At 69.9% G+C, this 49,242-nt stretch carries 47 protein-coding genes and 1 pseudogene; 29 read left to right on the forward strand and 19 right to left on the reverse strand.

Annotated features, from left to right (window positions below; all coding sequences use genetic code 11):
* Both Ahu01nite_RS18775 and Ahu01nite_RS18780 read left to right on the forward strand, forming a co-directional pair.
* A partial coding sequence (locus Ahu01nite_RS18775; protein ID WP_203837858.1) for a hypothetical protein occupies positions 1–180 on the forward strand: 180 nt, incomplete at its 5' end.
* Between the two features lie 73 nt (positions 181–253).
* Positions 254–2,674, forward strand: a complete 2,421-nt coding sequence (locus Ahu01nite_RS18780; RefSeq protein WP_307794530.1) for a RelA/SpoT family protein — start codon at positions 254–256, stop codon at positions 2,672–2,674.
* 179 nt (positions 2,675–2,853) lie between these two features.
* On the opposite strand, the gene Ahu01nite_RS18785 is transcribed toward Ahu01nite_RS18780, so the two are convergent.
* Positions 2,854–3,687 carry a peptidylprolyl isomerase gene (locus tag Ahu01nite_RS18785; protein WP_203837859.1) on the reverse strand — a complete coding sequence of 278 codons (834 nt, stop codon included), beginning with the start codon at positions 3,685–3,687 and terminating at the stop codon, positions 2,854–2,856.
* A gap of 66 nt (positions 3,688–3,753) precedes the next feature.
* Positions 3,754–4,629 (reverse strand): peptidylprolyl isomerase, encoded by an 876-nt coding sequence (locus Ahu01nite_RS18790; RefSeq protein ID WP_203837860.1) that lies wholly within the window; start codon positions 4,627–4,629, stop codon positions 3,754–3,756.
* A gap of 230 nt (positions 4,630–4,859) precedes the next feature.
* Here Ahu01nite_RS18790 and Ahu01nite_RS18795 point away from each other — a divergent pair, with 230 nt between their 5' ends.
* Both Ahu01nite_RS18795 and hisS read left to right on the forward strand, forming a co-directional pair.
* A complete protein-coding gene (locus Ahu01nite_RS18795) occupies positions 4,860–5,552 on the forward strand; it encodes an MBL fold metallo-hydrolase (protein ID WP_203837861.1) in 693 nt (230 codons plus the stop codon).
* Positions 5,553–5,565: 13 nt separating this feature from the next.
* Positions 5,566–6,897 (forward strand): histidine--tRNA ligase, encoded by a 1,332-nt coding sequence (gene hisS, locus Ahu01nite_RS18800; RefSeq protein WP_203837862.1) that lies wholly within the window; start codon positions 5,566–5,568, stop codon positions 6,895–6,897.
* Here hisS and Ahu01nite_RS18805 read toward each other — a convergent pair.
* Complete coding sequence (locus tag Ahu01nite_RS18805) at positions 6,880–7,407, reverse strand: alpha/beta hydrolase (protein ID WP_203837863.1); 528 nt, start codon at positions 7,405–7,407, stop codon at positions 6,880–6,882. The two genes, hisS and Ahu01nite_RS18805, sit on opposite strands and share 18 nt — an antisense overlap.
* A gap of 129 nt (positions 7,408–7,536) precedes the next feature.
* On the opposite strand from Ahu01nite_RS18805, the gene urtA reads away from it, so the two are divergent.
* The 5 genes from urtA to urtE are packed head-to-tail and all read left to right on the forward strand — an operon-like array spanning position 7,537 to position 12,124.
* Positions 7,537–8,748, forward strand: a complete 1,212-nt coding sequence (urtA, locus tag Ahu01nite_RS18810) for an urea ABC transporter substrate-binding protein (protein ID WP_203837864.1) — start codon at positions 7,537–7,539, stop codon at positions 8,746–8,748.
* Between the two features lie 31 nt (positions 8,749–8,779).
* The gene (gene urtB, locus Ahu01nite_RS18815) at positions 8,780–9,661 is read left to right on the forward strand and encodes an urea ABC transporter permease subunit UrtB (protein WP_203837865.1); all 882 of its coding nucleotides are present in this window, start codon (positions 8,780–8,782) and stop codon (positions 9,659–9,661) included.
* 55 nt (positions 9,662–9,716) lie between these two features.
* Positions 9,717–10,691, forward strand: a complete 975-nt coding sequence (gene urtC / locus Ahu01nite_RS18820) for an urea ABC transporter permease subunit UrtC (protein WP_239158955.1) — start codon at positions 9,717–9,719, stop codon at positions 10,689–10,691.
* Positions 10,688–11,428 (forward strand): urea ABC transporter ATP-binding protein UrtD, encoded by a 741-nt coding sequence (urtD, locus tag Ahu01nite_RS18825; protein ID WP_203837866.1) that lies wholly within the window; start codon positions 10,688–10,690, stop codon positions 11,426–11,428. Before urtC ends, urtD begins: the two co-directional genes overlap by 4 nt.
* Positions 11,429–12,124 (forward strand): urea ABC transporter ATP-binding subunit UrtE, encoded by a 696-nt coding sequence (gene urtE, locus Ahu01nite_RS18830; protein ID WP_203837867.1) that lies wholly within the window; start codon positions 11,429–11,431, stop codon positions 12,122–12,124.
* Between the two features lie 307 nt (positions 12,125–12,431).
* On the opposite strand, the gene Ahu01nite_RS18835 is transcribed toward urtE, so the two are convergent.
* Entirely contained in the window at positions 12,432–12,938 is a 507-nt protein-coding gene (locus Ahu01nite_RS18835) for a PaaI family thioesterase (protein WP_203837868.1), read from the reverse strand.
* Positions 12,939–12,993: 55 nt separating this feature from the next.
* On the opposite strand from Ahu01nite_RS18835, the gene Ahu01nite_RS18840 reads away from it, so the two are divergent.
* The 8 genes and pseudogenes from Ahu01nite_RS18840 to Ahu01nite_RS18870 all read left to right on the forward strand — a co-directional run bounded on the left by Ahu01nite_RS18840 (position 12,994) and on the right by Ahu01nite_RS18870 (position 23,192).
* A complete protein-coding gene (locus Ahu01nite_RS18840; RefSeq protein ID WP_203837869.1) occupies positions 12,994–13,479 on the forward strand; it encodes a winged helix-turn-helix transcriptional regulator in 486 nt (161 codons plus the stop codon).
* Positions 13,480–13,490: 11 nt separating this feature from the next.
* Positions 13,491–15,068, forward strand: a complete 1,578-nt coding sequence (locus tag Ahu01nite_RS18845) for an MFS transporter (RefSeq protein ID WP_203837870.1) — start codon at positions 13,491–13,493, stop codon at positions 15,066–15,068.
* Positions 15,069–15,144: 76 nt separating this feature from the next.
* On the forward strand, positions 15,145–15,960 hold the full coding sequence (locus Ahu01nite_RS18850; protein WP_203837871.1) for a cyanophycinase: 816 nt from the start codon (positions 15,145–15,147) through the stop codon (positions 15,958–15,960).
* On the forward strand, positions 15,957–18,692 hold the full coding sequence (gene cphA / locus Ahu01nite_RS18855) for a cyanophycin synthetase (protein ID WP_203837872.1): 2,736 nt from the start codon (positions 15,957–15,959) through the stop codon (positions 18,690–18,692). Before Ahu01nite_RS18850 ends, cphA begins: the two co-directional genes overlap by 4 nt.
* 484 nt (positions 18,693–19,176) lie before the next feature.
* Positions 19,177–20,082: pseudogene (locus tag Ahu01nite_RS50445) on the forward strand (serine/threonine-protein kinase); the annotation flags it as partial.
* A 189-nt stretch (positions 20,083–20,271) separates the two neighbouring features.
* Positions 20,272–21,510: a cellulose binding domain-containing protein gene (locus tag Ahu01nite_RS50450; RefSeq protein ID WP_239158961.1), complete on the forward strand. Its 1,239-nt coding sequence runs from the start codon at positions 20,272–20,274 to the stop codon at positions 21,508–21,510.
* Between the two features lie 306 nt (positions 21,511–21,816).
* Positions 21,817–22,074 (forward strand): hypothetical protein, encoded by a 258-nt coding sequence (locus Ahu01nite_RS18865; RefSeq protein ID WP_203837873.1) that lies wholly within the window; start codon positions 21,817–21,819, stop codon positions 22,072–22,074.
* 215 nt (positions 22,075–22,289) lie between these two features.
* On the forward strand, positions 22,290–23,192 hold the full coding sequence (locus Ahu01nite_RS18870) for a sigma-70 family RNA polymerase sigma factor (protein WP_203837874.1): 903 nt from the start codon (positions 22,290–22,292) through the stop codon (positions 23,190–23,192).
* Positions 23,193–23,260: 68 nt separating this feature from the next.
* Here the strand turns inward: Ahu01nite_RS18870 and Ahu01nite_RS18875 are convergent, their stop codons facing one another.
* From Ahu01nite_RS18875 to Ahu01nite_RS18900, 6 genes are read right to left on the reverse strand one after another with little or no spacing between them, the layout of a single operon-like run.
* Entirely contained in the window at positions 23,261–24,019 is a 759-nt protein-coding gene (locus Ahu01nite_RS18875) for an urease accessory protein UreD (protein ID WP_203837875.1), read from the reverse strand.
* Between the two features lie 4 nt (positions 24,020–24,023).
* Positions 24,024–24,740 carry an urease accessory protein UreG gene (gene ureG, locus Ahu01nite_RS18880; RefSeq protein ID WP_203837876.1) on the reverse strand — a complete coding sequence of 239 codons (717 nt, stop codon included), beginning with the start codon at positions 24,738–24,740 and terminating at the stop codon, positions 24,024–24,026.
* Positions 24,730–25,374: an urease accessory protein UreF gene (locus Ahu01nite_RS18885; RefSeq protein ID WP_203837877.1), complete on the reverse strand. Its 645-nt coding sequence runs from the start codon at positions 25,372–25,374 to the stop codon at positions 24,730–24,732. The genes ureG and Ahu01nite_RS18885 overlap by 11 nt, the downstream gene beginning before the upstream one ends.
* Entirely contained in the window at positions 25,374–27,092 is a 1,719-nt protein-coding gene (locus Ahu01nite_RS18890; RefSeq protein WP_203837878.1) for an urease subunit alpha, read from the reverse strand. Before Ahu01nite_RS18890 ends, Ahu01nite_RS18885 begins: the two co-directional genes overlap by 1 nt.
* A complete protein-coding gene (locus tag Ahu01nite_RS18895; RefSeq protein ID WP_239158956.1) occupies positions 27,089–27,496 on the reverse strand; it encodes an urease subunit beta in 408 nt (135 codons plus the stop codon). Before Ahu01nite_RS18895 ends, Ahu01nite_RS18890 begins: the two co-directional genes overlap by 4 nt.
* The gene (locus Ahu01nite_RS18900; RefSeq protein WP_203837879.1) at positions 27,493–27,795 is read right to left on the reverse strand and encodes an urease subunit gamma; all 303 of its coding nucleotides are present in this window, start codon (positions 27,793–27,795) and stop codon (positions 27,493–27,495) included. The genes Ahu01nite_RS18895 and Ahu01nite_RS18900 overlap by 4 nt, the downstream gene beginning before the upstream one ends.
* A 202-nt stretch (positions 27,796–27,997) precedes the next feature.
* On the opposite strand from Ahu01nite_RS18900, the gene Ahu01nite_RS18905 reads away from it, so the two are divergent.
* Together Ahu01nite_RS18905 and Ahu01nite_RS18910 are read left to right on the forward strand one after the other, a co-directional pair.
* On the forward strand, positions 27,998–31,117 hold the full coding sequence (locus Ahu01nite_RS18905) for a bifunctional cytochrome P450/NADPH--P450 reductase (RefSeq protein WP_203837880.1): 3,120 nt from the start codon (positions 27,998–28,000) through the stop codon (positions 31,115–31,117).
* A gap of 56 nt (positions 31,118–31,173) precedes the next feature.
* Complete coding sequence (locus Ahu01nite_RS18910; RefSeq protein ID WP_203837881.1) at positions 31,174–32,226, forward strand: S8 family serine peptidase; 1,053 nt, start codon at positions 31,174–31,176, stop codon at positions 32,224–32,226.
* A gap of 333 nt (positions 32,227–32,559) precedes the next feature.
* Here the strand turns inward: Ahu01nite_RS18910 and Ahu01nite_RS18915 are convergent, their stop codons facing one another.
* A complete protein-coding gene (locus tag Ahu01nite_RS18915) occupies positions 32,560–33,033 on the reverse strand; it encodes an Lrp/AsnC family transcriptional regulator (protein WP_203837882.1) in 474 nt (157 codons plus the stop codon).
* A gap of 113 nt (positions 33,034–33,146) precedes the next feature.
* Here Ahu01nite_RS18915 and Ahu01nite_RS18920 point away from each other — a divergent pair, with 113 nt between their 5' ends.
* Positions 33,147–34,355: an APC family permease gene (locus Ahu01nite_RS18920; protein ID WP_203837883.1), complete on the forward strand. Its 1,209-nt coding sequence runs from the start codon at positions 33,147–33,149 to the stop codon at positions 34,353–34,355.
* Between the two features lie 53 nt (positions 34,356–34,408).
* Entirely contained in the window at positions 34,409–34,849 is a 441-nt protein-coding gene (locus tag Ahu01nite_RS18925) for a hypothetical protein (protein WP_203837884.1), read from the forward strand.
* A gap of 17 nt (positions 34,850–34,866) precedes the next feature.
* Here Ahu01nite_RS18925 and Ahu01nite_RS18930 read toward each other — a convergent pair whose 3' ends face one another.
* The 5 genes from Ahu01nite_RS18930 to Ahu01nite_RS18950 form a co-directional block, all read right to left on the reverse strand.
* Positions 34,867–36,288 (reverse strand): beta-N-acetylhexosaminidase, encoded by a 1,422-nt coding sequence (locus tag Ahu01nite_RS18930; RefSeq protein WP_203837885.1) that lies wholly within the window; start codon positions 36,286–36,288, stop codon positions 34,867–34,869.
* Positions 36,285–37,097: a carbohydrate ABC transporter permease gene (locus Ahu01nite_RS18935; RefSeq protein ID WP_203837886.1), complete on the reverse strand. Its 813-nt coding sequence runs from the start codon at positions 37,095–37,097 to the stop codon at positions 36,285–36,287. Before Ahu01nite_RS18935 ends, Ahu01nite_RS18930 begins: the two co-directional genes overlap by 4 nt.
* Positions 37,094–37,969, reverse strand: a complete 876-nt coding sequence (locus Ahu01nite_RS18940; RefSeq protein WP_239158958.1) for a carbohydrate ABC transporter permease — start codon at positions 37,967–37,969, stop codon at positions 37,094–37,096. The genes Ahu01nite_RS18935 and Ahu01nite_RS18940 overlap by 4 nt, the downstream gene beginning before the upstream one ends.
* Positions 37,966–39,228 carry an extracellular solute-binding protein gene (locus Ahu01nite_RS18945; RefSeq protein ID WP_203837887.1) on the reverse strand — a complete coding sequence of 421 codons (1,263 nt, stop codon included), beginning with the start codon at positions 39,226–39,228 and terminating at the stop codon, positions 37,966–37,968. Before Ahu01nite_RS18945 ends, Ahu01nite_RS18940 begins: the two co-directional genes overlap by 4 nt.
* Before the next feature lie 110 nt (positions 39,229–39,338).
* Positions 39,339–40,481: an alanine racemase gene (locus Ahu01nite_RS18950; RefSeq protein WP_203837888.1), complete on the reverse strand. Its 1,143-nt coding sequence runs from the start codon at positions 40,479–40,481 to the stop codon at positions 39,339–39,341.
* A gap of 89 nt (positions 40,482–40,570) precedes the next feature.
* On the opposite strand from Ahu01nite_RS18950, the gene Ahu01nite_RS18955 reads away from it, so the two are divergent.
* Genes Ahu01nite_RS18955 through Ahu01nite_RS18965 form a run of 3 tightly spaced genes read left to right on the forward strand, consistent with a single transcriptional unit; the run spans position 40,571 to position 43,565 of the window.
* Positions 40,571–41,974, forward strand: a complete 1,404-nt coding sequence (locus Ahu01nite_RS18955; RefSeq protein WP_239158959.1) for a transcriptional regulator — start codon at positions 40,571–40,573, stop codon at positions 41,972–41,974.
* Positions 41,974–43,185, forward strand: coding sequence for an amidohydrolase/deacetylase family metallohydrolase (locus tag Ahu01nite_RS18960; protein WP_203837889.1), 1,212 nt, complete (start codon positions 41,974–41,976; stop codon positions 43,183–43,185). Before Ahu01nite_RS18955 ends, Ahu01nite_RS18960 begins: the two co-directional genes overlap by 1 nt.
* Entirely contained in the window at positions 43,185–43,565 is a 381-nt protein-coding gene (locus Ahu01nite_RS18965; RefSeq protein ID WP_203837890.1) for a RidA family protein, read from the forward strand. The genes Ahu01nite_RS18960 and Ahu01nite_RS18965 overlap by 1 nt, the downstream gene beginning before the upstream one ends.
* Here the strand turns inward: Ahu01nite_RS18965 and Ahu01nite_RS18970 are convergent.
* Positions 43,550–44,191 (reverse strand): hypothetical protein, encoded by a 642-nt coding sequence (locus Ahu01nite_RS18970; protein WP_203837891.1) that lies wholly within the window; start codon positions 44,189–44,191, stop codon positions 43,550–43,552. The genes Ahu01nite_RS18965 and Ahu01nite_RS18970 overlap by 16 nt on opposite strands.
* A gap of 2 nt (positions 44,192–44,193) precedes the next feature.
* The gene (locus Ahu01nite_RS18975) at positions 44,194–44,640 is read right to left on the reverse strand and encodes a tetratricopeptide repeat protein (RefSeq protein WP_239158960.1); all 447 of its coding nucleotides are present in this window, start codon (positions 44,638–44,640) and stop codon (positions 44,194–44,196) included.
* Positions 44,641–44,912: 272 nt separating this feature from the next.
* Here Ahu01nite_RS18975 and Ahu01nite_RS18980 point away from each other — a divergent pair, with 272 nt between their 5' ends.
* The 5 genes from Ahu01nite_RS18980 to Ahu01nite_RS19000 all read left to right on the forward strand — a co-directional run bounded on the left by Ahu01nite_RS18980 (position 44,913) and on the right by Ahu01nite_RS19000 (position 49,078).
* The gene (locus tag Ahu01nite_RS18980; protein ID WP_203837900.1) at positions 44,913–45,359 is read left to right on the forward strand and encodes a hemerythrin domain-containing protein; all 447 of its coding nucleotides are present in this window, start codon (positions 44,913–44,915) and stop codon (positions 45,357–45,359) included.
* Positions 45,360–45,405: 46 nt separating this feature from the next.
* Positions 45,406–45,735 carry a hypothetical protein gene (locus tag Ahu01nite_RS18985; protein ID WP_203837893.1) on the forward strand — a complete coding sequence of 110 codons (330 nt, stop codon included), beginning with the start codon at positions 45,406–45,408 and terminating at the stop codon, positions 45,733–45,735.
* Complete coding sequence (locus Ahu01nite_RS18990; protein WP_203837894.1) at positions 45,732–46,715, forward strand: hypothetical protein; 984 nt, start codon at positions 45,732–45,734, stop codon at positions 46,713–46,715. Before Ahu01nite_RS18985 ends, Ahu01nite_RS18990 begins: the two co-directional genes overlap by 4 nt.
* On the forward strand, positions 46,712–47,449 hold the full coding sequence (locus Ahu01nite_RS18995) for a 2-phosphosulfolactate phosphatase (protein ID WP_203837895.1): 738 nt from the start codon (positions 46,712–46,714) through the stop codon (positions 47,447–47,449). The genes Ahu01nite_RS18990 and Ahu01nite_RS18995 overlap by 4 nt, the downstream gene beginning before the upstream one ends.
* 93 nt (positions 47,450–47,542) lie before the next feature.
* Positions 47,543–49,078 (forward strand): MFS transporter, encoded by a 1,536-nt coding sequence (locus Ahu01nite_RS19000; protein ID WP_203837896.1) that lies wholly within the window; start codon positions 47,543–47,545, stop codon positions 49,076–49,078.
* Here the strand turns inward: Ahu01nite_RS19000 and Ahu01nite_RS19005 are convergent.
* The coding region (locus Ahu01nite_RS19005; RefSeq protein ID WP_203837897.1) for an Lrp/AsnC ligand binding domain-containing protein at positions 49,013–49,242 on the reverse strand (230 nt) is incomplete at its 5' end. The genes Ahu01nite_RS19000 and Ahu01nite_RS19005 overlap by 66 nt on opposite strands.

The following is a 49,242-nucleotide window of genomic DNA, read 5'->3' on the forward strand; positions in this document are numbered from 1 at the left end:
GCCCGCAACGGCCACGCCCGCAACGGCCACGCCCGCAACGGCCACGCCCGCAACGGCCACGCCCGCAACGGCCACGCCCGCAACGGCCACGCCCACGCCCGCAACAACCATGCTCTCAGCGGCCACGCCTGCCGCGGCCAAGCCCGCGTCAGCCAAGCCCGCGGACGCGGCCAGCACTAGCGCCACGACCACCAGCGCCACGACCACCGCTACAAAGCCCACCGCCACCAAGCCCACCGCCTCGAAGTCGGCCGTGAGTAACAAGCCGACCGCGGCTAAGTCCGTGCCCGCGCGGGTCGCCGCGACGACCGTGGCGCCGGTGGGTAACGGGTCGGCGGGGGACGGGCCTGTGGTGCACGATGCCGAGGCTACTCAGCCGTTTACGCCCGTGGAGGCTTCTGGCGGGTTCGGGCTGGCCAGTGCGCCGACCGGGCGGCGGGTTCGGGCGCGGTTGGCGCGGTTCAATGCGCCGTGGCAGACGACTCAGGTCAGTGAGGTTCTTGAGCCGCTGATCGCTACGCACCGGGCGAGTCACCCCAAGGCGGACGGGCGGGCGTTGCAGCGGGCGTTCGACGTGGCCGCGCGGTGGCATTCCGGGCAGTACCGCAAGTCCGGGGACCCGTACATCACGCATCCGCTCGCGGTGGCGACGATCCTGGCCAATCTGGGCATGGATACGACGACGCTGGTGGCGGCGCTGTTGCACGACACGATCGAGGATACCGACTACGGGCTCGAGCAGATGCGGACCGACTTCGGGGGCGAGGTCGCGCTGCTCGTCGACGGGGTGACGAAGCTCGACCGGGTGAAGCTCGGTGACGCGGCCAAGGCGGAGACGATCCGCAAGATGGTCGTGGCGATGGCGAAGGACCCCCGGGTGCTGGTCATCAAGCTCGCGGACCGGCTGCACAACATGCGGACGCTGACCTTCCTGCCGCGGGCGAAGCAGGAGCAGAAGGCCAAGGAGACGCTCGAGATCCTGGCGCCGCTCGCGCACCGGCTCGGTATGAACACGATCAAGTGGGAGCTCGAGGATCTGGCATTCGGGACGTTGTTCCCGAAGCGGTTCGAGGAGATCAACCGGCTGATCGGGGAGCACCAGCCGCAGCGTGAGGCGTTGCTGCGGCAGGTGACCAACCGGGTGTCGCTGGATCTGAAGTCGGCGAAGATCAAGGCCGAGACCACCGGGCGGCCGAAGCACCTGTATTCGATCTACCAGAAGATGATCGTACGGGGGCGCGACTTCGGGGACATCTACGACCTGGTCGGGGTGCGGATCCTGGTCGACACGGTGCGCGACTGCTACGCGGCGCTGGGGGTCATCCACGCCAACTGGCAGCCGGTGCCGGGGCGGTTCAAGGATTACATCGCGATGCCGAAGTTCAACATGTACCAGTCGCTGCACACGACGGTGATCGGCCCGACCGGTAAGCCGGTCGAGATGCAGATCCGGACGTTCGCGATGCACCGTACGGCGGAGTTCGGCATCGCCGCGCACTGGAAGTACAAGGAGCAGAAGGGCGCGACGATCGTCGGGCCGCCCGCCCACATCGACGAGATGACGTGGTTGCGGCAACTGCTGGACTGGCAGCGGGAGGCGAGCGACCCCAGCGAGTTCCTGGACGCGCTGCGCTTCGACCTGTCCAGCCAGGAGGTGTACGTCTTCACCCCCAAGGGCGACGTCATCCCGCTGCCGACCGGGTCGACGCCGGTGGACTTCGCCTACGCGGTGCACACCGAGGTGGGTCACAAGACGATCGGTGCCCGCGTCAACGGCAAGCTGGTGCCGCTGGAGTCGACGCTGTCCAACGGCGACGTCATCGAGATCTTCACGTCGAAGTCGGCCACGGCCGGCCCGACGCAGGACTGGCTGGGCTTCGTCAAGAGCCCGCGCGCGCGGACGAAGATCCGGCAGTACTTCAACAAGGAACGTCGCGAGGAAGCGATCGAGGACGGCAAGGAGGCGATCGTCAAGGCGATGCGCAAGCAGGGGCTGCCCCTGCAGCGCATGCTGACGAGCGAGAACCTCACGACGATCGCGCGCGACCTGCACCTGGCCGATGTGGCCTCGTTGTATGCCGCGGTCGGCGAGAGTGTGGTCTCCGCGCAGTCGGTCGTGCAGAAACTCGTCGCCGGCTTCGGTGGCGAGGAGGGCGCGGTCGAGGACATCGCCGAGACCGCCGTCGCGACCCGCCCGCCCCGCAACCGTACGTCGGCGCAGGACCCGGGTGTCGTGGTCAAGGATGTCAGCGACGTGTGGGTGAAGCTGGCCCGCTGCTGCACGCCCGTGCCGGGTGACGCGGTGTTCGGCTTCGTGACCCGCTCGGGCGGTGTCAGCGTGCACCGCGACGACTGCGCCAACGCCGAGGACCTGCGCGCCCAGCCGGAGCGCGTCGTCGAGGTGAGCTGGAAACCGACGTCCGCGTCGACGTTCCTCGTTGCCATCCAGGTCGAGGCGCTCGACCGGCACAAGCTGCTCGCGGATGTCACCCGTGTCCTGTCCGAGGAGCGGGTCAACATCCTCTCCGCGACGGTCACCACGACCCGGGACCGGGTGGCGGTCAGCCGCTTCACGTTCGAGATGGCCGACCCGAAACACCTGGGCCACCTCGTCGCCGCCGTCCGCAAGGTCGATGGCGTGTTCGACGCCTACCGGGTCACCTCCGGCGCCTGACGACGGCTCCCCGGGCGGACAGAACGCCCGGGAGCGCAGGCGGGCAGAACGCCCGGGAGCTTGAAACGCCCGGGAGCTTGAAACGCCCGGGAGCTTGAAACGCCCGGGAGCACGAAACGAGCGCACGAAAAAGGGCGGACCCCGCGGGGCCCGCCCTTTTTGCTAGCTGCTGAACCGGGTCAGGAAGCCGCGGCCATGGTGAAGGTCTTGATGTCGACCTCCGTCTTCGGGTGGCCGTCGCCCTGGCCGTTGGCGTTGTCGGTGCCGGCCTTGGCGACCTTCTCGACGATGTCCATGCCCTTGGTGATGGTGCCGAGGACGGTGTATTCGGCCGGGAGGTCCGTGTCGGCGTACACGATGAAGAACTGGCTGCCCGTGCTGCTGGGCGACGAGGTCTTCGCCATGGCGATGGTGCCCTTGGGGTAGGCGGGCGAGGCGTTGGTCGGCAGGTTCTCCTCCGCGTAGCGGAAGCTGGGGCCGCCGGTGCCGTCGGTGTCGCGGTAGCCCTTGCCCTTGGCGCTCGGGTCGCCGCACTGGAGGACCTTGATGCCCTCGGTGGTGAGGCGGTGGCACTTGGTGCCGTCCCAGAACTTCTTGCTGGCCAGGTAGTTGAAGGCCGCGCCGGTGCAGGGCGCCTTCGCCAGGTCGACCGTCGCGGTGATGGCGCCGAGGCTGGTGTCCATGGTCAGCGTGTCCTTGCCGGTGTTGGGCACGTTGGCCGGCGGGGTGCCGACGTCGGTGACCTTGGCGCCGGTGCTGCCGTCCTCGGGGATCCACTGGCAGGCGACGGTGCCCGCGGGCGGGGCCGAGGAGGCGGTGGTGGACTTGTCGTCGTCCTTGTTGAGGGCGGCGACGATCCACACCGCCGCGCCGGCGATGACGACGACGGCGAGGGCGGAGCCGATGATGGCCTGACGCTGCCGGCGCTTCTTAGCGGCCACGGCGCGCTCGGCCATCTCCTTCTCGAGGCGCGCCCGCGCCGCCGCGCGCTGCCTGTCCTTGATCGACGACACGGTGTTCCTCCTGTATGCCTTCGTGCGGTGAGGGGGGCGGTTCGGTGGAATTCTGCTCCGGAAAACTCAGGACTGGCTGGAAGCCGAGGGCGCGGCGGCCGGTGAGGCGCCGCCCTCGGGGGTGAATTCGCCGACGGTGACGCTCTTGACGGCGATTTTCGTCTTCGGTGTCACCTTGTCGCCGGCGGCGTTCGCCACCGTCGGGATCTTGCTGATCTTGGTGACGGTGTCCAGGCCTCCGGTGACCTGGCCGACGATGGAGTACTCCGGGTCGGCCGTGGTGTAGTCCTTGAAGAAGATGAGGAACTGGCTGCCGTTGGTGCCCGGCGGGTCGCCGATCATCGCGACGGTGCCCTTGGGGTAGAGCGGTGCGGCGGCGGTCGGGGCCGGGGAGGCGGACGACGAAGGTGCCAGCGGCACGTTCTCGTTGTAGATGCTGTACGTCGGGCCGCCCTGGCCGGTGGCGCTCGGGTCGCCGCAGCGGATCGCGCCCTCGGCGGTGATCTCGTGGCAGGTGGTGTTGTCGTAGAACTGTTTGCTCGCGAGATAGCCGAGGTCGGCGGAGTTGCAGGGCGCGTCGGCGAGGTCGAGCGTCACCACGATCGGGTCGCCCTGGTCCGTGGTGACCGTCATGGCCCGCGTGCCGGAGGTGGGGATGCCGGTGGTCGGGGGCTCACCCACGTCCTTCAGGCTCTTGTTGCTCTCGGTGCTCTGCGGGGTCCACGCGCAGATGTCGGAATTGGCGGCATCGGTGTTCGTCTCGTCGCCGTCGAAGGCACCGCCCAGCCAGGCGACACCGCCGATGATGACGATCAGCGCCACCGCGGCGCCCACACCGGCCTGGATCTGCCGGCGCCGGCGCTGCTTGACGGCCCGGCGCGCCATCTGGCGGTCGAACTTGTCACGCGCCAGCTTCCGCTGCCGGTCCTTGCTGGAAGCCACCGAGCGCTCCCCCTCCTGAAATCTGTGACGCGACGAAAGAACCGGTGACGCGACCAAAAGCCCGTGAAGCGCGAGCGGGAATATAAGGGCCACACGCCCGCAAGAGTGTACGGGTAACGCCTGGGAAAGTGGTGTGCGAGGTTCCGTGCCGGTGTGTACGGTGCGTCCAGCTAGGCTTCCGGGTGAAAAGAATGGGTGAAGGCAACGGGTGAAAGAGAAGGGGGTGCGGAGTGCTCGTCACCGGTTTTCCCGCAGCTGCGCTCGGCACCAACTGTTACGTGCTGGCGACCGGTCCTGGTGAACAGGCGCTGATCGTCGACCCGGGCATCGGCGTGATCGATCAGCTCGACGAGGTGCTCGCCAAGCACCGGTTGCAGCCCGCCGCGGTGTTGCTGACCCACGGCCACTTCGACCACACGTTCTCCGTCGCGCCGGTGTGCGGTGCTCGCGGCATCACCGCGTACGTTCATCCGGCTGATCGCGAAATGCTCGCCGACCCGATGAAGGGTATGGGCATGAGCCTCGACCAGATGCTCGGTGGACGGTTCACCTACACCGAGCCGGATGACGTCGCGGAGCTGACCGACGGCGCCACGATGAGCCTCGCCGGGCTGGAAATCACCGTCGATCACGCACCGGGCCATACGGGCGGGTCGGTGATCTTCCGGGTGCCGGGTTCCGGCACGTCGTGGGAGGCGGAGCAGATCTGCCTCACCGGTGACGTGCTCTTCGCCGGCTCCATCGGCCGCACCGACCTGCCGGGTGGCAACACCTCCGTGATGATGACCAGCTTGCGGGAGAAGATCCTGCCGCTGGCGGACGACACGGTGGTTCTGCCCGGCCACGGATCCGAGACGACGATCGGCCGTGAGCGCGCCCAGAACCCGTACCTGCGGGAACTGACGGCAGCGCCGGGCCTGTAACTCAAGGAGCATCATGAGCAAGCCCACCCCGCTGTCCGGCTTCCCGGAATACCTGCCGGCCCAGCGGATGATCGAGCAGAACCTGATCGAGCGCATCCGTTCGACGTTCGAGCTGTACGGTTTCGCGCCGCTCGAGACGCGTGCGGTCGAGCCGATGGACCAGTTGCTGCGCAAGGGCGAGACCTCCAAAGAGGTGTACGTCCTGCGCCGGCTGCAGGAGGACCCGAACGCCGAGAAGGACGACAACGCCCTCGGGCTGCACTTCGACCTGACGGTGCCGTTCGCGCGGTTCGTGCTGGAGAATTCCGGCAAGCTGCAGTTCCCGTTCCGGCGTTACCAGATCCAGAAGGTGTGGCGCGGTGAACGCCCGCAGGAGGGCCGTTACCGCGAGTTCCTGCAGGCCGACATCGACGTGGTCGACCGGGACAACCTGCCGTTCCACTACGACACCGAGATGCCGCTGGTGGTCGGTGACGCGCTGCGGTCGCTGCCCATCCCGCCCGCGACGATCCTGGTCAACAACCGCAAGGTGTGCGAGGGCTTCTACCGCGGCCTCGGCCTGGAGGATCCGGACGAGGTCCTGCGTACGGTCGACAAACTGGACAAGATCGGGCCGGTGAAGGTCGCCGAGCTGCTGGTGGCCAGGGGCGCGTCGGCCGCGCAGGCGGAGGCGTGTCTGCAGCTCGCGCAGATCTCCACGAGCGACGCCTCCTTCGTCGACCTGGTTCGCAAGCTGGGCGTCGACAACGAACTGCTCACCGAGGGCCTCGAGGAGCTCGCGCGGGTGGTGGAGACGGCGAACGAGCACGCTCCGGGGCTGATCCGGGCCGAGCTCAAGATCGCCCGGGGGCTGGACTACTACACCGGCACGGTCTATGAAACCGAGCTCCAGGGGTACGAGCGCCACGGCTCGATCTGCTCCGGCGGCCGCTACGAAAACCTGGCATCGTCGGGCAACGAGCGTTTCCCCGGCGTCGGCATCTCCATCGGCGTCTCCCGCATTCTCGGCCTGCTCTTCGGCCGCGACGCGCTGACGATCTCGCGCAGCGTCCCCACCGCCGTGGTGGTCGCGCTGCCCCAGGAGGAGCTGCGCGGCCGCTGCGACCAGATCGCCCGGTCGCTGCGGTCCCGCCGGATCAGCACCGAGGTCGCCCCGTCGGCGGCGAAGTTCGGCAAGCAGATCCGGTTCGCCGAGCGCCGCGGCATCCCGTACGTCTGGTTCCCCGGTGCCGACGGTGAGCCGGACACCATCAAGGACATCCGCTCGGGTACGCAGGTCGAGGCCGACGCCGCGACCTGGGAGCCCCCGGCGGAGGACCGCACGCCACTAGTCCAGGGCGTCTAGGAATTCCTCGATCGCCGTGCCGACCACCCCGAGCACCTCGGTGTAGTTGCGCAGCGGTCCCGGCACGCGGAGCGAGTGCTCGCCGTTCTCGACGGTGAGCACTCGCTTTCCCGTTGCCCGGGCGGCGCCGGCGTCCCACCACTCGTCGGCCGTCCCGCAGACGAGCAGCTGCGGCGCCGTGTTGCGGGTGATCCCGTCGACGACCGTCTGCCGGGTGAGCAGCGGTGTCAGCCAGATCGCGGGCAGCGACCGCTCGGCGGCCAGCGCCGCGGCGTACGTTCCGAACGATTTGGCGATCACGACGGGTTGCGCACCGGCGGGCAGTCGCCGCAGGGCCAGCTCGATGTGGACCCGGACGAACGGCTCGGGGTCGACGTCGAGGATGCCCCGGGGTGGCGACCAGGTGACGGTCTCGATGTGCGCCTCGCGATCGCGCAGCGCCTCCCAGCCGAGATCCGGCAGGGTGGTGAGATGCCCGGTGCCCCCGGGGACGACAATTCCCGCGATCATGGGGGTCAATATAGATCCTATGTGCACTCTGGGATGCCGTTAACGCAATGGACACGCGTCGATACGCTGTGTGAAATCGGCTGTTCCTAGCTTTCGGGGCACGAACCCGCGGGCGAAGGGACAAGTCCCATGTCACCTGTCAGACGGACCCTCATCACGCTGCTTGCCGCCGGCCTTCTCGCCGGTGGCTGCGCCAACGACCCCTCCGAAGGCGGCGGGAGCGGCGGCAACACCATCAAGGTCGGCATTCTGCATTCCCTGAGCGGCACCATGGCCATCAGCGAGGTGACCGTACGCGACTCCGAGCTGCTCGCCATCGACGAGGTCAACGCCGCCGGTGGCGTACTCGGCAAGAAGCTGGAGCCCGTCGTGGAGGACGGCGCGTCCGACTGGCCGACGTTCGCGGAGAAGGCGCAGAAGCTGATCAACGAGGACAAGGTCGCGACGACGTTCGGCGGGTGGACGTCCGCCAGCCGTAAGGCGATGCTGCCGGTCTTCGAGCGCAACAAGGCCCTGCTCTGGTATCCGGTGCAGTACGAGGGGCTGGAGAGCTCGCCGTACATCTTCTACACCGGAGCGACCACGAACCAGCAGATCGTGCCCGCTCTCGACTATCTCAAGCAGCAGGGCAAGAAGTCGGTCTTCCTGGTCGGCAGCGACTATGTGTTCCCGAGGACCGCCAACAAGATCATCAAGGCGTACGCCGCCGCGAACGGGATGACGATCTCCGGCGAGGAGTACACGCCGCTGGGGACCACCGAATACTCGACGATCGTCAACAAGCTCGGGCAGGCCAAGCCGGACGTCGTCTTCAACACGCTCAACGGCGACAGCAACGTCGCGTTCTTCAAGCAGCTGCGCAGCGCCGGGTTCACCGCGCAGACCATGCCCACGGTGAGTGTCAGCGTCGCCGAGGAGGAGGTCACCGGCATCGGGCCCGCCAACGTCGCGGGGCATCTGGTGGCGTGGAACTACTACCAGACCACCGAGGGCACCACGAACAGTACGTTCGTCAAGGCGTACAAGGCGAAGTACGGCGCGGACAAGGTCACCTCCGACCCGATGGAGGCCGGCTACAACGCCGTGAAGCTGTGGGCCGCCGCCGCGGCGAAGGCCGGCAGCGTGGACGTCGACGCCGTCAAGAAGGCGGCCGGCGGGATCTCGCTGGACCTGCCCGAGGGCAAGGTCACCATCGACGGCGAGAACCAGCACGTCTACAAGACCGCACGGATCGGCCTCATCCAGCCCGACGGCCAGATCAAGGAGGTCTGGAACTCCGGCGCCCCGATCAAACCCGACCCCTACCTCAAGGGGTACGCCTGGGCAGCCGGGCTCTCCTGATGAAAGAGCTCCAAGAGGGCGGGCTGTCTTGATGGGAACTCTCAACCAGCTCGTCATCGGCGCGAGCATCGGGGCGGTGCTGCTGCTCGCCGCGCTGGGTCTGACGTTCACGTTCGGCCAGATGGGCGTGATCAACATGGCGCACGGCGAGTTCATCATGGCGGGCGCGTACACCGCGTACGTGCTGCAACCGCTCGCCGGTGACCAGGCCGTCATCGTCGCGCTGCCGGTGGCGTTCGCGGTCGGTGGCGTGCTGGGCCTGATCCTGGAACGGCTGATCATCCGGCGCTTCTACGGCCGCCCGCTGGACACGCTGCTGCTGACGTTCGGCATCAGCCTGATCCTGCAGCAGGCGGCCCGGGACATCTTCGGCGCGCCGAACGTGCAGGTCGACGCGCCGGGCTGGCTGACCGGGGGCGTCGACCTGGCCGGGGTGCGGATCGCGTACAACCGGCTGTTCATCCTCGTGCTCGCGATCGGGTGCGTGGTGGCGATCTCGCTCTACCTGAGCAAGCTCCGGCAGGGCCGGCGGATGCGGGCGGTGATGCAGAACAGGCAGCTCGCGGCGGTCAGCGGGGTGGCGACCGGGCGCGTGGATCAGGCCACGTTCTTCATCGGCTCCGGGCTGGCCGGGGTCGCGGGGGTGGCGCTGACGTTGATCGGGCCGGTGGGGCCGACGCTCGGGACGGCGTACATAGTGGACGCTTTTCTCGTTGTCGTGGCCGGCGGCCTCGGTCAGCTGAAGGGTGCGGTGATCGCGGCCTTTGTCCTGGGTGTGCTGAACAGCTTCGTGGAATTCTGGACGGCGAACGGCGCGAGCTTCGCCAAGGTGGTCGTCTTCGCGGTGATCATCGCGTTCCTCCAGTTCCGGCCGCAGGGCATGTTCGTCCTGAAATCGAGGGCGCTCACATGAGAACAAGATCGTTTTCGGTGCGGCGGCGATCCTGCTGCTGGTCGTCGCGCCGCTGGTGCTGTCGCCGTTCCGCCTCGACCTGCTCGGCAAATACCTCTGCTATGCGATCGTCGCCGTCGGCATCTCCCTCGCGTGGGGCCGCGGCGGCATGCTGACCCTGGGCCAGGGCGTGTTCTTCGGCCTCGGCGGCTACGCGATGGGCATGCACCTGAAACTGCAGGACGGCGAGCTGCCCGACTTCATGTCGTGGAGCGGCGTCGAGGAGCTGCCGCTGCTGTGGAAGCCTTTCGCCAACCCGGTCTTCGCGCTGGCGATGGTGATCGTGCTGCCGGTGCTGGTCGCGACGCTGCTCGGTCTGCTCGTCTTCCGGCAACGGGTGCGCGGCGCGTACTTCGCGGTGCTGTCCCAGGCCCTCGCGGCGGCGTTCGTCATCCTGCTGATCGGCCAGCAGGGCCTCACCGGCGGCACCAACGGGCTCACCAACTTCCAGTACTTCTTCGGCCTCGACCTCTACGAGGACGCGGACCGCCGGATCCTCTATCTGGTCACGGCGCTCATTCTGGGTGCGTCTTATTTATCGGTACGCCAACTGGTGCGCAGCCGCTACGGACAGCTCCTCGTCGCCATCCGGGACGGGGAGGACCGCGTTCGCTTCCTGGGGTACGACCCCGCGCTCGTGAAGACGGTCGCGTTCGCGGTCTCGGCGGGGCTGGCGGGGATCGCGGGCGCGTTGTTCGTACCCCTCGTAGGCCTGTTGTCACCCGCCAACCTGGGCATCGTCGCCTCGCTCGAGCTGCTGGTCGGTGTCGCGATCGGCGGGCGATATTCGCTGGCCGGGGCGGTCGCCGGCGCGCTGCTGTTCAACTACGCCAAGACCATCTTCAGCGAGCAGTGGCCGGACGGCTGGCTCTACGTCCAGGGCGCCCTGTTCGTCGCGGTCATGGTGTGGGCACCGCGCGGCCTGGCCGGCCTGTCCCACCAGTTCCGCGACGCCCTCTCGTCCCGGCGAAAAGTCGAGGTACAAGCATGAGTGCGCTTCTTGAAGTACGCGGTCTCAACGTCGTCTTCTCCGGCTTTCACGCGATCACCGATCTGGACTTCACCCTGCAAGCGGGGGAGCTGCGGTTCCTCATCGGACCCAACGGCGCGGGCAAGACGACGCTGATCGACGTGATCACCGGGCTGACCAAGCCGGCGTCGGGCTCGGTGCGGTTCGCGGGCGAGGACCTGGCCGGCAAGCGGGAGTACAAGATCGTGCGCGCGGGCGTCGGGCGTACCTTCCAGACCTCGGTGGTCTTCGACGAGCTCAGCGTGCTCGACAACCTGGACCTGGCAGCGGGTTTCCGCCGAAGAATGACGGGCCTGCTGCGCCGCCGCCACGGCATCTCCGACGACGTCGCCTCGGCGCTGGACACGATCGGCCTCGGCGACCTGGCCGACCGCCCGGCCGGGGTGCTGTCCCACGGCCAGCGCCAATGGCTGGAGATCGGCATGCTGGTCGTGCAACGCCCCCGCCTGCTACTACTCGACGAGCCGGTCGCGGGCATGAGCCGCGACGAACGCGACCGCACCGGCGAACTGATGCAATCGGTGGCCAAGGACCACACGGTGCTGGTGGTGGAACATGACATGGCGTTCCTGCGCCGCTTCGCCAGCACGGTCACGGTCCTGCACGAGGGCCGTCTGTTGTGCGAGGGCACGGTCGCCGAGGTGCAGGCCGACCCCCGCGTGCAGGAGGTCTACCTCGGACGCAAGGAAAGGGTCTAGATGCTGGAAGTCAAGGACCTCCACGTCGCGTACGGCCGGGCCCGCGTCCTGTTCGGCGTTGACCTCCAGGCACCCCCGGGCTCCCTGGTCTGCCTGATGGGCCGCAACGGCGTCGGCAAAACCACCCTGCTCAAGGCCGTCATGGGCGTGCTCCCGGCCCGCCAGGGCACGGTGCTGTTCGACGGCAAGGACATCACGAAGTCCCCCATCCACGAACGGGTCCGCGCCGGCCTCGGCTACGTCCCCCAGGGCCACGAAACCTTCCCCCAGCTCACCGTCGCCGAGAACCTCCAGGTCGCCCGGGAGTCCGCCCCAAAGGCCCGCCCCGGCACCCTCGACGAGGCACTGGACCTCTTCCCTGCCCTGCGCGCCCTGCTCAAACGCCGAGCCGGCTTCCTCTCCGGCGGCCAGCAACAACAACTAGCCATCGCCCGAGCCCTGGTCACCGAGCCGCGCATGCTCCTGCTCGACGAGCCGACCGAGGGCATCCAACCATCCATCGTCCAGGAGATCGAGTCCGCAATCCGCCAACTCCACACCACCGGCCTGACCATCCTCCTGGTCGAGCAATACCTCGAACTGGCCCTCCGCCTGGCCGACCACTTCGTCATCCTCGACGCCGGCGAGGTAGTCCGAGCCGGCGCCGCAACCGAACTCCGCGACGACGAGGGGGTCCGCCGCCTCCTGGCCGTCTGACCACAGTGGCCAATCGGCGAGTCTCCCTGCGTCGTGGCAGGGGCCGTTGTTCGGCGGTGCCGAGATGGACGGCGAGGACAGCTGGAGCTGGCCAAGGGCAGGAAGTTGCGCCGAAACCGGCTATGCCGCCATCTTCTGCGGCGTCATATGTCAAGCATGGGCCAATTACGTCTGGCCGGGAAACATGTGTTCTTCTGTCAGACGTGATTGGCCGGTTTTGAGGTGCAACACCGCAGAAAGTTTTCGTATCCCGGTGTCCGGCGCAACATTCAGCCGCGCGGCATGGGCTGCAGCACTACTCAGGGCCCTAGGGGAGGTCGAAGAGCATGCAGCTGGAGGTGGCGTGGGCGACCAGGCGGCCGGTGGAGTCGGTCATGCGGGCCTCGGCCAGGGCGGTGCGGCGGCCTCGCTGGAGGACCGAGCCGGTGGCGGTGATCATGCCGGAGGCGAGGGTGACGGCGCGGAGGAACTTCACGTTGAGGTCGAGGCTGGTGTAGCCGACCCCGGCGGGGAGGGTGCTGTGCACCGAGCAGGCCGCGGCGGTGTCGAGCAGCGTTGAGATCACGCCGCCGTGGACCGTGCCGAGGGGGTTGTAGTGGAACTCCTGGGGGCGGACGCCGACCGTGACGCTGCCCTCGACGACCTCGAACTTCTCGATGTCCATCAGGTGCATGATCGGGGGAGCGGGGACCTCGCCGCGGGACATGGCCTGGAGCAGTTCGAGGCCGGAGCGGTTGCCGAGCAGGGCGGCGTTCTGCGCCGGGTCCGACCACCCGAAGGTGCGGGTCCGGGTCTCGTCCTGAGTCTGGGTCATAGACGCAGGTTGGCAGCACTGGCTGCGTCTGTCAACGAGACCTAGGCTGGAGGGTATGACCCAGACCACAGCACGCCCCGAGGCACTGGACTGGTCCGTCGATACCTGCACGATCGGCCGCGCGATGGAGATCCTGGGGGAGAAGTGGACCCTGGAGGTGCTGCGGGAGGTGTTCAACGGGATCCGGCGCTTCGCCGACATGCGGGAGCGCACCGACATCCCCCGGCAGGTCCTCACCAACCGGCTCCACTCCCTGGTGGCGTGCGGGGTGCTACGCCGCGAGCCGTACCAGGAGCCGGGGGCGCGGGTCCGGCACGAGTACCGGCTCACCGCGAAGGGGCTGGATCTCTACCCGGTGCTGGTCTCGGTGAAGGAGTGGGGTGACCGGTATCTGGCCGAGCCCGAGGGGCCGCCGCTGACCATGGTGCACCGGGACTGCGGTGCCGAGATCCACGGCGAGCTGCACTGCGGGAGCGGGCACGCCGTCACGGCGTACCGTGAGATCGTGCCCAGGCCCGGACCAGGCGCTCAGCGGCGATAGGCTTTCCGGCCGTGACCACCACGGCCTGGGCCCCTCTGCACGACAAGATTTTCCGCGGGCTCTGGATCGGCGTGCTCGCCAGCAACGTCGGCACCTGGATGCAGACCGTCGGGGCGTCGTGGCGGCTGGTCGCCGAGCCGGACGCCGCGACCTGGGTGAGCCTGGTGCAGACCGCGACCATGCTGCCGGTGCTGCTGCTGGCGCTGCCGTCGGGCACGCTCGCCGACACGTTCGACCGGCGCCGGCTGCTGCTCGGGGTGCAGGTCGCCCTCTTCGCGGTGGCCACGACGCTGACCCTGCTGACCGCGGCGGACCTGATGCCCCCGCCGCTGCTGCTGGTCTTCACGTTTCTGCTCGGGGTCGGGCAGGCGCTGACGCTGCCGGCCTGGCAGGCGGTGATCCCCGAGGTGGTGCCGCGCACCGAGCTGGCGTCGGCGTCCGCGCTCGGGGCGGTCAACACCAACCTCGCCCGGTCCGCGGGGCCCGCGGTCGCCGGGCTGCTGGTCGCGCATGCCGGCGTACCCGTCGTCTTCGGTCTCAATGCCCTGTCCTTCGCCGTCTTCGCGGTCGCGTTGCTGCGCTGGCGGCGCCCGAAACAGGGTGGTGGCGGGCAGGCCGAGCGGTTCGGGCCGGCGCTGCGGGCCGGGGGCCGCTACGTGCGCTACTCGCCGGTGGTGAGCCGGATCCTGCTGCGGGTCGTGCTCTTCGTGCTGCCGGGCAGCGTCGTCTGGGGGCTCGTGCCGCTGGTCGCCGACCAGCAGCTGCACATGGGCTCGCGGGGCTACGGCGTGCTGCTCGCCGCGCTCGGGATCGGCGCGATTCTCGGGGCGCTGCTCATGCCCCGGATCCGGGAGAAGGTCCCGCCCAACCGGCTTCTGATCATTTCCGGCCTGGTGTACGCCGCGGCGCTCAGCGTCGTAGCGCTCGTCCCGCATCCGCTCGCGGTGATCCCCGTGCTGGTCGCCGCGGGCCTCGCCTGGATGGTGCAGGTGTCGCGGATGAACGCCAGCCTGCAGCTCTTCCTGCCGAGCTGGGTGCGGGCCCGCGGGTTCGCCGTCTACCAGGTCGTCTTCGCGGGTGCCCAGGCGCTCGGCGCGTTCGCGTGGGGGCAGGTGACCCAGCACTCGGACCTGACAGCGGCGTACCTGCTGGCGGCGGCGCTGATGCTGCTCGGGACGGCGACCGTGCCGTGGATGCCGCTGCACGCCCACGCCGAGGACAAGGGCGGTCCGGTGAACTTCTGGCCCGAGCCGCACCTGATGCTCGAGCCGCACCTGGACGAGGGGCCGGTCCTGGTCACCAACCGCTACCGGGTCGCGAAGGAGAACCGGGACGCGTTCGTGGGCGCCATGCAGGCGGTGCAGCGGTCCCGGCGGCGGACCGGGGCGTCGCGCTGGGGGCTGTTCCGTGACGGCGAGGAGAAAGAGATCTTCGTCGAGGTCTATCAGGTGCCGACGTGGGAGGAGCACCTGCGCCAGCACGACGAGCGGATGACCGAGGCCGACGAGGATGCCGAGGCCAAGGCGGTCGCGCTGGCGCAGGGGCCGCCGGACGTCACGCACCTGCTGCCCGCCGACTCCCCCGATTAGCCCGATGTTTCGTAATTGTTCCGTTTAACCTCAAAGGTGAACCGCAGTCCACTGCGGTACTTGCCAGGAGGTAACCGTGTCCGCCCGCTTGCTCGTCATCGGTGGAGCTGAGCGGCACAGTCCGGGCGGTACGTCCATCCTGCGGCGCTTCGTCGAGCTGGCCGGGGGAGCGGACGCCGACATCGTGGTGATCGCCACCGCGAGCGGCGAACCGGCCGTGCTCGAAGCCGAGTACGCGACCCTGTTCACCCGCTTCGGCGCACGCCGGGCCCGGGGCCTGCGCATCGCCACCCGGGCCCAGGCAAACGACCCCGCCGTCGTGCACGCCCTCGCACCGGCGACGGGGGTCTTCTTCACCGGCGGGGACCAGCAGCGGATCACCAGCGTGCTCGGCGGGACGCTGACCGACTCGGCCCTGCAGACGCTCGTGCGCACCGGAACGATCGTCCTCGGCGGCACCAGCGCGGGCGCCGCGATGATGTCCGGCACGATGATCCTCGGTGGCGCCGCGCCCGGCATCGGGCGGGCCAGCGTACGCACGGGCCCGGGCCTGGAATTCCTGCCCGGGGTCCTCATCGACATGCACTTCGCCGAGCGGGGGCGGCTCAACCGGCTGCTCAGTGCCGTCGCGCTCTACCCGCACGAGCTGGGCCTGGGCATCGACGAGGACACCGCGATCCTGGCCGAGGACGACCGGTTCCAGGTGCTCGGCTCCGGCACGGTCACCGTCGTCGACGCCGGCTCCGCGGCCGACATCACGATCCCCGCCGACGGCCCGATCGGGCTGGCCGGTGCGCGGATCCACGTACTGACCGCCGGCAGCACTTTTGAGATGTCCGGACGTCGCCCCGCACTGGCAGGGGTCGCCGGAGAACGGGGACCAGCTTCATGAAGATCCTTAGCCTGCGCCGGCTGCGCGGCCCGAACGTCCACCTGTCCCGCCCGGCGATGGTGGTACGCCTCCGGCTCGACGAACTGACCGGGGTGGAGACCAGCGACATCACCGGGTTCGCCGAGCGGTTGCTGCGGGCCCTGCCCGGGCTCACCGAGCACCATTGTGCGGCGGGGGCGCCGGGCGGCTTCGTCAGCCGGATGCGCGGCGGTACCTACTTCGGGCATGTCACCGAGCACGTGACCCTCGAGCTGTCGCAGCGGATCGGGCGGGATGTCAGCTTCGGGCGTACGGTGTCGGGCCCGGAGCCGGGCGTCTACGACCTGATCATCGAGTGCCCGGTCGACGAGTCGCCCGAGTCGGAGCTGCCCGCGCAGCTGCTCGACGCCGCGATCGACCTGGTCACGACCGTCGCGGGTGGCGGCACGGTCACCGGCCCCGAGCTGGAGCAGCGCCTCGCCGTGCTCAGCGAGCTGGCGGAGCGGTCGGACACCGGGCCCAGCACCCGCTCGATCATCGCCGCGGCCCGGCGCCGGGGCATCCCCGTCGAGCGCTACGACGACCTCAGCCTGCTGCGGCTGGGCTGGGGCACCCGACGCCGGCTCGCCTGGGCGGCGATGACCGACCGGACCAGTGGCGTCGGGATCGACGTGGCCGGGGACAAGCAGGTCACCCGGCGGTTGCTGGCCGACGCGGGCATCCCGGTCGCGCCCGGTGGTGCGGCGTCGCGGGTCGAGGACGCCGTGCGGCTGATGACCGAGTTGGGCGGGGCCGTTGTGGTCAAGCCCCGGCACGGGCGGCAGGGCGAGAACGTCGCGCTGAATGTGCGTACGGGTGACGAGCTCGCCCTCGCCTTCACGGCCGCGGGCTGCGACGTGGTGGTCGAACGGCAGCTTCCCGGCTGCGACTACCGCGTACTCGTGGTGGCGGGCGAGGTCGTGGCGGCCGCCGAGCGCATCCCCGCGCACGTGGTCGGCGACGGCGAGAGCACGATCGAGCAGCTCGTGGCGGCGACCAACGCCGACCCGCGCCGCGGTACCGGGCACTCGCGGATGCTGACCCGGATCACGCTCGACGACACCGCGGGCAAGGTCCTGCGCGGCCAGGGCCTCGAACTGGGCAGCGTCCCCGGCGCCGGGGAGAAGGCCTGGCTGCGGGACAACGCCAACCTGTCGACCGGCGGAACCGGCCACGACGTGACCGACCGGGTGCACCCCGACGTCGCGCGGATCTGCCTGCGGGTCGCCGCCGTGGTCGGCCTGGACATCGCCGGCATCGACCTGCGGCTGCCGGACATCGCCGCGCCGGTCGCGCCGCCCGGCGACCCGGACGAGATCACCGCCGGGGTCATCGAGGTCAACGCGGTGCCCGGTCTGCGCATGCATCTTTCCCCCGTACGCGGGCGCGCGCGAGACGTCGGCGACGCGATCGTCCGCGCGATGTTCCCCGGTGGCTCCGACGGGCGCATCCCCACGATGAGCGTCACCGGCACCAACGGGAAGACCTCGGTGGCCCGGATGGCGGCGTTCATGCTGGCCGGCGACGGGCTGCGGGTCGGCCTGACCACCACCGACGGCGTCAGCATCGACGGGCGCACGGTGTTCCGCGGCGACGCGACCGGCCCCCGCTCGGCGCAGATGGTGCTCGGCGACCCGGCGGTGCAGGCGGCGGTGCTGGAGACCGCGCGGGGCGGGCTGCTGCGCCGTGGCCTCGGCTACGACCGGACGGATGTCGGCGTGCTCACCAACATCACCGTCGACCACCTCGGCCAGGACGGCATGAGCTCCATCGAGGACATCGCGCACGTCAAGGCCCTGGTCGCCGAGCGGGTCCGGGACGGCGGCACGCTCGTGCTCAACGCGGACGACCCGTGGGTGCGCAGCCTGGCCGAGAGCCCCCGGGTACGCGCTGACCGGAAACGACTGGTCTGGTTCGGCACCGACGCGCAGCAGCCGGTGGTCGCGGCGCACCTGGCCGGGGGTGGTACGGCGTACGTGCTGCAGGACGGCTGGCTCGTGCAGGCGACGGGAGCACGGCGTACGCAACTGTTGCGGGTCGCCGAGGTGCCCGGGGCGTTCGGGGGCGCGGCGCCGTACGCGGCTGTCAACGCCCTCGCGGCGATCGCGGCGGCCCGCGCGCTGGGTGCCCCGGCCGGCGTGATCGCCGAGCGGCTGGCCGAGTTCGAGCCGCGGGTGCACAACCCCGGGCGCGGCACGGTGCTGCGGCTCGCCGGGGTCACGCTCTTCGTCGACTATGCGCACAATCCGGCGGCGCTGGCGGCGGTGCTGCGTACGCTGCACCGCCTCTACGGCCCGGACCGGTGTACGGCCCTGGTGACGCTGCCCGGTGACCGGCGCGACGATCTGCTCGCCGCCAGCGCCCAGGTCGTCGCCGACGGCGTGACCCGGGCGGTCCTCTACGACGACGAGGATCTGCGCGGTCGCGAGCCGGGCGAGGTGAGCGCGCTCGTGGAACGGGAGATGCGGGCCCGCCGGCCGGGGCTGCGGTCGGTGCGCGCCGCCGGTTACCGGGCGGCCGTCGGGGAGGCGATGGCGATGGCATCGCCGGGTGACGTCGTGCTCGTGCTCTACGAGAGCCTTACGCCGATGCTCCACCATCTGGAGTCCCTGGGAGCGGTCCCAGTTGATGCGGCTCCGGTGGTTCTGCCCGGGTTGCACCCCGCGCCGGTACGCCGCGAGCGTTCCCTTACGGGTGAATTACCCCATCGGTGAGTCACGATGAGCAACAAAGCATGATCGGCGTGCTCAATTCACCTGATCGGGTGGGGTCCCGCAGGTCATAACCCTGCGGCAAGCAACAGTACGCGCGTACGTGAAGATCGCTCAGTTCTCACTGGAGGGTGACGCACGCGTCGCTGCACGTGCAGATTCCCATGTAGATGCCCCATCGGGCGGGTGAAACCCGCAAGTACCGACGAAGCGGGCATACCTGTTTATCGGGTCTGTCTATACAGCTCTGACCAGGCACTTTACCCGGACGCGCCGACCCGCACGGGTGGCGCACGGCAGGAAACGGACGGTGACCATCTGCAGGTCATCCTGCACGCAGGGAGTCGTGACAGTGACCGAACGTCGGCTAACATCCCCGTCGTCGAAGGGGAATGCTCGGTCCAACGGCGGACCGAGGGACGCCCCGGCATCAGGACGCATGGCGGTGTGATCCCGATGTTTCATCCGATCGCGCATGTGGGGGCACATGAGCACGACGGACCTGCCCGGCTCGAGCCTGCTGGCCAACCGATACCGGTTGGTCGAGCGGCTCGGCGCCGGCGGGATGTCAGTGGTGTGGCGAGGCTTCGACGAGGTCCTCGGGCGGCAGGTGGCGGTCAAGGTGCTGCCCCCGTCGACGAGCGCCGACCCCTCGTTCCGGCGCCGGCTGCGCGCGGAGGCCCAGGCCGCTGCCCGGCTGAGCCATCCGCACATCACCAATGTGTACGACTACGGCGAGGCGACCACCGTCGACGGTGAGCCGGTGCCGTACGTCGTCATGGAGCTGGTCGACGGCGAATCGCTCGCCGCCGTCCTGGCCCGGTCGCGGCGCCTGCCCTGGCCGGCCGCCGTCCGCATCGCCGCCGAGGTCTCCGCGGCGCTGGCCGCCGCACACTCCCGGGGCATCGTGCACCGCGACGTGACCCCGGCGAACGTCATGCTCACCCCGTCCGGCGCCAAGGTCGTCGACTTCGGCATCTCGGCCCTGATCGGCGAGAACGACATCGACCCCGACGGCAGCCTGCTCGGCACCCCGGCCTATCTGGCCCCGGAACGCCTCGAGGGCGGCCAGGTCAGCCCGGCCACCGATGTGTACGCCGTCGGCCTGCTCGTCTACCGCACGCTGATCGGCCAGCTCCCCTGGGACGTCGGCACCACCACGGCCCTGCTGCGCGCCCACCAGTACACCGAGCCCGAGCCGTTGCCGCCGGTCGAGGGGCTGCCGGGCTCGGTAGCCACCCTGATCGCCCGCTGCCTGCAGAAGAGCCCCTCCGAGCGGCCCTCCAGCGCCGAGCTCGCCCACGTCCTGGGCACGGTGTCGGCGGGAGTGCCGGCCGCGCGCGCGTTCGTCCCGGATTGGACGGACAACGGCGAGGACACCACGATCCTGCCCTCGGCCCACCAGTACACCGAGGGAGTCAGGCAGGGCCGCCCCGGATATTCGCGGCTCGCCGACGCCGCGCCCGGCCGTGGCGTCGCGTCGGTGCCACCCGCGCCCGTGGCCGCCATGGAGGACGACGCTCCGATCTCCCCGGCTCCCGGCGCCGCACAGCCCGTGTCGGTCGCCGAGGTCGAGGCGGCGATGGGCAGCAACAACGCCGCCCCGACCAGCGCGCCGCCGATCGCACCGGCGCCTCGCGCGGCCCGCAACAGCCGCTTCGGCCCGGTGCCGCCTTCCCACGTCGCGCCCGCTGCCGCCGGTCCTGTCGCACCGGCCGGTTTCGATCAGGGTCGCTCGCGGTTCGCCCCGGCCCCGGAGATCGACGACGAGCCCAGCCCCGCGCTGCGCCCCGCGTTCAGTGGCATCCCGTCGCCTCGCGCCGAGAGCGCCCCGACGACGCTGGGGCCGGCCCCGGCGCCGCTGCTCGCGTCGCCCGGCAGGCCGGCATCCGCCGCGACCCCGGGCAGGTTCGGTGCCCTGGCACAGCGTCGGCGGCTCCTCGCGGTCGCCGGTGCGGTCGCCGGCGTCGGCATCCTCGCCTGGGCGTTCACGGCGGTCTCCGACGACGGTTCGAAGGGCATCGTGACGGGAGCGGTCGCCCCGGCGCCGGCCGCGGTCACCAGCAAGTGCGTGGTCAGCTACGCGGTCTGGTCGGACGACGGCGGCCGCTTCAAGGCGGCGGTGACAATCGCCAACCGCGACGTGAAGGCGATCGACAACTGGAAGCTGTGGTTCCTCATGCCGGGCGACCAGGTGGTCTCCGGCGGCGGCAGACTCCAGCTCGACCAGCAGGCCCGCGCGGTGACGGTGAGCTCCAGGACGGCGCTGAACCCGCAGGCCAACACGACCATGGAGGTCAGCGGCCGCTACAAGCTCAGCAACGCCGCGCCGATGGTGTTCGAGCTGGACGGCAAGCCGTGCGACACCTATGTGTCACCGAAGCCGGGGGAGCCGTCGCGGCCGGTCGAGCATCTGAGCAACGGCACCACCCGGCTCGGCCCGGTGCCGTCGCCGCAGACCCCGATCCCGGGCATCTCCATCGACCCGAGCGGCGTCGTGGTGCCGGTCCCGGTCCCGACGTCGCCCGGCGGCGGCCAGGACCCGGTGCCCACCACGACGAGCACGTCGTCGGCGCCGACCGACACCGACAACGGGGGCGGCACCGACCCCGACGGCTCGAACGGCGGCGACGGTGACGGGGACGGCGACCAGGGCACGCTGGCTCCCTCCCCGCCGGCGCCTTCCGTCCCGCCCTCCCAGCCGGTGACAACAGGCGGTGAGGGAAGCCCGAGCGTGGCGCCTCCGTCGGCCGTCAACACCGACACCGACAACGCGGACTCCGACGACGCCGACTCGGACACGCCCGGCGCGACCGGCTGAGCGATCACCAGGTAGGACGGCCGATCGGACTTGCGGCCGGTCGTCCTGTCCGCGCGTTACAGTCGGAAGTGTTCCCGCGGGTCTTGTCTATCCCAGTGCGGACGCGCTGCCCGAGCCGACCCCGAGTGGCCGCCTGACGAGATGCCCGCCGAAAACGGTGCGAACCGTCCCGGCGTGGCCTGCGGGCCCAGCTGATGCCCGTGCGCATGATGTTGATACCGGTCTGCAACCTGAGCGGTTCCGGTCCGCACCGCCGCGAGCGTTAGCTGGAACCAGAGCAAGTGGTCGCACATCGGGGAGTTTCACATGATCAGCACTGTGCAGGAGCTGGCCGCGGAGGCGTTGTTCGTCTCCGACCTGCAGCCGTCCGAGTGTCCCAGCAGCGAGACGGTCGAGGAGACCGTGACCGCGATGATCCTGCGGCACGGGAGTGACGGCTGTGCCGCCTCCGTCGCCGAGGAGTTCGGGCACCATCCGGAGGTCGCGGTCCGCCGGATGAACTGGGTCCGCACCGAGCTGCGCAGCGCCGCGGCGGCCCAGCGCCGCCCGCACTATGCCAGCTGAGCCGGATCAGCGGAGCGGGCTCGCACGTTCTACGCCCTCGCAGCCCGGTTTGGGGCCTGTTTCCGCAGGTCAGGGCGGGCAGAATCGTAACTGAGTCTTTTTCGCAAAAAACTCCGTAAAAGCAACCGAGTTCGGTCGCCCCTGCACCCGGCGGCCGCAAATGTCTTCCTCAGCGGCCGGTTCATTCGCCGGCCGCAGCGAGCGAGGAGGACTCCGTGACTGCCACGACCGAACTCCCCGCCCCCATCGGCATTCACCACGATGCGCCGTCCGCGCGCGACATCGAGGACCTCGTCCGCGAACACATGCCGATGGTGGGCCACCTGGTCCGGGAACTGCTCAACCGCGTACCAGGCCATGTCCACTCCGACGACCTGTCGTCGGCGGGATTCGCAGCGCTCCTCGGTGCCGCACGCAATTTCGACGTGAGCCGGGGGATTCCCTTCCACCGGTTCGCGGCGGTGCGGATCCGTGGTGCGTTGCTCGACGAGTTGCGCGGTCAGGACTGGGCGAGCAGATCCGTGCGCGCACGGGCTCGCAAGACCGCGCAGGCGCGCCAGGAGCTGACCGCAGCCCTGGGCCGGACGCCGAGTGAGGCCGAAGTAGCCGAGATGCTCGGCATCGGCGTCGCCGAGCTCGCGTCGGTCGAGGACGACGTGCAGAAGGCGGCCCTGCTCAGTTTGCAGGGCTTCCCGACCGGCGCGGCCGAGGAGATGGTGCCCGAGCTCTCCGAGGGGCCCGAGGACCTGTTGATCAAACGGGAGCGGCTCGGCTATCTGCATCAGGCCATCCAGGCGCTGCCCGAGCGGCTGCGGCTGGTGGTCACCCAGTCGTTCCTGCAGGAGCAGCCGCTCAGCGAGGTGGCCGCCGAACTGGGTGTCACCGAGTCACGGATCTCGCAACTGCGGACCGAGGCGTTGCGGCTGCTGCGCGAGGGGCTGAACAGCTCCCTGGCGCCGGAGTTGCTGACGGTGGCGGCGGGCGGGCCGCGTACGCGTAAGGGTTGTCAGCATCGCCGCCGCAACGAGTATTTCGCCCGGGTCGCGGAGCAGGGCAACCTGCGGACCCGGCTGGCACTGACCGACGAGCACGGCGTGCCGATCGCATTCGCGGCGTAAGGGCACTGTTTCCTGGGGAAGGGAAACAGCGTGGGCAGGTCCGGACTCCGGGCCTGCCCTTCCTGCTGTCAGGCAGCCAGTTTTTCCACAGTACGGCCGGGGAGTACGCAGAGCGGGTCCAGGGCCGCTGCCACCGCGCGGATGTCCGGGCCGACCGCGCTCGCCAGCATTCCCGGGCCGGCCAGCGGCATCAGGACGGCGTCGCCACCGAGCAGTGCGGCCCGCGGCAACGAGGGTCCGGCGAGTACGACCGTGCCGGCCGCGCGGCCGCCGCCGAGCACCGCGGGGCCGGACCAGCCCGGGGCTGACGGGCCGATTGCGAGCTCGTGGCGGTAGAGGGCTCTGCCGGCGTACCGGATCAGGACCTCGGTCTTGACCGTGCCGGACGTCTCCGCGTGTCGGCCGCAGACGATGTCGTCGCGCCAGATCAGGGTGCCGCCCCGCTCGACGGTCACCTCGGTGGCCGCGAGATGGTGGCAGCCGGCCGCGGCGATCAGCGGTTCCGGTGCCCAGAGCAGCGTGCCGCCCGCTGCGACCGTGGCGCGCACAGCGAGCCGTGATGCCGGCAGTTCGAGGCGGCCGGGGAGGGCGAGCTGGGCGGCCACACTGCGCACGGTCAGCCGCGCCCCCGGTCCCACCTCGATGTCGAGCCGCAGGTCGTCACCGCGCAGCGGACCGGCCGCACCCCCGACCAGGTGCACAGTGAGGTCGCCCCCGCCGCGCCGGCCGGTGCGGCGCAGCAGCAGCGGGGACTCCCCACGCAGCACGGACGGCCGGGTTCCGCCCCGGCCGTCCGATTCCGCAACGATGTGCGCGCTTGCCTTCACGTGTTTATGCGGGAACGCGGTCGGCCACGAGCGCGCGGATCCAGTCCGCGACCGCCGTGGCGTTGCGGTCCTCGGTCAGCGACTGGAACACCGTGGGCAGCTCGCCGCGGCGCGCACGGGCGTCGCGGTCCATCACCGACAGGTCCGCGCCGACCATCGGGGCGAGGTCGGTCTTGTTGATGACGAGCAGGTCGGCGGTGGTGACGCCGGGGCCGCCCTTGCGGGGCACCTTGTCGCCGCCGGCCACGTCCACGACGAAGATCTGCTTGTCGATCAGGCCCTTGCTGAACGTCGCGGTCAGGTTGTCGCCGCCGCTCTCGACCAGCACGAGGTCCAGCGGGCCGAGCGCCTCCTCGAGATCCTCGACCGCGTCGAGGTTCGCCGAGATGTCGTCGCGGATCGCGGTGTGCGGGCAGCAGCCGGTCTCGACCGCTCGGATGCGGTCGGCCGGCAGGACGCCGTTGCGCAGCAGGAAGTCGGCGTCCTCGGTGGTGTAGATGTCGTTGGTCACGACGGCGAGCCGCAGCTCCTCGCCGAGCGAGCGGCACAGCGCCGCGACCAGCGCGGTCTTGCCGGAACCGACCGGGCCGCCGATGCCGATGCGCAGCGCGCGCGGCCCGGTGCCGAGCGGCGCGTGCGGGTCGACGTCCGAGTCGGGATGGGTGTGCGGAACTTCCTCGGGGTCGTGCGCGTGACCGTCGGAAGAGTGTTCAGGATGCAAAGAGACGCACCTCCCAGGTGGCGTGGAGCTCGGCGCCGATGTCGAGCAGGGGTGCTCCCGCGGCCGGCAGGTCGTCGACCGGGTCGCCGATCCGGGACGCGGCGTCGGCCGCGATCCGGTCGCATTCGGGGGCGAGGCGCGCGATGAGCGCGTGTACCTCGTAGGGGTCCAGGCCGAGCAGCCGGACCGCGGCGCTGGCCGGGCCGGTCACCGTGCCGTGGGCGGCCGCCACCGCGGCTTCCAGCGGTCCCAGGCCGGCGGCGTTCGCGAGCGCGCCGAGCGCGACCGGGTGGTGCGGGTCGCGGCCGATGGTCGCCACCGGCCACATCGCGCGCCCGGCCCGCAGCAGTGCCCGTCCCTGTGCTCGCGAGGCCTTCCGCAGCGCGGGCGACGGCGTGCGGGCGTCCATCCCCGCGTCGAGCTCTCTGAAAGCCGCAGGCTGGGCGCAGGAACAGGCTGCGAAGACGGCGGCGACCAGCCCGGACGTGACGAGCCGGCCGAGCAGGAACTCGCCGACCGATGTCACGTCGTGGACGCGACCGGCGGCGACCTGCGCCTCCAGGCCCCCGGAGTGCGCGTGCCCGCCGGACGGCAGGCGCCCGTCACCGAGGACGAGGAGGGTGGCCAGGGACATCAGAACAGGTGGTAGCGCTGGGCCATGGGCAGCTCGGTCACCGGGTCGGGCTCGACGACCTCGCCGTCGATGCGGACGATGAAGCTGTCCGGCTCGACCTCGATGCGCGGGGTCGCGTCGTTGAGCGGCATGTCCGCCTTGCCGACGCCGCGCGTGTTCTCCACGGGGACGAGGGCGCGCTTGACCCCGATCCGGTCGCCGAGCAGCGCGTCGATCGCGGCCGGGGCTACGAACGCCAGGGAGGTCGCCGCGGGGACCACGCCGTACGCGCCGAACATCGGGCGCGGCAGCATCGGCTGGGGCGTCGGGATGGAGGCGTTCGCGTCACCCATCTGCGCGGACGCGATCATGCCGCCCTTGATCACCAGCGCCGGGCGTACGCCGAAGAACACCGGGTCCCAGAGCACCAGGTCCGCGAGCTTGCCGGGTTCGACCGAGCCGATCTGCCCGGACATGCCGTGCGCGATGGCCGGGTTGATCGTGTACTTGGCGACGTACCTGCGGGCTCTGAGGTTGTCAGCCGGACCGTCACCGGGCAGCGCGCCCCGCCGGGCCTTCATCACGTGGGCGGTCTGCCAGGTGCGCATGATGACCTCGCCGACGCGACCCATGGCCTGCGAGTCGGAGCCGATCATCGAGATCGCGCCGAGGTCGTGCAGCAGGTCCTCGGCCGCCATCGTGGACGGCCGGATGCGGCTCTCGGCGAACGCGAGGTCCTCGGGCACCGCGGAGTTCAGGTGGTGGCAGACCATCAGCATGTCGAGGTGCTCGCTGAGGGTGTTGCGGGTGTACGGCCGGGTCGGATTCGTCGACGACGGCAGCACGTTCGGCAGTGACGCGACGGTGATGATGTCCGGTGCGTGCCCGCCGCCGGCGCCCTCCGTGTGGTACGCGTGGATCGACCGCCCGGCGATCGCCGCGATCGTCTCCTCGACGAAGCCCGCCTCGTTCAGCGTGTCGGTGTGGATGGCGACCTGCACGCCGGAGGTCTCCGCGACCCGCAGCGCGGCGTCGATGACCGCGGGCGTCGTGCCCCAGTCCTCGTGCAGCTTGAAACCGCCGGCCCCGCCGCGCAGCTGTTCCCACATCGACTCTTCGCTCATCGTGTTGCCCTTGCCGAGCAGCAGCACGTTGATCGGCCAGTGGTCGAGCGACTCGAGCATCCGGGCCAGGTGCCAGGCGTTCGGCGTGACCGTGGTGGCCTTGGTGCCCTCGGCCGGGCCGGTGCCGCCGCCGATGATCGTGGTGATGCCGCTGGCCAGCGCGGTGTCCAGGATGGTCGGGCTGATCAGGTGCACGTGGCTGTCGATCGCGCCCGCGGTGAGGATCTTGCCGTTGCCGGCGATGATCTCGGTGCCGCCACCGATGACCAGGCCGGGGGTGACCCCGTCCATGGTGTCCGGGTTGCCGGCCTTGCCGAGGGCGACGATGCGCCCGTCGCGGATGCCGACGTCGGCCTTGATGACACCCCAGTGGTCGAGGATCGTGGCGCCGGTGATGACGGTGTCCGGGGTGCCCTCGGCGCGGGTCGCGCGGGACTGTCCCATCGACTCGCGGATGACCTTGCCGCCGCCGAACACGACCTCGTCGCCGGGGGTCGGGCCGGCGCTGCGGTCCTCTTCGATCTCGATCAGCAGGTTGGTGTCGGCGAGCCGGATCCGGTCACCGGCGGTGGGTCCGTAGAGGGCGGCGTACCGGCCGCGGTCCAATGTGCTCACCGGGTGCTCCCGTTCTCGGGCAGTTCCTCGACGACGCCGCTGTCCTCTTTCGGGGGCGCAACCGGGTCGAGTGGTCCGCCGGCCAGGCCACGCAGACCGGGCACGACGCGGTTGCCGGTGAACGGCACGAGCGTCACGTCGCGGGGCATGCCGGGTTCGAAACGCACCGACGTGCCGGCGGGGACGGCGAGGCGGTGGCCCCACGCGGCGTCACGGTCGAAGTCGAGGGCCGCGTTGGACTCGGCGAAGTGGTAGTGCGAGCCGACCTGCACCGGGCGGTCACCCGTGTTGCGTACGGTCAGATCGAGCACGGGCCGTCCGGCATTGATCTCGATGTCGCCCTCGCCGAGGATGACCTCACCCGGAACGAAACCGGTCATCTCACCCGGAACGGAGCCGGTCATGAGATCGGCCCGTGTACGGTGACCAGCTTGGTGCCGTCGGGGAACGTCGCCTCGATCTGCACCTCGACCAGCATCTCCGGCACGCCGTCCATGACGTCGGCGCGGGTGAGCACGCGCCGCCCGGCGTCCATCAGCTCGACGACCGTGCGCCCGTCGCGGGCACCTTCGAGCAGGTAGGCGCTGATGATCGCGACCGCCTCGGGATAGTTGAGGCGCAGGCCCCGGTCCCGCCGCTTCCGGGCGACGTCCGCCGCGACATGGATGAGCAGCCGTTCCTGCTCATGCTGGCTGAGGAACAAACCAACCTCCCCTGATCGCGAGCGATGCTTGCAGCTCCACGTTTCCGACGTGTTACCCAGCGTCAGCAGTACATTTTGATCATTTCACGGGTACGCGCTCCGCACGGGCCGGAAACGCCGTCCGTGAGCAACCGGGCGAATGTGGTGCCCCGGAACTCCCCGAGGGGTCAGAATCGATGCCGGGCTATGTACGTTTGCTCCCGTGACAGCTCCGATTCCCGCCCCTCGCGGGCTGCCCGTCGTCGGCAACGCGCTGCAGGTCCCCGTCACCGGCGGGCACCAGTTCTTCGCTGATCTGGCCGCCGCCCACCCCGAGGGCATCTTCAAGCTCAACCTCGCCGGCCGGCACGTCGTGATGGTCTACGACCCCGACCTGGTCGCCGAGGTCAGCGACGAGAGCCGGTTCCACAAGCCGATCGACCCGCCGCTCGCCCACGTGCGCGACTTCGCCGGCGACGGGCTGTTCACCGCGCACGACGGCGAGGAGAGCTGGGGCCAGGCGCACCGGATCCTGCTGCCCGCGTTCAGCCAGCGGTCCATGAAGGCCTACTTCCCGCAGATGCTCGAGGTCGCCCAGGACCTGATCGCGCACTGGGAAACAAGAAGCGACGTCGATGTGACCGAGGACATGACCCGGCTCACGCTCGACACGATCGCGCTGACCGGGTTCGGGCATGCGTTCCACTCCTTCGAGCAGCCGGAGCTCCACCCGTTCCTGCAGTCCATGGGGCGTGCGCTGACCGAGGCGATGCACCGCACCCGGCAGCTGCCCGCGATCACCGGGCTCAAGCGCAAGGCGGACGCGGCGTACAGGGCTGACATCGCCCGGATGCACGACCTGGTCGACGAGGTCATCCGCTCCCGGCGCGCGTCGGGGGAGAAGGCCCAGGACCTGCTCGGGCTCATGCTGGAGGCGGCCGACCCGGTCAGCGGCGTACGGCTCACCGACGAGAACATCCGCAACCAGGTGCTCACGTTCCTCATCGCCGGCCACGAGACCACCAGCGGCACCCTCTCCTTCGCGCTGCACCTGCTGATGCGCAACCCGCACGTGCTCGCCCAGGCGTACGCCGAGGTCGACCGGATCCTGCCCGGCGACACCGTGCCCACCTACGAGACCGTGATGAAGCTCGACGTGATCCCGCGGATCCTCGACGAGGCGCTGCGGCTGCACTCGCCGATCACCGCGATCGGGCTGATGGCCAACCACGACACCGTGCTCGCCGGCAAGTACCACCTCGACGCCGGCCAGAAGGTCGCCGTGCTGCTGAAGCCGCTGCACGTCCACCCCGGCGCCTGGGAGAACCCCGGCGAGTTCGACATCGACCGGTGGCTGCCCGAGCGCAAGGCGGCGCGGCACCCGCACGCGTACAAGCCGTTCGGCAACGGCGAGCGGGCCTGTATCGGGCGCCAGTTCGCACTCACCGAGGCCCGGCTCGCGCTGGCGATGATCCTGCGGCGGTTCGCGATCTCCGACCCGCACGGTCACCAGCTCGCGATCAAGCAGACCCTCACGATCAAGCCCGACAACCTCACCCTGCGGGTGCGGCCACGCCAGGAGCACGAGCGGCTGTCGGTCGCCGCCACCGATGACGCGCCGGCTGCCGAGTCGGTCGAGGTCGAGGCCTCGGGGGTACGGCTGCACGTCGCGTACGGCTCCAACCTCGGCACCTCCGAGGACCTGGCCCAGCAACTCGCCGACCGCGCCCGGCGCTCCGGTTTCGACGTCACCGTGCAGACCCTCGACGACCTCGCCGACGATCTCCCCACGGAAGGCCTGCTCGCCGTCGTCACGTCCAGTTACAACGGCAAGGCCCCGGACAACGCCCAGCGCTTCGACGAGCTCGACATCCCGGCGGGCACGCTGACCGGCGTCCGGTACGCCGTCCTCGGCAACGGCAACACCCAGTGGACCACCTACCAGGCGTTCCCGAGCCGGGTCGACGCCGCGCTCGCCGCCGCCGGTGCGACCCCCATCGTGGCCCGCGGCGAGACCGACGCGGCCGGTGACTTCGACGGCATGGCCACCGCGTGGCTCGACGGGCTGTGGTCCGCGCTGGCCGCATCGTTCGGCGCGACCTCCGACGCAGCCCCGGTGACCTCGCGGTATTCAGTCGAGGTGCTCGGCGAGGATCAGGTGCGCCCCGCTGTTGTTTCCGCGCAGGCGTACCCGATCACGATCGTCTCGATCGACGAACTCACCCGGCCCTTCACCCTGCCTGCCGGGGTCGCTCGCCCCGGCGTCAAAGCCGTCACCGTACGGCTGCCCGGCGGCGTCACCTATGAAGCCGGCGACCACCTCGCGGTGTACGCCAAGAACCACCCGGAGCTCGTGGCGTGGGCGCTCGGCGTGCTGCGCGTGCCCCGCGACCGGGTGCTGCGCCTCGCCCAGGACGGCAACCGCCCGTCGTCGCTGCCGATCGGCGTCCCGGTGACCGCCGAGCTGCTGCTCACCGAGTTCGTCGAGCTCCAGGAGCCCGCGACACGCAGCCAGCTCGCCGTCCTCACCGCGCACACGGGCTGCCCGTGGACCACCGGCCAGCTTGCCGCCCTGACCCCGGAGGAGCTCCTCGAGAAGCGCGTCTCCGTGCTCGGCCTGCTCGAACGTTTCCCCGCCATCGAGCTGCCGTTCGGCGTGTTCCTGTCGCTGACCGGCACGATCCGGCCCCGCTTCTACTCGATCTCGTCGTCCCCGGCGGCCGACCCGTCACTGGCGACGCTGACCGTCGGACTGGTCGACGGGCCCGCGCTGGCAGGACAGGGCCGTTACCGCGGCATGTGCTCGCAATACCTGGCGCGCCTCACACCCGGGGACACCTTCTTCGGCCACGTACGCGTCCCCGCGCCGCCGTTCCGTCCGCCGGCTGACCCGCGTACCCCGATGATCCTGGTCGGTCCCGGCACCGGCGTCGCCCCCCTTCGCGGTTTCCTGCAGGACCGCGCGGCCGAGCCCGCGCGCGGCCGCGCGAAACTGTTCTACGGCTGCCGCCACCCCGACCACGACTTCCTCTACCGCGACGAGCTGCTGGCCTGGGAAGCGTCCGGAGTGGTCGACCTCCACCTGGCGTTCTCGGCGCAGGAGGACCATCCGCATCGCTATGTCCAGCACGCACTGGCGGCGGCGGGCGACGAGGTCTGGGAGCTGCTCGACCAGGGCGCCCACGTCTATGTCTGCGGCGACGGCGCGCGCATGGCTCCGGCCGTACGAGCAGAACTGTCCGATCTGTACACCCGCAAGACCGGCAGCACTCCCGCCCAGGCCGCGGAGTGGTTCCTGGCTCTGGAAGCGGCCGGCCGCTACCAGCAGGACGTCTTCGCCTGAGCCATCTCGTTCGAACGGGGCAGTGGGGGAGCGCCGGAACTGCGATATTGATCGCCATGTTCTCCCGCTCCCTGCCCGCGGCGCTGGCAGCCCTGGTCCTCGCGACCGTGCTGCCGGCGTCGCCCGCCCTCGCCGGTCCCCGCGACCAGCAGTGGTACCTCGACGCCCTGAACGTCCCCGCCGCCCAGCAGCTCAGCCGCGGTGCCGGCGTCACGATCGGGGTACTGACCAACGGCGTGCCGGCCGAGCATCCCGACCTCGCCGGGCAGGTCCTCCCGCTGATGCGCCTGAAGATCGCGTCCCACAAGTCCATGATCCCGGTCGCCGCGGACTGGCCGGTGCAGGATCCGGTATCCACCGGCGAGATCGGCCTGCTCGTCGCCCGCGGCGGCACGGGCCTGCTCGGCGTCGCACCGGAGGCGAAGGTGCAGCCGGTCATGTGCTCCAGCCTGCCCAAGGACCTCGACTTCTGCATGCACTGGATGGTCGACTCGGGCGTCGACGTCATCGACCTGGGCAGCACCTCGATGCTGGCCATCGGCACCGACTTCCGCACCTTCGACGGCTTCCGCTACGCCCTGGCCCACAACGTCGTGGTCGTGATGTCCTTGAAGGACGGCACCCAGATCCCCGCCGCCGACCGAGCCGGTGTCATCCTCGCCGGCGGCCTGGATAAGACCGGCAAACTCCCGGACGGCATCACCCCCGAAGCAGGCGTGACGGTACGAGCCCCCGCCGGCGACCCGGTCTGGAGCCCCCCGGCCAGCCAGGTCCTCACCCTCGACCCGACGGCGACCGGTGGCTACGGCAAGCAACTCCTTCTCGGCTCCGACCGGATCGCCGCGGCCCTCGTCGCCGGCGTGGTCGCCCTCGTGCGCGCCAAGGACCCCTCCCTGAACGCCCCGACCGTCATCGACCGCGTCGTCCGCAACACCACGGACCTCGGCGACCCCGGCCCCGACTTCACCAACGGCTACGGCCTGGTCAACGCCGTCCTGGCAGTCGGCACCACCGGCGCCGTCCTCACCGACAACCCCCTCGGCAACCCCGGCCCACCCACCCCGGGTCTCTATGCGGCCCGCCTATCTCATGCCGGTGATGGTCGCTAGCGCCGCTGTCCTGGTGCTGATCCTGCTCGCCGCCGGCCTCACCCTCTTCTTCGTCCTCCGCACCCGCCGTCGCGGTCGCATCTAGCCTTCGCCGCCATCGCATGTAGCCTCCGCGGCCGCCGCCGTATCAGCCGTCGCTCGGGCGAGTTTCGTAGGCGGAGCGACGCGCACAGTGACGCTGGGAAAAGAAAACTATCTCCTCGCAAAACGCGATGTTGTGCCGAACCTGAGGACCGCACAACTTATGCAGCGTTGAGACCCGCTCAATCGAACTTGTTCGAGCCGCTCGCGGTGAGGTGACGCTGAGAGATGAGGGAGTCACACGCTGGCGGGTCAGATCGGCTTGGAGAGGTGGTCCAGGGGGAGGGGGCCGCGGCTCTTGACCGTGCGGATGGCGAAGGTGCTGCGGGCGTCCACAATGGTGTCGATGATCAGGATCTGGTCGATCAGGATGCGCTCGTAGGCTGCCAGCGAGGGTGCGGCGACCTCGACCAGGAAGTCGGCGTTGCCCGAGATGATGTGGCAGGCGACCACGGCGGGGATGGCGATAAGGGCCGCCTCCACCTTTTGCGAGTTCTTCTGGGAGTGCCGTTCGACCTTGAGCTCGATGAAAATGGTCAGGTCGAGGCCGAGGCGTTCCCGGTCGAGTTCGGTGCGGTAGCCCGCGATGATCCCGGTCTCCTCCAGCGCGCGCAGCCGGCGCAGGCAGGCCGAGGGGGAGAGGCTGACCCGGGCGGCCAGATCGAGGTTGGAGATGCGCCCGTCGTCCTGCAAACATTCCAGGATCGCGATGTCGGTGTCGTCCATCGAACAACTTTATGCGAAATCATCGGCAAATGGCGAGCTGAAGTTGCGCTAGAGCCCTTCGCGGGGACCACATTTGCCATCGTGTGCGGCGCTGTTTTTGCCACGCTTGAACCATGTCAATCACCGCCTCACGGGGCGTCGCCCTCTACGTCGGCGCCCTGCTCGGCCCGGGCCTGCTGGTCCTTCCCGGCCTCGCCGCGGCCCAGGCCGGCCCCGCGTCGATCATCGCCTGGATCGGCCTGCTGCTACTCTCCGGCCTCATCGCCATCGTCTTCGCCACCCTGGGTGTCACCCGCCCCTCCGCCGGCGGCGTCGCCGAATACGCCCGCCTCGGCCTCGGCGACCGCGCCGCGCGAGCCGTCCGCTGGCTCTTCCTCGCCGGCATCACCACCGGCGCGCCCCTGGCCTGCTACATGGGCGCCGGCTACCTCGGCGGCACCCGCATCACCACCGCCATCGCCTCGGCGGTGCTGCTCCTGGTCGTCCTCGCGGTGACCCGGCACGGCGTGCGGACCTCCACCACGATGCAACTCGTCCTCGTCGGACTGCTGCTGGCGGTCATCCTGCTCGCTGTGGCCGGAGCGGCACCCCACTCCCGAGCCGCCAACTGGACCCCGTTCACCCCACACGGCTGGTCCTCGATCGGCCCGGCCGCCACGGTCCTGATGTTCTCGTTCGTCGGCTGGGAGGCAATCGCCTCGCTGACCGGCCGTTTCACGAACCCCCGCCGCGACCTGCCCCGCGTCATCGCCGTGGCCTTCGCCATCACCACAACCATCTACCTGGCGCTGGCGTATGTGACAGTGGCCGCCCTGGGCGACACCGCCGGCACAGCCACCCCGATCGCCGCCCTGCTGGAACTCGGCATCGGCGCAGCGGGCCCGGCCGTCGCCGCAGTCAGCGCGGTGATCCTCACCCTGGGCACGGTCAACGCCTACCTGACCGGCGGGATGCAGATGGTCGCCCGCCCCAACCGTTTCACCATTGCCATCCTGGTCACCGAAGCAGCCTTGCTCACCCTGCTCGGCACGGGCACCATCTCGACCACGGTCGCGGTAACCGTACCCACAGCCTGCTTCCTGCTGGTCTATCTGCTCTGCATGCTCTCCGCGATCCGCTCGCTGCCGGGCTTGACCCGCCCGGTAGCGGCCGTCGTCGCCGTAGCGGTCACGGTTGTGCTGAGCTTCGGCGGGTACGCGGTGGTGCCTGCGTTGCTCGTGACAGTTGCCGCCTTTGCCCTGCCGCTGAGGCCGATGTCCGCGCTGAGCAATGAGGTGCCGGTCGCAGAATCGGTCGACGCGGCCACCCGGCTGACGCCGTAGGGAGGACGGCGGTTCTGTGCCTCTGCGACCGGTGAAACGGTCATGCTTGTCGGGTGAAGGCAATTGGCGTCGTGTTGGCGCTGGTCATAACCGCCATGACCGCAGGTGGCTGCCAGTCGTCCCCGACCAAGGGCATGTCCCGGGATGACATTGTGGCCGAGTACGTGTCGGCGCTGCAGGCCGGCAACAGGGAGCGCCTCGTCGAACTTCACAATCCGCGCCTCGATGACACCAGCGACATCGACGTGAAGATCGCCGAGGCCGGCGGTGTTCCGTGGAGCAACGTCCGAGTCGAGTGGTACGCCGAGGCTTTCCCCAGTGGTCCCGTCGCACGAATCACGGCACTCACACCAGGTGGTCGCAAGATCGACACCAATATAGGGCTCAGTCAGATCGATGGTCTGTGGTATCTCGCGCTGGGAACCAGAACCCCGCACCCGGGGGACCCCGTCCCCCTCGACACCACCACATCACTGTCACCAGCGTCGTCGTGATGGGGGGCGGTCGCACGCTACGCGCGGAGGTCGGCGGTCATCTCGGCCAGTTCGGTGAGGCGGTCGGGGAGGGTGCGGGGGTTGCCTGGAGCGTCGGGGCGGGCGTCCCAGGGGCGGGGGCCGGTCAGGGGGCGGTAGTTGACGCCGAGGGCGTCCAGGCGGGTGAGGTGCGGGTCGAGGCGGGTGGAGAAGTCCTCGAAGGTCACCGGGCCCCAGACTGCTTCGGCGAAGGCGCAGAGGCGGGGGTAGGCCATGTAGTCGACGCGGCGGGCGGATTCCATGTGTTCGGTCCAGATGTTGGCCTGGCCGCCGAGGACGAGGTCGGAGTCGACGCCGGGGGTGAAGGCGTAGACGTCGGCGAGGGTGAGCTGGGTGCCGACCGGGGTGGGTTCGAGGGGATCGTCGGACTGGCGGTAGTCCAAATAGGTGGAAATATCGGGACAGGCCACGACCTGAAAGCCGCCCGCCACCGCCGCCGCAGTGGGGAAAGGCCCGCGCCAAGCGGCGATCACCGCGTCGGGAGGGGCGCCACCGGCCAGGATCTCGTCCCAGCCGAAAACGCGCCGGCCGCGCCCCGCCAGATGGGCGGCCATCTGGGCGGTGAACCGGGGCTGGACCGTTTTGTCACCGCCCCATTCCTCCACCGGGCACTCGTCGCCGCCGATGCCGATCAGTGGCGACGGGAAGATGTCGCAGAGGTGGTCCAGGACCGCGCGGCAGAAGTCGAGCGTCGCCGGCGCCATGTTGAGGACGTGGGACGAGATGCCCCAGGAGGTGCGGACCGGGCCTTCAAAACCATTACCCAGCGAGGGGTACGCCGCGATGGCCGCCTGCATGTGACCGGGCATGTCCACCTCGGGCACCACGGTGACGTGGCGGGAAGCGGCGAAGGCGACGATTTCGCGTAGGTCGTCGGCGGTGTAGTAACCCCCGTGCGGCCGGCCGTCGAACAGTGCGTGCTGGCGGGAGCCCAGCATCGTCGACGTGCGCCAGGATCCCACCGTGGTCAGGCGTGGCCAGCCGGGCACCTCCATGCGCCAGCCCTGGTCGTCGGTCAGGTGCAGGTGCAGGACGTTCAGTTTGTGGAACGCGGCGAGGTCGATGAAGCGCAGCACGTCGGCGACCGGCATGTAGTGCCGCGCGACGTCGAGCATCACCCCGCGCCACTCGTAGCGTGGCGAGTCGGCGATCCGGCCGCACGGCACCTCCCACGGCCCGGCAGCACCGGAGCGCAAGGCCGCCGCGGGCATCAGCTGCCGCAGTGTCTGGGTTCCGTAGAAGATCCCCGAGGGAGAGCCGCCCGCGAGGTCGATGCCGGAACCTGAAATGTCCAAAATGTAACCGTCAGCCGGTAAAGAAGGATCCAGCCGTTGAATCAAGGAACCGTCAGTAAGCAGGACGTCGCCGGAGAGGGAGACAGAGACCGGCCGGGGGATCAATCCTTCACCGCCCCGCCGAGGCCGGACACCAGGCGGCGGCGTACCAGCAGGAAGAAGATCAGGACCGGCACGGTCATCAGGGTGGAGGCCGCCATGATGGCTCCCCAGTCGTTCTCGTCGGGTTTGAAGAAGACCAGCAGGGCCATCGGCAGGGTCTGCCGGTCGGTCGCGCTGATGATGAAGGTACGCGCGAACAGGAAATCGTCCCACGCGTGGATGAACGAGAACACGCTGGTGGCGGCGAGCCCGGGTGCGATCAGCGGGAACAGGATGCGCCAGAGCACGGTGAGCCGGGACGCGCCGTCGAGCTGGGCGGCCTCGTCGAGTTCGTCCGGGACCGCCGCGACGAAGCCGCGCAGCATCCAGATGGCGAACGGCAACGTGAACGCGGTGTGCACCAGCATCAGGGAACCGAGGGTGTTGAGGGCGCCCAGGTCGCGTACCAGGAAGAAGAGCGGGATGGTCAGGGCCTCGACCGGGACCATCTGGGCGATCAGGAAGACCACCAGGATCGTGGTGCGGAAGCGGAAGTGGAACCGGGTCAGCGCGACCGCGGCTAGGAACGCGATCAGGCCGGAGATCACCACCACGACCAGCGCGACGATCAGGCTGTTGAGCAGGTAGCGGCCGAAATCGTTGACGGCCAGGACCCGGCGGAACGCGTCGAGCGACGGCGAGAGGGTCCACGGGCGCTGGTGCAGGGACTGGATCTCCCCGGCCGGTTTGATCGCGGCGAGCACCATCCAGTAGATGGGGAAGATGACGACGGCGGCGACGAGGACCGCGAAGGCGTCCAGTACACGTCTCACAGCGGTTCTCCCGACCGGCGCAGCGTTCTGAGGTAGAGCACCGTCACGGCGAGCAGGATCAGCATCATCACGACGCCGATCGCGGAGCCGAGGCCGTACTCGCTGGACGCGAAGGCCTGCTGGTAGGCGTACACGTTGAGGGTGAGGTTCTGGCCGGCCAGGCCGCCGCCGCGGGTCATCACGTAGATCTGGGTGAAGATCTTGAAGTCCCAGATGATCGACTGGATGACGACGACGGCGAGGACCGGTCGCAGCATCGGGACCATGATCTGCCAGAACGTACGCCAGGTGGAGGCGCCGTCGAGCGCCGCCGCCTCCAGCACCGATCGGGAGATCGCCTCGATACCGGCGTAGAGCGTGACCATCACGAAGGGGAACGACGACCAGACGACCACGGCGCCGACCAGGGCGAACGCGGAGTAGCGGTCGTACATCCAGTTGAAGCCCTCCGTGCCGAGCAGCTGGTTGACGAAGCCGAGGTCGGTGTCGAACAGGAACAGCCAGACCGTGGAGCCGCTGACCGCCGGGACGGCCCACGCCGCCATGGCGGCCAGCGACAGCAGCAGCCGCGGCACCCGGCTGATCCGGGTGAGCAGCACCGCGAGGCCGGCGCCGACGGCGAGGGTCGCCACGACGCAGGCTGCCGCGAAGCCGACCGTTGCCAGCAGCACCGACCAGAACTGCGGGTCGGTGAAGAGCTGGACGTAGTTGTCCAGGCCCACGAAGCGGGTCGGCTGCCCGCCGCTGACCTGCGCCTGCCGGAAGTCGAGCACGGAGATGAGCCCGAGCTGGTACATCGGGTAGAGGAACAGCCCGCCGAGTACGACCGCCGCGGGCAGCAGCAGCCAGAGCGGTGTGAAGCGTTGCTTCACTTCGTGAGGGCCGCGTCGACCTGCTTGGCCGCCTCGTCGGTGGCCTGCTCGACGGTGGACTTCCCGGTGGCGACCTTCTCGATCATCGTGGGCAGCACGGCGGAGGCGTCGATCTTGCCCCAGCCCGGGTCGAGCGGGACGAACTTCGTGCCGTTCGAGATGGTGGTGATGAAGGGCTCGACGAACTTGTCCTTCGCGGCGACCACGGCGCTCGCGGACTTCAGGGTCGGCAGGTTGCCCATGGCGTCGTACATCTCGGACTGGTATTTCTTGCCCGCGAGCAGGGTGAGGAAGTCCGCGGCGAGAGCGGGCCGCTGGCTGTTCTTCATGATGCCCAGGTTGTTGCCGCCGGCGAACGCGGGTGCGATCGAGCCGGGCTTGCTGCCGGGCAGCGGGACGACGGCGTACTTGCCCTTGGCCGCCCCGGCGTCGACGGCCGCGCGGTTGAAGTTACCCAGGATGCCCATCGCGGCTTTGCCGCTCGCAAACAGATCAACTGTCTTTCCGCCGGTCAGGTCCGCGCACTGCTGCGGCGGGCAGTTGTTGTCAGCGATCAGATCCGTGTACGCCTTGAGCCCCGCCCGCGACTGCGCGGAGTTCAGCGACGTGATGTCCCCGCCGGCGTCCCACACGAACGGCATCGCGGCGTACGTGTACTTGCCCCCGACCGCCACCCCGAACAGCTCCGGCTTCTTCGCCCGCACCGTGCGCGCCGCCGTGGTCAGCTCGGCGATGCTGGTCGGCACCTTGAGCCCGAGCTCCTGGAAGATGTCGGTGCGGTAGTAGAGCGCGCGCACGCCGACGTACCAGGGGACGCCGAGCAGGGTGCCCTCGTAGGTCGCGCTGGATTTGGCGTCGGGGCTGAGATCCGCGCCCTCGGACCACGCGGTGACGGCCGGGCCGACGTCGGCGAGCCCGCCCGCGGCGGCGTACTCAGGGAGATCCGTGTTGCCGTATTCAACGACGTCGGGGGCGCTGGCCGGGTCGTTGAACGCGCCCTTGAAGCGTTCGCTGCGGGTGTCGACCGCGATGTACGCGATGTCGACCTTGGTGTCCTGGTGGGCCGCGGTGAACTCGGCGACCGCCTCGTTGACGACCTTCTCCTTGGGGGCGCGGTTCGGCTCGTCGAAGAGCCAGACCTTGAGCGTGCCGGTGCGCGCGCCGCCGTCGGACGGCGCGGTGCGGGGTGTGGACGTCGAGGGGGCGCACGCGGTCAGCGTGAGGGCGAGGGCGGCGGCCGTCGCCAGGCGCAGCTTCATGGGGGCACTCCAGACGAACTATGTTCGTAAGTGGTTCGTTGCTTGGGTGCCCCTCAGAGTGCGGCTGCGGCCTCCGCCCGTCAACCCTTCGAGATCGTTAAATCTGGATATCAGAAGTACGTATGCAGGACATCCACGACCACATCGGAATCGTCGGCGACCGGGATGAAGCGCCACTTGTCGAACGCCGTGCACGGGTGTGACAGGCCGAAACGCACCAGGTCACCAATGTTCAGCGAGTCACTGCGTACATAGGTGTGGTGGTCGTTCATCTTGAAGACCTCGCCTGCGGTGGTCGTCGGCAGGCCCTCGTCGAACGGTGCGTCGCGCTTGCCCATGCCGACGATCGCGAGCCCCGGCTCCGGAGTGGACAGCACCTGCGCGTAGATCTCCAGCGCCGCGGTCAGCGAACCCTCGGCGGCGACCCGGTTGAACGGCGTACGGTCCTGGTAGAAGCCCTCGTCGTGGGTGACCGACGCGCCGCTGCGCAGCACCGTCCGCACGGTGTGCCCCTCGATCTCGAGCCCCTCGAAGGCCTTGATCACACGGTCGAACCAGGCGCTGCCACCTGCGGAAATAATGACTTCCCCGGGCAGTAGACCGGCGATCGCCCGCAGCGCCTCGATTTGTGTGGCCAGGAATTCGTCGACCTCGGCCGCCGTCTTCAGTGCCCCCTCGTAAGCGGTCACCCCGACGACATTCGCACCTGCCCGGGCGACCCCCACCACCTCTTCGACGGTACGACAGCCCGTGCGCCCGCCGTGGTGACCGAGCTCGACCAGGACCTTCAACCCGCCGGCCGCCGCGACGCGTTCGACCCCGGTCACCGAGTCGACCTGCACGAACACGTCCCAGCCCGCCTTCGACTCCTGCGACAGCCAGCGCAGCGCGGTCGGGTCGAGCACCTCGTTGGCAATGATCACTCTGGGTACGCCGAGCTTGCGCAGCACCAGCGCCTGGCTCGCGGTCGCCGCGGTCTGCGCCCATGCACCCGCGTTGAGCTGGGCTTCGAGCAGGCTCGGCGCCATCGACGTCTTGGCGTGCGGGGCGAACGAGAAGCCGTGCCGCTGGGCGTAGGCCGCCATCGTCGCGATGTTCGCGCGCACGGCGGAGTCCCGCACGACGAGCAACGGCCAGGTGAACGTACCGTCGAAGAGGTTGTGCCTTGCCGCGGCGAACTCACTCGCCTTGACCTGGCCTTCCGGCATCCAGAAGCCCTTGGTACGCCAGTCGATGATTTCGTCGGGGATCATGGTCCGCACTCCTCAGGGTTGACCGTCAGACTGACTTCGCGCATTGTGTGGAAGCTACTACGAACCACTTACGAACGTTGGGAGCGTTGATGGTGATCGGCCTGGTGTGCCATGCCGGCCATCGTGCCCGGTTCGCCGAGGCCGCGCGCACCCTCACCGGAGTGACGTTCGCGTGGGCGGTCTACGAGCGCGAGGACGAGATCCGCGACCGGGTGGCCGCTCTGCTGCGCGACCAGACCCTGGACGGGCTCCTGCTGGGCCTGGTTCCGTACGCCCGGAGCCGCGACCTGCTCCCGCCCGCCCTGCCCGTCACGGTGACCCGCTCGGCGGCGCTCGACCTGGCCCTCGCCTGGTCCCGGGCCCGCGGCAACGGCTGGCCCGCGACGCCGGTCAGCATCGACACGTTCACCCAGGAGACCGTCGACGAGGTCGCCACCGCGCTCGACCTGGACCGGTCGCTGATCGCCTGCCAGCCGTTCGACCCGTCGCAGTCGATCGCCGATGTCGTCGCGTTCCACCGGGACCGCGTGGCCGCCACCGGGGCGTCCTATGTGATCAGTGTGCGCACCGGGGTGGCCGCTGCGCTGGACGGGCAGGTGGCTGTCCTGAACGCGCTGGCGACGCCGGGGACCATCCGGGCGGATCTGCACGAGCTGGCTCTGCGCGTACGCAACAAGAAGGCCGACGGTCAGCGCTTCGCCGCCGGTGTCTTCCTGGTCGCGTCCCCGTTCGTCAAGCCTGAGGACGGCTCGGACCTGGACCGGTCGCGGGTCGGGTTGCAGCACCTGCTGATGAACACGCCCGAGTTCGCCGACGCGTGGATAGACAACCGGGGGCGTCGTGGGGTCGTCGTGTTCGCCCACGCGGCCCTGTTCGAGGCGATCACCCATCAATGGGTCGGCCTGCCCGTCCTCGCCGAGATCCGGGACTCCCTCGGCATCCGGGCGGTGGCCGGCTTCGGCATCGGGGACTCCGCCCGGGTCTGCGTCGCCCTCGCCGAGCGGGCCGCCGCACGTGCCGAGCAGGACGCCGATCCGGGCGCGTACCTGATCTCCGACAACGGCATGATGATCGGCCCGATGGGTGCCTCGGGGGTGCCGCTCACCTACACCTACCGCGAGCACGGCGGCATCGAGGCCCTCGCCGCCCGGGTCGGGCTGAGCCCGGCCACCCTGTCCCGGCTCGCGGCGATCGAACGCAGCCTCGGCGGACGCCCGGTCTCACCCGGCGACCTCGCCCGCTCGCTGGGCATCACCGACCCGAGCGGGCGCCGGCTGATCCGCAAACTCAGCGGGTCGCGGCTCGCGATCGACGACGGCAGCTCACAGGTCCACCGCAAGGGCCGCCCGACCCGGCTCTACCGCCTCGCCATCACCGCCGCCCTCGATACGGCCATCACCGACGCCCCGGACCCGGCCGTAACCGCGGCCCTCGACCCAGCCGTCACCTCTGCCCTGGGCCCGGCCATCAGCGCAGCCCTGGATCCGGTCTGATGATCTACGACCTGGTTCTGCGGGGTGGCACCGTTCACGGTCATGGTGTCACCGACCTTGCTGTCCATAGCGGACATATTGCCTCCATCGGCCCCGGCCTGTCCGGCCAAGTTTCGTCCGATCTGTCCGGCCTGGTGATCACGCCCGGCCTGGTCGACCTGCACACCCACGTCGGGCCCGGCTACTGGGGGATCGACCCGGACCCCATCGCCTGGTACACCGGCGTCACCACCTGGGTCGACGCCGGATCCGCCGGGGCGTACACCCTCTCCGGGCTGCGCAGGGTCGCCGATGCCGCGGCCGTCCGGGTGCCCGCGCTGCTCAACATCTCCGCCGTCGGGCTCGCCGGGCGCACCGGGGAGAGCCGCGACCTGGCCAATTGCGATGTCGCGCTGGCCATCGACACGATCCAGGCCAACCGCGACCTGATCCACGGCGTGAAGGTGCGCATCGACCGCGAAACCGTCGGCGACAACGGCGTCGAACCCCTGCGCCGGGGCCTGGCCGCCGCGTCGGCCTGCGATGTGCCGGTCATGGTCCACATCGGTGCCGCCCCGCCCGCAGTGTCGGCGGTTCTGGAGCTGCTGCGGCCCGGCGACATCGTGACGCATTGCGCTTCAGGCATCGCCGCGCCGCTCGGGGATGCCGCATCCGAAGCTTACGGGCGCGGGGTGCTGTTCGACATCGGTCACGGGTCGGGCGGGTTCGCGTTCGACGTGGCGGAGGGGCAGCTGGGGGCGGGGCTCCGGGCGTACACAATCTCGACCGATCTCCACGCACGCTCGCTGCACGGCCCGGTTTTTGACCTACCCACCACGATCATGAAGCTCATCGCCGTCGGCCTGCCCCTGCCCGACGCGATCGACGCGGCCACGGTCCACCCGGCCCGCGCCCTAGGGCTGCCCGGCGGCGTCATCGAGGTCGGCGCCCCCGCGGACCTGGCCGTCTTCCGCGTGGAAGAGGGCTCGTTCGAGGTTGTCGACGCCCACCGTCAGGTCCGTCACGCCCCGCTGCGGCTGATCAACGAGGCTACGTACGTCGGTGGCACCTTGCTGCCTCCGCGCCTGCCGGCTCCGCCACCGTCATGGATCCCGCTCACCGAAGCCCAGCGCGCCGCCCTGACCCGCCGCGACAATGACATCCGCACCCTGCTCTCGGCCCCCCTGGTGGGCGCCGAGGACCTGGCCGAACAATTCCCGAGGAGTTCCTGATGCCGAAGCGCGCCATCATCACCGACAAGGCCGCCCCCGCCGGCGGCCCGTACTCCCACGCCGTCATCGCCGGCGACACCATCTACCTGGCCGGCGCGATCCCCGCCCTCCCCGACGGCACCCGCGTCACCGGCTCCTTCGCCGACCAGGCCCACGCCGCCTTCAAAAACCTGGCCGCAACCGCCGAGGCCGCGGGCGCCAGCCTCGACGACGCCGTCCGCATCGGCGTCTACCTGCGCGACTTCGCCGACTTCCCCGAACTCAACAAGATCTACCCCGAATACATCAAGGGCGACAATCTCCCCGTACGCACAACGCTGCCGGTCGCCCTCGTCGGCTTCGACATCGAAATCGACGCCGTCCTCTACACCGGGGCCTGAACCACCAGCCGCGCGATCCACATCAGGTCGCGACAGAAATGAGCCAAGTCCGGGTCCTGGCCAACGCGGCGCTGCAGTCTCTCCAGCGCATCAACCAGGGCCCGGCGCTGCTCGTCTCCCCCTACCGCGGCCCCGCCCGCCGCCGCTTCGGCCGCCGCACCCGATGAGCCCGCCGTCAAGCAGGCGGCCAGGGCGGCGTCGAGTTCCCGTACGTCCGGGTCGCTCCACACCTCCGCCCGCTCGCGGCCCGTCTCCCGCCGCCGATAGGCCAGCGAGTACAGCTCAGCCCGCAGCTCCGCGCCGAACCACACCGGCGGCCGCCCGTTCGGATTCAACTCCCCGGCCCGCGGCGCCCGCCGCCCGAGCCGCTTCTCCACCCGCCGCCGCTCGCTGTACCGCCGAATCTCGGCCTGCCACCCGGCCCGGCTCGCCGACAGCACCTCGAGCGCCCGGAGCAGTGCGGCCTCGTCCCGCTGAAACGCCCCGGCCAACTCCTCCAGAAACCCCAGCGACGCATGGAACCCGATCGGATGGTAGATCTGCACACACGACCGCAACGCCGAAACCCGATGCCGAAACGGCAGGCCCGGATCCCTCACATGCCTGGCGTACGCGCTGAAACTCACGATCAGGACCGCACATCAGCCTCAGGATCAGCGGCGGGATCAGGCTCCACCAGCAACCGCGCATAGTTCGCCATCGACCGCTGATACCGCGGCAGATGCGGAGCCAAAGCCCCCACGGCAATCGACACGGCCTCCCGCTCCCGCCCCGCATCGGTCAGCACCAACGCCAGCACCGCGGCCACCGCGTCGGAGAGCTCATCCGCGGGCAGCTCCCGCTCCGCCTCCAGAATGGCAACACTCCGCTGCAGGTCACCGACATTCCGCAGCGAACTAGCCAACTGAATCGAAGCCCGCCGCCGCCTATACCCGGTCAGCCCCAGCTCGATCGCCTGCGTATAGAGCGGAACCGCGAGATCACTGTGCCCGGTCGAGTCGAGCGAACACGCCCGCTCGAACAGCCCCACCGGATGTTCCGGATCAAGCTCCTTCACCAGCTCCTCGATCAGCATCAGAAACTCCGCCTCAGACCGCTCCTCCATCGAGGCCCAAGCCGCGGTCACCCGCTCTTCCCACTCCGTAGTGATCATCCCCCCACCCTCCCACGACGCCCGGCGGAACGCCTCTGAGTAACCGGCCACCGGAAAGCGAGCATCACCCGTGAGTGGGGTTCGGGTTGACGGTCGCCGTTGTTTGCTGGTCGGATGGCGGGAGCGTCGCAGTGCGCCCGGTTCGGAGGCCGCCGTGGGCATGGAGGCGTGGGGCCAAGGGGATTTCCTTGGAGATGTCAGGGGAGTACGCGCGCTTTCTCGCGTACGGGAATCAGCTTGTGGAAGTGCATCTCAGCTTGCGTGAAATGCTCGCGGATCTGCGCGACGGGGTGGTGCCCGACGATGAGCTCGCGGTGTTCTGTCTTTCCTTCTGCACCGCGGTGACCAGGCATCATGTGGATGAGGACCGCGAGGTTTTCCCGGTGCTGGCGGGCCGGCATCCCGAGCTGCGGTCCTTTCTGGACGAGCTTGAGCGTGACCATGTGGTGATCGCCTCCATTCTGGGGCGGTTGAACGACCTGGTGGGGGATTCCGTAAAGCTGGGGCAGGAGCTGGATGGGCTTGCCGCGGTGCTGGAGACGCACTTCATCGGGGAGGAGAAACGGTTGGCAGGGGTGCTCAATGCGCTGGACCCTTCCGTGGGATTGACCCCTCTCACCGAGGCCGTAGAGTTTCTGTAGCACTCAGTGCGGTGAATGTCGCTTTGCGTTACTTGGATGGTGGGCGTTGGGCGCTGATCTGCGGGACAGGATCGGGAAACGGCATCGGGAGCTGGTCTCCCGGCATGAGCTTCTGGGGCAGGGAAACGGTGATGAGGGGCGGGTGTTCGACGCCACCAACGAGCTGATGGTCGTGCTGGACGAGGCGGCTTCGCGGGCGGCCCGGTTCCGGCGGCTGGCGGCGCTCATCCTGGTGCTGGTCGCCCTGGTCGTCGCATTGCTGGTCGTTGTCCGGGTGCTGGCGTCGCCCGGTCTCGTCGCCGCGGCGGTCATCCTCGCCGCGGCCGTCGGACTGTGGCTCACGGCTATGCCCAAAAGAAAGCGGAGGGGTCGATGACCAGCAGCACTGACACCCCGGCCGACCTGCTCCGGGTGAGTGACGCCCTGCGCAACGAGTTCCAGCGCAAGATGAACACGATGCGCCGCCAGCTCGATCAGGAGCACAAGCAGGCCGCCGAGACCGCCGAGACCCGTTACCAGGATCTGGTCGGCAGGGTTGACGCGCGGGATGCCCAGCTGGCCCAGATCGTCGACGCGTACGACGAGATCCGCCGGCAGACCGATGGTGAGCTGAAGGGTGCGCGGCAGGCCATCGCGCGGCTGGCGGGTGAGGTTCATCTGCTGGAGGGCCGGCTGCGGCTGGAGCAGGGGGTGCAGCCCGTCGACCTGGACGTCGTTCCGGACGAGCTGGCCCGGCTCGTTGCCCAGGTGCGGGCCGCCGAGCAGCTCAAGGCCGCGATGCTGGACGACGCGGGGCGGGGTGAGCTCGAGGCTGTGCTGACGGCGTACACGGAGGGGGAGCGGCGGGCGGCGGAGAGCCGGGCGCGCGCGTTCGAGGCCAGCCGTCTGCTTGCCGGCGCGACGGTCAGGAGTCGTGCCTTCCGTAAGGCTGCGGCTGCCTACAGGCTCCACTGGGGACAGTTCCGCACGACCGAGCGCGAGCTGGCTGCGAAGTCCGGGGAGCTCGAGCGTGCCGAGGCGGGACTGCGGCGCGACGCCGAGTTGCACGAGGCCTACCGGGTGCAGCGGGGCGGGGATGTTGTCGCCGACCTCAGCGCGCACCTGCGGCGGCGGGTGGACATCGCGGTGGAGACGCATGCGCTTTTCCCGGCCTGGTTCACGATCACCGAGCTGGGGCACCGGCCGAGCGCCGGGCACTCCGGCGAGTGGCGGGAGACGGCGACGCAGGTGCTGCTTTACCGGATCACCTACGAGATCACGCACGGAGTGCTGGCTCTCGGCGAGGCGCCTGCGGAGGGTTACCAAGCCGGGCGTCACGCGGAGGTGCTGGCCGCGCTGCGAAGATTGGACGAATGAGAGCCGATTTCGAGTGGGGGCCGGCCGGTGCCCGGCTGCTGGCACCGCGGGCGGACATTGTTGCGGTGGTCGATGTGTTGTCGTTCACCACGGCGCTGACCGTCGCGGTCGAGCGGGGGATCGCCGTGCGGCCCTATCCCTGGCGGGATGCCAGTGCCGAGGAGTTCGCGCGGAGGCATGACGCGACCCTGGCGGTGGGCCGCAAGGAACCGGGAGTGGTCAGTCTCTCGCCGGCGACCATCATGGGCAGCGCGGGGATCGAGCGGCTGGTGCTGCCCTCCCCGAACGGTGCGACGATCTCGGCGCAGCTGGCGGAGAGTGACGCGACGATCATCGGGGTCTCGCTGCGTAACGCGCCTGCGGCTGCGCGGTGGAGTCGCGAGCGACTGCGGGAGGGTCAGAGCATCGCGGTGGTCGCTGCGGGGGAACGCTGGCCGGACGGGTCGTTGCGCCCGGCGGTCGAGGACCTCTGGGGTGCGGGGTCCTTCCTGCATCATCTGGTACGCGGGGGAGCGCTCGAGTTGTCCCCGGAAGCGGACGCCGCGCTGGCCGCGTACGACAAGGTCGAATCGGGCCTGACCACCGCCATGCGGGCCTGCAGAGGCGGTATTGAGCTGCGAGAATACGGTTTTCCCGAGGACGTCGACGTCGCCGCGCAGGCTGGTGTCGCCGACGTGGTCCCGGTCCTGACCGACGGCTGGTACGTGGCGGATTCGGTAGCCTCCGCGCCCTGATCTGGCGGATTACGACACGCGAGGCGACTTGGCTGGTGCCCCGCTCATCCGTCGGGGATGGTGAGGCGGTCACACACAGTCAGGAGAAATGCCATGCGTAAGTGGTGGCCGCTCATCACGGTTTGCCTCGGCACCTTCATGCTGCTCATCGACGTCACCATTGTGAATGTCGCTCTGCCGCAGATGGCGCTGGACCTGCACACGTCGTTCACGGCCCTGCAATGGGTCGTCGACGGCTACGCCCTGTCACTGGCGGTGCTGCTGCTCGGCGCCGGGGCGCTCGGGGACCTCTCCGGGCACCGGCGGCTCTACATCGGCGGGCTGGTCGTCTTCGCGCTGGCCTCGCTCGCCTGCGGGCTGTCCACCGGGCCCGGGACGCTGATCGCTGCCCGGGTGGTGCAGGGCATCGGCGCCGCCGCCATGTTCACCACGACGTTCGCGCTGCTCAACGGGGCTTATCAGGGGCGGGAGCGCGGGGTCGCGTACGGCGTCTGGGGTGGCGTCTCCGGCGCTGCCGCCGCCGTCGGCCCGATCCTGGGCGGGTTGCTCACCGAAGGGCTGAACTGGCGCTGGATCTTCCTGGTGAACCTGCCGCTGAGTATCGCCGCGGTGGTGCTGTCGCTGACCGTGCTCAAGCCCGATCACGGTGAGCGCCGGGGCCGTTTCGATGTGCCCGGCACCATCACGTTCACGGTCGCGGCTACTGCGCTCACGCTCGCCGTCATCCGGGCGAACGACGAGGGCTGGACCGCGTTCCCGACGTGGGGGCTGCTCGTGCTGAGCGGGCTCGCGTTGATCGCTTTCGTGCTGGTCGAGCGGCGGTCGGCGTACCCCATGCTGGATCTTGGTCTGCTGCGCAACCGGTCCCTGGCCGGCATCCTGATCGCGGCCCTGCTGGTCAACGTGGCCGCGTTCGCGGCCTTCACCTACACCTCGATCTGGCTGCAGTCGCTCACCGGGCTGTCACCTATCCAGGCCGGGCTGACCGGGCTGCCGATGTCGCTGGTCTCGGTCGTGGTGTCGGGCATCGTCGGGTCGAAGCTGCACGGCCGGTCGCCGCGGCTGATCATCGGCGGCGGCATGCTGCTGATCGGTGCCGGGTCGGCGCTGTGCGCGCTGCTGCTCGGCCCGGACTCGAGCTGGCCCGCCCTGATCGCCGGCTACGCGGTCATCGGCATGGGCGTCGGCCTGGTCATGCCCACCCTGGCCGACTCGGCGATGGCCGCGGTGCCCCGGGAGCGCAGCGGCATGGCGGCCGGGGCGATCACGACCGCGCGGCAGCTGGGCTTCGCGATCGGCATCGCGGTGCTGGGCACGGTCTTCGCGTCCCGCACCCAGGATCACCTCGCCGACAAGGGTGTCGCCGATCCGGCCGGGACCGCGCACGGGCTCGCCGCCGGGCAGGCCGGCAAGATCCTCGCGGCTGTCCCGGACGCCGGCCGGTCCGCGGTCGACGCCGTCCTGCGTGCCGCGGCGGTCGCCGGTCTTGACGCGGGCTTCCTGGTCGCGGCGGTCGCGGGCATCATCGGCGGCATCGCCGTCCTGGTGCTCGTCCCTTCTCCGTCACGCAAGCGGGCCGCGGAGAATCCCGTTGTCGACGAGCGAGACAGCCTGCTTGACGCGCGTTAACACCGGGACCGTCTCGCAGTTGCGCACCTCGGGGATCGCGGCGACCTCCGTGGTCAGGTAGTCGTACAGCGCGGCGGCGTCGGTGCTCAGCGCGACCGCGACGATGTTCGCCGAGCCGGTCACCGCGGCGGCCCAGGCCAGCTGCTGGTGATCGGCGAGGCGGG

It is taken from the genome of Winogradskya humida, assembly GCF_016862215.1.
Lineage (GTDB): Bacteria > Actinomycetota > Actinomycetes > Mycobacteriales > Micromonosporaceae > Actinoplanes > Actinoplanes humidus.

Excerpts from the sequence above, each read along its gene's own strand:
- Ahu01nite_RS18950 (WP_203837888.1), bottom strand. The coding sequence starts at position 40,481 with ATGATCCCCGACGAAATCATCGACTGGCGTACCAAGGGCTTCTGGATG.
- Ahu01nite_RS18960 (WP_203837889.1), top strand. The coding sequence starts at position 41,974 with ATGATCTACGACCTGGTTCTGCGGGGTGGCACCGTTCACGGTCATGGT.
- hisS (WP_203837862.1), top strand. The coding sequence starts at position 5,566 with ATGAGCAAGCCCACCCCGCTGTCCGGCTTCCCGGAATACCTGCCGGCC.
- Ahu01nite_RS18945 (WP_203837887.1), bottom strand. The coding sequence starts at position 39,228 with ATGAAGCTGCGCCTGGCGACGGCCGCCGCCCTCGCCCTCACGCTGACC.
- Ahu01nite_RS18920 (WP_203837883.1), top strand. The coding sequence starts at position 33,147 with ATGTCAATCACCGCCTCACGGGGCGTCGCCCTCTACGTCGGCGCCCTG.
- Ahu01nite_RS18805 (WP_203837863.1), bottom strand. The coding sequence starts at position 7,407 with ATGATCGCGGGAATTGTCGTCCCCGGGGGCACCGGGCATCTCACCACC.
- Ahu01nite_RS18980 (WP_203837900.1), top strand. The coding sequence starts at position 44,913 with ATGTCAGGGGAGTACGCGCGCTTTCTCGCGTACGGGAATCAGCTTGTG.
- Ahu01nite_RS18865 (WP_203837873.1), top strand. The coding sequence starts at position 21,817 with ATGATCAGCACTGTGCAGGAGCTGGCCGCGGAGGCGTTGTTCGTCTCC.
- Ahu01nite_RS18955 (WP_239158959.1), top strand. The coding sequence starts at position 40,571 with ATGGTGATCGGCCTGGTGTGCCATGCCGGCCATCGTGCCCGGTTCGCC.
- Ahu01nite_RS18965 (WP_203837890.1), top strand. The coding sequence starts at position 43,185 with ATGCCGAAGCGCGCCATCATCACCGACAAGGCCGCCCCCGCCGGCGGC.
- cphA (WP_203837872.1), top strand. The coding sequence starts at position 15,957 with ATGAAGATCCTTAGCCTGCGCCGGCTGCGCGGCCCGAACGTCCACCTG.
- Ahu01nite_RS18995 (WP_203837895.1), top strand. The coding sequence starts at position 46,712 with ATGAGAGCCGATTTCGAGTGGGGGCCGGCCGGTGCCCGGCTGCTGGCA.
- Ahu01nite_RS19000 (WP_203837896.1), top strand. The coding sequence starts at position 47,543 with ATGCGTAAGTGGTGGCCGCTCATCACGGTTTGCCTCGGCACCTTCATG.
- Ahu01nite_RS18990 (WP_203837894.1), top strand. The coding sequence starts at position 45,732 with ATGACCAGCAGCACTGACACCCCGGCCGACCTGCTCCGGGTGAGTGAC.
- Ahu01nite_RS50450 (WP_239158961.1), top strand. The coding sequence starts at position 20,272 with ATGGGCAGCAACAACGCCGCCCCGACCAGCGCGCCGCCGATCGCACCG.
- urtA (WP_203837864.1), top strand. The coding sequence starts at position 7,537 with ATGTCACCTGTCAGACGGACCCTCATCACGCTGCTTGCCGCCGGCCTT.
- Ahu01nite_RS18975 (WP_239158960.1), bottom strand. The coding sequence starts at position 44,640 with ATGCTGATCGAGGAGCTGGTGAAGGAGCTTGATCCGGAACATCCGGTG.
- Ahu01nite_RS18910 (WP_203837881.1), top strand. The coding sequence starts at position 31,174 with ATGTTCTCCCGCTCCCTGCCCGCGGCGCTGGCAGCCCTGGTCCTCGCG.
- Ahu01nite_RS18835 (WP_203837868.1), bottom strand. The coding sequence starts at position 12,938 with ATGACCCAGACTCAGGACGAGACCCGGACCCGCACCTTCGGGTGGTCG.
- Ahu01nite_RS18885 (WP_203837877.1), bottom strand. The coding sequence starts at position 25,374 with ATGTCCCTGGCCACCCTCCTCGTCCTCGGTGACGGGCGCCTGCCGTCC.
- urtD (WP_203837866.1), top strand. The coding sequence starts at position 10,688 with ATGAGTGCGCTTCTTGAAGTACGCGGTCTCAACGTCGTCTTCTCCGGC.
- Ahu01nite_RS18840 (WP_203837869.1), top strand. The coding sequence starts at position 12,994 with ATGACCCAGACCACAGCACGCCCCGAGGCACTGGACTGGTCCGTCGAT.
- Ahu01nite_RS18915 (WP_203837882.1), bottom strand. The coding sequence starts at position 33,033 with ATGGACGACACCGACATCGCGATCCTGGAATGTTTGCAGGACGACGGG.
- Ahu01nite_RS18895 (WP_239158956.1), bottom strand. The coding sequence starts at position 27,496 with ATGACCGGCTCCGTTCCGGGTGAGATGACCGGTTTCGTTCCGGGTGAG.
- urtB (WP_203837865.1), top strand. The coding sequence starts at position 8,780 with ATGGGAACTCTCAACCAGCTCGTCATCGGCGCGAGCATCGGGGCGGTG.
- urtE (WP_203837867.1), top strand. The coding sequence starts at position 11,429 with ATGCTGGAAGTCAAGGACCTCCACGTCGCGTACGGCCGGGCCCGCGTC.